Origin of the sequence: Paraflavisolibacter caeni (genome assembly GCF_025628885.1) — a bacterium.
GTDB lineage: Bacteria > Bacteroidota > Bacteroidia > Chitinophagales > Chitinophagaceae > Flavisolibacter > Flavisolibacter caeni.
Genome location: NZ_JAOTIF010000013.1, coordinates 57,672 through 115,342, shown reverse-complemented (window position 1 = coordinate 115,342; position 57,671 = coordinate 57,672). Strand labels below are relative to the sequence as shown.

Genomic DNA, 57,671 nt, shown 5'->3' with positions numbered 1-57,671 from the left:
GGGAAAGGCGTCAGTTACATGGAGAATGGCCTCAAATGGCATCATGGTGTTCCTGGTAAAGAGCAATATGCATTTGCCATTGAAGAATTGGATAGAGTGATGGCTGCACTATAAAAACATCATCAAACAACTAATTTGTATTATCGTGGGATTAATCATTGAAGCTATAGGAACAGATAAAGCAAACCTGGAAGTATTTGCTGGTACGTTGCAAGAGCTGGCCCTGAATGATAGGGATATCATCGCAGTCACCAGCGATTCAAGAGGCTCGGGTAAACTGGCTCCTTATGGACAGCAATTTCCGCAACAGATCGTTGAGGTGGGGATTGCAGAACAAAACCTGGTTGGAGTTGCCGCAGGATTGGCTTCTGCAGGCAAAAAGGTTTTCGCTGTCTCACCAGCTTGTTTTCTGACAGCCAGGGCCTTAGAGCAAATTAAAAATGATGTTGCTTATTCAGATAATCCGGTAAAGCTGATTGGCATCAGTGCAGGTGTTAGCTATGGTGCTTTGGGTTCTACCCACCATAGCCTGCATGATTTTGCTGCTCTGAGGGCCATTAATAATATAATCATTGTAGCCCCGGCCGATAATTTCGAAACAGAACAGGCCATCAGGCTGGCTGCAGAAATACATCACCCGGTTTACCTGCGTTTTGGTAAAAAACCAATGCCCTTGTTAAAGCCAGCAGAAGATGGTGATTTTCAATTTGGTAAAGGCAGGATCATCAAAAATGGAGATGCCTTAACGATCATTGCTACAGGCGAAACTGTTTATCCATCTCTGCAGGCTGCAATCATGCTGGAGAAGGAACACAATCTCAGCACTACTGTTGTGAGCATGCACACCATAAAGCCTCTTGATTATGAGCTGTTGTCTGCAGTGGCTTCTACAGGCGCCCCTGTGATTACAGTAGAAGAACATAGCGTTTACGGTGGCTTAGGTGAGGCTTGTGCTTCTTTTTTGATGCAGAATGGCTATTCTAACCCCTTTAAAATAATGGGTATTCCTGACGAATATACAATTACAGGTTCCCAGGCAGAAATATTCAATCATTATGGTATTTCAAAAACAGGCATTGTTGCCACAGCTTTAAAACTGTTAAAAAGACAATAAACAGGAGTCAATTCCATGGTTTTTATGGATGATTTACTAATTTAACTAACGGTTGCTTACCTGATCTCTAACGATAATTGACCATGATAAAACATTTCCCTCAACCTTTTTTACTGCTGTTACTATCTCTGTTAATTGTAACCAGTAGCTGCAAAAACAAAGCAGCATCAGACCAACCCAGAAAGATCGCAGTTGTTGTATCAACTTTGAACAATCCTTGGTTTGTTTTCTTGGCACAAAAAGCTTCTGCCAAGGCAAAAGAGCTAGGATATGAAGCAAAGATTTTCGATTCTCAAAATAATACGGCTTTGGAAACCGAACATTTTGAAAATGCAATTGCTTCCGGCTATAGTGCTATTCTCTTTAATCCCACAGATGCTGAAGGCTCGGTGGCTAATGTGATGAGGGCTAAGGCTGCAAAAGTGCCTGTATTTTGCATGGACCGCGAAGTAAATACTACTGATGGTGCCACCTCCCAGATCCTTTCTGATAGCTATTCTGGCTGTGTCGCCATAGGTAGGTATTTTGTCGAAAAGCTGAATAAGCAAGGTAAGTATGTTGAGTTACTGGGATTAGTTAGTGACAACAATACTTGGAACCGCTCCAAAGGATTTCACAGCCTGGTTGATAATTACCCCGGATTGAAGATGGTTGCACAGCAAAGTGCTGACTTTGACCGCAACAAAGCCATGGAAGTATTGGAGTCTATACTCCAGGCAAACCCCGATATCGATGCTGTTTTTTGTGGCAATGATGCTATGGCCATGGGTGCTTACCAGGCTCTGGTGGCGGCAGGTAAAGCGGGTCATGTAAAAGTGTTTGGATTTGATGGAGCAGAGGATGCCGTCGACGCTATTAAAAACGGTAAAGTAGAAGCTACAGCCATGCAGTTTCCACAAGTGATGGCAGAAACTGCAGCTCAATATGCCGATGAATATTTTAAAGGTAAACGTGAGTTTCCAAAGAAGATGCCTGTCGCAGTAGAATTAGTTACGCAGAATAATGTCGGCGATTACATTGCCTACGGTAAGAAGGATGAAGGAAAATAACAGAAATCAGTCTTTCCATTCACCATTCACCATTTCAACCAGATTGCATGCAAAAGAAAGTTATCAAATATGCGCTCTCAATTGTGGCTTTGATAGTAGTAGCTTACAATTCTATTTATTTCAAAAGCCTTGATGAAGTAAAGGCCGCATCTGCGGTCAAGCAATTTGACGCTGCCTCCTATGCGCATCATTTCTTTAATAAGAAATTAATGCCCGGCATTGATAAAGCAGTTGAAATAGATGCGCTTTTAAAACTGGTTCAATCAGACCCGTCAAAGGCTTTTCTGTCTTACTCACATGCTCTTGGCATTGGTAATATCCGTTACTTCTTGGTAAAAGGAGAAGGAACCATCAAAGCTATCGGTGAGAATACAACCACTATTTCTTATATCAGTGATACCACCCAGAAGCAACTGGAAATTGCCACTGAATTTGTTTATGGAAATGCTATAAGAGATGCTTCCGGTCTAATCAATATCAATGAGTTCAACAGCACTATGGACTTTAATAATGTGTCTGCTGAGATCAATAAGATCGTTAGAAGTGAAGTTTTGCCTTCTTTCAAAGCCAATGGGAAAGTCGGTGATAGAATAAAATTCTCAGGTGCTATCGAATTGAATCAGGCGCATTTGAATCTGGATCATATTGAAGTTGTCCCTATCACTTTAAAGCTGGAAAGTAAATAAGTTACTCATCACTCTTTAATCATAAACACCCAACGTGCTTGCAGTCGAAAACATAACAAAGAGGTTTCCAGGAGTTATCGCGTTGAATAACGTGAGTATGGAACTATATCCAGGAAAGGTGAATGCCATTTTGGGAGAAAATGGAGCAGGGAAGTCAACGCTCATGAAGATACTTTCCGGGGTTTATCCTGATTACGAAGGGCGCATCCTTTATAAGGACGAACCTGTTTATTTTACTTCAGTACGTGAAGCCCAGGCTTGTGGTATCGCCATCATACATCAGGAATTAAATCTGATTCCATATTTAAATATCAGGGAGAATATCTTCTTAGGGCGCGAAATCCTAAATAAGTGGGGGCTGTTAGATAAAGAAGCCATGCGCAACAGAACAAAGGCTTTGCTGAAAAGGTTAAAATTAGATTTGGACCCAGATACTCCTGTTTCCCAGTTGAAGATAGGTCAGCAACAGGTAGTAGAAATTGCAAAGGCCTTACTGATTGATGCAGATGTGATCATAATGGATGAACCTACATCAGCAATTAGCGATCATGAGGTTGATGTGCTATTTGGCATTATTGAAAATCTCAGGAAGGAAAATAAGATCATTGTTTACATTTCTCATAAACTGGATGAATTGTTCAGGATTGCCGATCGGTTTGTTGTATTAAGAGATGGATGTTCTATTGAAAGCGGTGATATGAAAGGAATGGATCAGGATTCCCTGATTCAGAAAATGGTTGGCCGGCACATTAGTATCATTCGCAAGCAAAAGGAAGATCAATCTGTAAAGGATGAATTACTCCGCATCGAAAACTTAAGCTTGCGTCATTCAGATAAAGCTGAAAATGTTCTGAAGGATATATCTTTTTCATTAGGCAGAGGTGAAATATTGGGACTGTTCGGGTTGATGGGGGCTGGGCGTACAGAATTGATGGAAGCCCTTTTTGGGTTGCATCCAAAGCGTACAGTCGGCAGTATTTATGTCGATGGAAAACACATGCATTTCTCTTCGCCAGCTGATGCTATAAAGGCAGGTTTAGCTCTGGTACCGGAAGACAGGAAAAAGGATGGCTTGGTATTGGGAATGGATGTGCGGACAAATATTTGTCTGACTACGCTAGATGATCTTGAAACCGGAGGTTTGTTGAACCATGATAAAGAGTGTGATCTGGCAGAAAAATACATCGGAGAACTGAGAATAAAAACGCCATCAGACAAGCAGGCTGTCAATAATCTGAGTGGTGGTAATCAGCAGAAAATAGTATTGGCAAAATGGTTGGCTAAGAAACCCAAGGTTTTGATGCTGGATGAGCCCACTCGTGGTATTGACATCAATGCTAAGAATGAGATATACAATATCATATTACAACTGGCAGATGCAGGTATTGGGATCATTGTTGTTTCTTCCGAACTACCTGAAATACTGGCTATATCCGACAGGATACTGGTATTATCAGAGGGTCGGTTGACCGCTGAAATACCAGTAAGCAGCGCATCCGAAAATGTTATTTTAAAAGCAGCCATACCTAAAACTATATAATCAATGGAAGCCATAATCAAATTGAACAGCCAAAACAGTATAAAGAAGTACACCCGTTCTTTAGCGAGGTTCCAATCATTGATTGCCCTGTTTATTCTGTGTTTTGTATTAAGCATCCTGTCTGATAAATTCCTGACGATAGATAATGCATGGAATGTGATGAGGCAGATATCTGTTAATATATGTATCGCAACCGGAATGACCCTCGTGGTACTCACTGCAGGTATTGATCTGTCTGTAGGTTCAGTATTGGCATTATCTGGAGCGATTACAGCAGGCTTGCTAAGAAATGGTCTTGAATTTCCTTCAGCCAATCTATATGTTGGCTTCACGATTCTTGGAGCTGTACTTGCTGGTTTGCTAATAGGTGCACTTTTAGGTGTTTTTAATGGCTGGACCATCACCAGATTTAAAGTGCCTCCTTTTGTGGCCACACTAGCTGTGCTCACTATTGCAAGAGGACTCACAATGCTGTGGACAAAGGGCTTTCCAATTAGTGGTTTAGGTGAAAGTTTTTCCTTTATTGGGACTGGTTGGTTTTTAGGTATTCCTGTCCCGGTATGGATCTCAGGTATCATCGTTTTAATGGCTGTACTCCTTACCAGGAAAACCAGGTTTGGACGGTATATTTATGCAATTGGTGGCAATGAAAATGCATCAAGACTTTCAGGGATTAATATTGATAAAATTAAGATCGCTGTTTATACCATAGCTGGCGGACTGGCTGCTATTGGTGGTATCATTGTTACATCGAGACTTGATTCAGCTCAACCCAATGCAGGAATCACATACGAGCTGGATGCTATTGCTGCAGTGGTGATAGGTGGTACTTCGCTTTCCGGTGGTAAAGGCAGTATCATGGGGACAGTGTTAGGTGCCATCATCATTGGAGTACTCAATAATGGTCTTGTACTATTAAACGTTTCTCCTTTCTGGCAACAAGTTGTCAAAGGTTTTGTGATCTTACTTGCTGTAATCATTGATAAAGCCAATTCTAAAAATCAATAAGCTTCTTTTCATTAAATATTTCATACGACTTTTATGAACTCCGCATACATTCTGGCAATTGACCAGGGCACCAGCAGTACTAAGACTATTATATTTGATGAAAAGGGCAAACCTGTTGCTAGAGGAACAGAGCCATTAAAAACTCACTACACTGATAATGGTTTTGTAGAGCAGGATCCCGAAGATATTTATCAGAATGTGTTAACCTCTGTTAGAAAGTGCTTAGAAGATTTTAAAGCCAGTGGAGGAGATCTGGCACATATCAAAGCTTGCGGCATTTCTAATCAAAGAGAAACTTTCGTGCTATGGGATGATGAAGGCCGTCCTTTATATAATGCACTCGTATGGCAATGTAAGCGCTCGATTGATATCTGTAAACGTTGGAAAGAAGAGGGCCTTGAAGAAATGATCAACTCAAATACTGGCCTGGTGATCGATCCTTATTTTTCAGGAAGTAAACTGGTATGGTTGCATGAAAATGAACCCAAAATTCATGCAGCTATTGAAAGTGGTAAGGCTTTCTTTGGTACAGTAGATACATGGCTGTTGTATCGATTGACAGGAGGAAAAAGCTATAGTACCGATTATACCAATGCATCCCGCACCTTATTCTTCAACCTGCACGATCTTACTTGGGATAAGGAACTCCTTAGCACATTCGGACTTTCCCGTTTAAATCTCCCCGAAGCAAAAGCATCCTCTGCTTTGTTCGGACAAACAAGTTTTGAAGACCTGTTACCTTCTCCTATAGATATTACAGGCATGATTGGTGATTCTCATGCCGCTGCATTTGGGGAAGGCTGTTTCATGCCTGGTACGGCAAAAGCTACTTTAGGTACTGGCTGTTCCATCCTGATGAATATTGGAGAGCTGCCAAAGGAATCAAAGAATGGAATGGTGACTACCATTTGCTGGAGTACGGAAGATAAAGTGAATTATGCCTTGGAGGGCGTGATTGTTACCTGCGGTGCTACTGTAGAATGGTTAAAAAATGAATTAGGATTGTTCATTGATAGCAGGCAGACCGAGCCCATGGCTACTTCTGTTGACGATAATGGAGGTGTTTACCTTGTGCCCGCTTTTAGTGGCTTGGGTGCACCACATTGGGATATGAATCGAAAAGCATCTATTTCAGGCCTTACATTCGGGTCAAATAAAAACCATATTGTGAGGGCAGCTCTTGAATCCATCCCTTACCAGATCAAAGATGTCATAACCGCTATGGAACTGGATACTAATTTGGATTTGCAACAATTAATGGTGGATGGGGGCATCACATCCAATAAGTTTGTTCTACAATTTTTAGCAGACCTCCTAGAAAAGCCAGTAGTCAATATCGGACAGGCGGATGTATCTGCTTTAGGTGCTGCTTTCATGGCTGGATTAAAAGCAGGCGTGTATAAAGATCTGGACCATTTGGTCTCTATGAATAAAGGCGAGTTAATGATTCTACCCGCTCCAAATTCCAGTAAGATAAAAAAATCTTATGCAGGATGGTTGGCTGCAGTTGAAAACGTTGCAAAGGATAAGGTGCTGCAAGCAACCTCATAATGAATGATATAGTTCGGAAATCAATTTCTGGCATTATCCAAAAGTTAGGATCAGGCTTATTTCCTAATTTTATGGAATGAACCTCACTGAACAATATATCACACAAAAATTTCCTTTTTTTGAGAAAGACCTGGTTGCTGCAATCGTTAAGGTTGGAGAAGTCAAAACATTTAAAGAGGGAACAGTAATGATGCGCACGGGTCAATACATTCGGTCCACTATGATCATCGTGGATGGTCTTGTCAAGATTTACCGGGAGGATGATGAGGGAAACGAATTTTTCATGTATTACCTTGATGCGGGGAAAGCTTGTGCATTGTCAATGGTATGTGCGTCAAAACAGGAGACCAGTGAGTTAATGGCCAAAGCTGTAGCAGATACTACTTTATTAAGTATTCCACTACCTTATATGGACCAATGGATGGTTCAGTATAAAAGCTGGTACCAATTTGTTTTAGGTTCTTATCGTGAACGCTTTGAAGAATTGTTGCAAACCATCGACCATATTGCTTTCCAGAATATGGATGAACGTCTTGTCTTTTACCTGAAAAGACACCAGGATATGCAGAAAAGTAATATTATTTCCATTCCTTTTACAGAAATAGCACAAGAGCTGAACTCGTCAAGGGAAGTAATTTCCAGACTAATGAAAAAACTTGCTGATAAAGGCATTGTTAAGCTTCATCGTTCTTATGTTGAGATCATTAGCCTGGATAAAGTACTGGTGTAATTATACGAATGCTTTAATTTTTGGAGCGTTTATTTGGTGCTCGGCCGCACAGGCATTCCATAACTTATAACCACCTGAAAGATTGTAAATATCTACAAACCCTTTTTGCTTTAATATCCTATAAGCGAGATAGCCTCTAAGTCCTACCTGGCAATAAATATAAATGGCTTTGCCTTTTGGTAGTTCTTCCAATCTGCTGCGTAATTCATCTAATGGAATATTGGTTGCTCCTTCAATACTTCCTGCTTCGAATTCCTTATGAGTGCGAACATCCAGGATAAAAGCATCAGTGGCTTTTTCTTTGAATTCATCCCAATAAACAACATTCATCTGTTCTTGCAGTATATTCTCTGCTACGAATCCTGCTATGTTCACCGGATCTTTGGCTGAAGAGAATGGTGGTGCATATGCATGTTCCAGTTCTGTCAATTCATAGATGGAGCCCCCCCTTTGTATTACAGACGCTAGTATGTCCATGCGTTTATCAACTCCATTGTACCCTGCAACTTGGGCGCTTAATAATCTGCCGCTCTTTGGCGCGAAAGCTAATTGAATGCTCATCTGGGTAGCGCCAGGGAAATAGCCTGCATGAGATCCGCTGTGTGTAGTGGAAGCTATATACTCGATATTATTGTTCTTTAATTGTTTAACAGGCACTCCGGCTGTTGCCACTGTCATATCAAACACTTTCACAATGGCAGTATTGATAGATCCATTATATTGCTGCACATTTCCCATAACAAGGTTATTGGCACAAATACGACCTTGCTTATTGGCGGGACCTGCCAGGTAAGTATTAGACGATAATCCGGTAATAGGATTTAAAAATTCAATGGCATCTCCTACAGCGTATATATCAGGATCAGATGTTTGCAGGTATTCATTTACCAATATACCTTTCGCAGGGCCCAGTTTCAGTCCCGCATTTGCAGCCAGTTTTGTATCAGGCTTGACGCCAATAGAGAGAATAACAATGTTTGTGTAGAGCTCTTCTCCATTGCTCAAAAGAACTTTGATACCGCTATCTTCTTTTTTGAAGCCATTTACTGAGGTGTTCAAACGAAGATCGACACCTTTGGAGCGAATGTGTTGTTGTACAAGTGCCGCCAGAGGAAAATCAATTGGTGCAAGCACCTGCTTACCCATTTCTATGATACTTACATTGAGTCCTGAGTGTTGCAGGTTTTCTGCCATTTCCAGACCAATGAATCCGGCACCTATGACCACTGCTTTACCTGAAGCATATTTTTGCACATAACTCTTGATGAAGTCGGTATCAGTGACATTGCGCAATGTGAAGATTCCCTCCAACCCAATTCCTGGTAATGGGGGCCGCACTGGTTCAGCACCAGGCGCGAGTACAAGCTTGTCATAGCCTTCGTCGAATATTTCACCTGTTTGCTGGTTACGGGCAGTAATTGTTTTTTTAGAGGGGTTAATATTAATGACTTCTGTCATTATCCGAACATCAACATTAAACCGCTTATTGAAATTGGCCGCGGTTTGTACAAAAAGTTTGTTCCGATCCTGTATAATATCTCCTATATAATATGGCAATCCGCAATTGGCATAGGAGATGTATGCTCCCTTCTCAAAAATGACAATTTCTGCGTTCTCATCCAATCTTCTCAATCTTGCAGCTGTACTGGCACCTCCGGCAACCGCACCGACAATGATATATTTCATGTTTGATGATATACTTTTCAACAAAGTAAGTATAGAAAAATCCGGCCTGCTGTGACTAAAGTCACAAGAAAATGACCGTTCTACAGGTACAAATGTGCGATTGTTGTTGTATAAGTGAGCAGAGTGCTATTTATTGTGAAAGTTATGTATCAAACACTAACTAACATTACTATTGAAATGGGACGATAAGTAGGGTAGGAATGCCTTCCGTATTAAAAATAAATACTTGTAAGTAGTTGAATATAAGTTAGATATGGAAATTGAAGCAAGGACGAGCAAATGTTTAAAAAAAACACACAGCGAAATATTACATAAAGCGATAAAGAAGATTTCGCTATTTCGAAGTTTACTTTTTCGCTGTGTGCAAAGTTGGTATGATCAACGGGTTGATAATAAATAGGCTTTCAGCTGATCAAAATCAGGTTCCATGGAGATGCTGATTTTTTGTTTCGAGAGCAAACCCTGAACTGATTGGGGCACTTCTATTTTATGCCCGGATATGCGTTCTACTGCATCTGGAAATTTAACCGGGTGGGCAGTTTCCAGGAAATAACCTTTTTGTGCCGGATGCTCATTTAAATATCTCTCTAAAGAGAGGTAGCCAACAGCACCATGTGGATCTAGTAAGTAGTTGAATTCCTTGTAAACCTCGCTTATGGTTTGTTCGGTTTCTTCGTCCGTTACACTATAGCTGCTTAATTTTTCTTTCAATGTATGAAACTCATTATTGAAGATTTGCAGTATACGAACAAAGTTGCTTGGATTACCCACGTCCATTGCATTCGATAAGGTTGCTACTGCTTCTTTTGGATGATAGTTGCCTGTTTGCAGGTAACTAGGAACAATGTCGTTAGCGTTACATGCAGCTACAAAATGTTTTACTGGTAATCCTGATGCATAAGCCATCAGGCCTGCGCAGATATTCCCGAAATTGCCACTAGGAACACAGATGACTGGCGGGTTGCCTTTATCTTGCCACTGCTGGTAAGCAAAAAAGTAATAGAATTGTTGCGGAAGCCAGCGGGCGACATTAATAGAGTTAGCCGAGGTTAAAAATAATTGACTTGTTAATTCCTGGTCTGCGAAGGCCTGTTTCACCATTCTCTGGCAATCATCAAATCGGCCATTGATCTCAAGGGCTGTCACGTTTTTACCTAAAGTGGTCAACTGTAATTCCTGTATGTTGCTCACTTTTCCGGATGGGTAAAGGATGACTACATCCACGCCATCCACGCCATAAAAACCATTGGCAACAGCACCGCCCGTATCTCCTGAGGTAGCTACAAGTACCGTAACCTTTTTATTTTGTCCTTGTACGAAATAACCCAGGCAACGGCTCATAAATCTGGCTCCTACGTCTTTGAATGCAAGGGTAGGACCATGAAATAATTCCAGTGCATCTATTTTGTCGTTGATTTTTACCAGTGGAAATTCAAAGTCTATGGTTTCTTCTACAATGCGTTTTAATACAGCTTCCGGAATGGTGTCTCCTACATAAGGCTGAATTACTTTTAATGCAATTTCCGCTTTAGAGTAGCTGTTGATATTTTGAATTACATCTTGGGAAATTGAAGGAATGACTTCTGGAAAATACAATCCTTTGTCTGGCGCCTGACCAGCAATGGTCGCTTCTCTGAAGGAAACCTTTGGAGACTGGTTGTTGAGACTATAATAAAGCATTTAAGTTTTTACAATTTAAAATGAATAGAAAACTGATATACGGAAACCTTTTTGCGATCACATGCTTGGATGCCTCGTCGCGATCCGGCCCTGTGCGTTGACACTCTCCGCCTTAGGCGGACTTGGGAGTAAGCGTAGGGGCGAGGCTAACACCCTGATGATTGATCTTGGTCACATAGGTATGACGATCCAACCCAATGCGATCATATATTTCATTCATCAGTTGTGCTACCGCCTGCGCAGTTGATTTTTCTTTACTGAGCATAAATATGGAAGGGCCAGATCCGGAGATACCACCTCCCAATGCACCTGCTTCCTTAGATTTTCTTTTCACTTCATCAAAGCCTGGAATTAAAATACTGCGAACAGGCTCAATAATTACATCTTCCAGGGAGCGACCTATCAGATCTAAATCATTCTTCATAAAACCAGCCACCAGGCCTGCGATATTACCCCATTGCTTGATGGCATCTTTGAGTAATACTTCTTTGCGTAAGATCTGGCGGGCATCTGCAGTTTTTACTTCAATCTGTGGATGTACAACAGTTACATATAAGTCAGGAGCAGGAATGGTTACAATGTCCAGGGGGAAAATCGAGCGGATAAGTGTAATGCCTCCGTAGATACAAGGTGCAATATTGTCGGCATGTTTCACACCAGAAGCCACTTTTTCGCCAAACATGGCAAAGCGTACCAAGTCTTCCTTTGAAAATTTATTTTCCAGGAGCATATTGGCTGCAACTACGGCCCCGGCTGCACTGGCCGCACTGGAACCAATGCCACTGCCTGGTTTAATATGTTTGTGGATGATAACCTCGAAGCCTACAGAGTTGTCCAGTTCTTTTACCATTTCCACTAGTGGTGCACCAGCGGTATTACGTTGTGGATCGGTTGGCAGGGGATAGCCATCAGCACTTTGAATTTTAATGACAGGTTCGTCAAGCAATTGTACTTCCATAATATCGTAAGGTTCATGCAGGCATAAACCCAATACATCAAAGCCACATACAAGATTGGCTACAGTACCCGGAGCCTGGACTTTTATTGAATTGACCACTATATGAATAAATTAAAGAGTGATAAATAATGAAAAATGAGTAATGAGTGAGCTAACTCATCACTCATTACTTATAATTAAATTCTTGCAGCCCTGATAATGTCTGCAAAGACGCCGGAAGCGGTTACTTCTGCGCCAGCGCCAGCTCCTTTTACAACCATTGGTTGTTCAGGATAGCGATTGGTGTAAAACAGCACGATATTGTCTTTACCATACAAATGGTAGAAGTCGTGCTGTGGATCAATATGTTGCAAGCCCACCGATGCCTTGCCATTTTCATACTGAGCCACAAACTTTAGTTTCTTACCTTCTTTTTCTGCTGCTTTGTATAAGGCTTGGAAATGAGCTTCCTGTTTTTCCATTTCTTTATAGAAGTCTTCCACACTTCCCTGCATGCATGATTCAGGCATGAAAGGCGTGTTGGAAATATCTTCCATTTCAATTTCTTCTCCTGCTTCACGGGCCAGAATCATGATCTTGCGCATTACATCCTTACCGCTTAAATCAAGTCTTGGGTCAGGTTCAGTATATCCTTCTTTCTGCGCCTGCCTCACGACTTCAGCAAAGCTGCGGGTAGCATTGTAATTATTAAATACAAAATTGAGCGTACCACTTAAAACAGCCTGGATTCTTTTTACTTCATCACCGCTGCGCAGCAGGTCATTAAGGGTCCCTATTATGGGAAGACTGGCGCCCACATTTGTTTCAAAATGGAACGCTGCATTATGCTCACGTGCCAGATCCTTTAATTTTTTATAGTATACATAAGGAGCGGAGCAGGCAATTTTATTGCAGGCTACCACAGAAATGCTTTTGTCAAACAGCTGGTCGTAAACTTTTGCTACAGCTTCATTTGCTGTTACATCTACAAATACAGAGTTACGAAGGTTCCTGTTTTGAGCTTCATGTATAAATCCACTGAGGGTCATCGGAGCTCCAGCAGCTAACTCTTCTGCCCAACTGGTCAGGTCAATGCCTTCTTCATCGAAGATCATTTTTCTACTGTTCGCTAATCCCACCACTCTTATTTGTACGCGAAGGTTCTCTTGTAAATATTGTACCTGCTGGGCAATTTGTGACAATAGTTTGCTGCCAACATTGCCTGTACCAACAACAAAGAGATTCACCTGTTTATAAGTGGTTTCGAAAAATTCTTCATGTAAAACGTTGATAGCCTTCTTTACATCTGCAGTGGCTACGACTGCCGAGATATTCCGTTCAGATGATCCCTGGGCAATGGCACGAACATTTACCCCATTGCGGCCAACGGCACCAAACATCTTGCCACTGGTTCCGGGGTGACTTCTCATATTATCACCAACAAGAGCTACAATTGAAAGATTTTTTTCTACACTTAATGGGTTTACCTTCCCAGTCTCTATTTCATAGCTAAAAGCTTGATTCACTGCTTTTTCTGCCAGGTCTGCGTCACTTTCATTGATCCCCACACATATGGAATGCTCGGAAGATGCCTGGGTAATCAGGATTACGTTTATTGAATGATTGCCCAATGCTTCAAACAGGCGTTTGGAAATACCTGGTATTCCCACCATGCTGCTACCTTCCAGGCTAATGAGCGCTATGTTATTGATACTTGAAATGCCTCGAATGATATTGCCATTACGTTGCGCATCAGCCCGGATAACGGTGCCTGGATCCTCTGCTTTAAAGGTATTTTTAACCCAAACAGGAATGTTTTTCAGCAAAAGAGGGTGTATCGTAGGCGGATAAATGACCTTGGCACCTAAGTGTGACAATTCCATTGCTTCATGATAAGATATCTCTGTAATAGCTTTTGCATTACTCACCAGTCGTGGGTCGGCGGTCATCATACCAGAGACATCAGTCCATATTTCTACTTCTTTCGCATTGACTGCAGCTCCGATAATGGCTGCTGTATAATCAGAACCTCCTCTGCCTAAAGTAGTAGTGTTTTTATGGGAGTCAGAGGCAATAAAGCCTGGAACAATAAAAAGTTGAGCGTTTTCGCTGGAAAAATATTGCTGAATGATGCTATCAGTCTGAGCAAAGTCCACTGTAGCTTTTGTAAAGTTGGAATCGGTAATGATCAATTCCCTGGCATCTTTCCAATTATTCTCGATACTCAAGGCCGACCAGTAGGCCGAAATGATCTGTGATGAAATCAATTCACCAAAGCTTACAATTTTATCCTTAGTGCGGGGTGATAGTTCACCTAAAAGGAAAACGCCATTGCAAATGTCTTCAATCTGGTTGCACTGTTGCATTACCTTACTTAGAATGCTGCTTTGGTGCGTGATGGGTAGTAGGGCTTTTACTGTTACCAGGTGCCGTTGAATCAGTTCCTGCAATGTTTTCTTGTAATCCGGATCGCCGGAAGCTGCCTGAATGCCGCAGCGGAGAAGCATGTCTGTAACGCCACCCAGAGCTGATACAACCACTACTGTTTTATCTTTAGCAACACTCTGCTTTACTATATCAGTTACAATTTTGATGTTTTCTGCACTGGCAACAGAGGTGCCACCAAATTTAAGTACTTGCATTTATTATGTAGTTTTATTCAGCTTACAGGCTGAATGAGGAAGAAAGAAATGTTTTTTCAGGAATCGAAGCCCTAGGGCCCAAATGACAATATGATTAGTGACAACCCTTGCGGGTTGTGAAAATAGTTGTTGTAGCAGTAAGAATAGCCGGGGAAGCTATCACTAACATAGATTTAATATTTTTAGAATATATTGTCAAGGTCTGTAAAAAGAGCCAGCAAGATAGAGATTATTCAATAATTAAGCAAGAAATATGAAAAACATTTTAAAATAAATGGAGTTTGCTGTACTTTCAACCCCGATTTTGCTAACTGCTTGCTATCTGAACTTTTTTTCTGAATCAAAACTCAAAGCATTTAATGGAGCACCATCTATCACGCGGGCTGCAACAATTTAAAGACAAGGTTGGAATCAAGTTTCAATTGTTCAACAGCTTGTTTACTTCCCTGCCTTTCCACCGTATTGAAAAAACGGGCATCTTACTTTCTTTGCTTTTAAATCATTGCGAAGAAAGTTATAGAAAGAAAAAAAGTCCTGCGCAGGTGATCGAAGACTTTTTCGAACGCTATACCAATCTTCCTAATGAAAGAGAACGTATTGACCTGCTTTTCAGGTTTGTTCAATATGTAGAACGTCAGGTCGTATTATTTGATGCTTTGGAAGATGCTGCTTTTAAAGATGTAAATGATATCAATGGTGCAGGTACCTTAAAACATTTGGAGTCCGAAGTTGTTCAAAGTAATAGCCAGGAAGGATTATCTAAAAAGTTGAATGATTTTGCCGTGCGCTTGGTGTTGACTGCACATCCTACCCAGTTTTATCCAGGGCCGGTTCTTGGAATTATCAATGATCTTTCGCGCGCATTGATAGAAAACAATGCAAGCCAGATCAATCAATACTTACAACAGTTAGGTAAAACTCCTTTCTTTAAAAAGCAAAAGCCCACCCCTTATGATGAGGCTGTTAGCTTAATTTGGTATTTGGAGAATATTTTTTATAATGCTGCGGGCAGGATCATGTCTTTTCTGAAGGACCAGTTCCCCCATGCCATGGAACATAGTAAAAATCCTGTGATTACGATGGGATTTTGGCCTGGTGGAGATAGGGATGGCAATCCAAATGTAACAACAGAGACTACCCTGAAAGTAGCTGAAAACTTAAATTCAACCATTATAAAATGCTATTACCTGGATGTGCGTCGCTTAAAGCGTAGATTAACATTTAAAGGGGTAGACACCATATTAATTGAACTGGAAGAAAGGCTTTATCATAATTTATTCTTCCCGGGTCAGAATTCAGATATTACTAAGGATGAAATACTGCAAAAGCTTTACGCAATTCGTGAAGTATTGATCTATCAGCATAACAGCATGTTCCTTCCGTTGCTGGACAAACTGATCAACAAAGTTCTAGTGTTTGGTATGCATTTCGCTTCACTGGACATCCGTCAGGATAGCTCAGTGCACCACAGTGTGTTGGAAGCAATTGCTGCACAGGAAGACATACTGCCTAAGAATTATAAAGACCTTAGCGCGGAAGAGCGGATTAGTATTCTTACAAGGACAGAGGCAAAGGCCAACCCCGAGTTATATAAGGATCTTCTGATAAAAGATACCCTGCTTTGCATGGCAGCGGTTAAAGACATTCAAAAGAAAAACGGTGAAATTGGTTGTAACCGCTACATCATCAGCCAATGTAATAGTGCATTGAATGTGATGGAGGTATATGGCTTATTTTTACTGAGCGGGTGGAAAAAAAGTGAATTGAGTGTCGATATCGTCCCCTTGTTTGAAACGATTGACGATCTTAGACATGCTCCTTTCATTATGAAAGAGCTTTACGAAAACAAAGATTACCGCAATCATCTGGGTGCCAGGGGCAACCTTCAATCCATAATGCTTGGTTTTTCTGATGGAACTAAAGATGGTGGTTACCTGATGGCTAACTGGAGTATTTACAGGGCTAAAGAAGAACTGACCCGTATCTCGCGTGATTATGGCATTGATATCATATTCTTCGATGGTCGTGGCGGTCCCCCGGCAAGAGGAGGTGGTAAAACGCACAAGTTCTATGCATCAATGGGCCAGAATATCTCTAATAAAGAAATTCAGTTAACGATACAGGGACAGACTGTAAGCTCTAACTTCGGTACCATTGACTCCGCTCAATATAATATTGAGCAGTTGTTACATGCAGGGATTACCAACGATCTATTCCCTCGTAAAGAAAGGAGTTTAGAGGACGAAGATTTAAGAAACCTGATGGATGAACTCTCGGAAGAAGGCTTAAAGGCGTATACTGCATTGAAGCAACATCCGAACTTTTTACCTTATCTATCACATGTAAGTCCTTTGCAGTTTTATGCACAAACCAATATTGGAAGCCGGCCGGCAAAAAGAGGTGGCTCTTCAAAATTGTCATTGAAAGACTTGAGGGCTATTCCTTTTGTAGGTTCCTGGAGTCAGCTTAAGCAAAATGTTCCTGGTTATTACGGCGTGGGTACAGCATTGCAGGCATTGGATAAAAAAGGGAGGTTTGCAGAGTTGAAGAATTTATACAAGTCTTCACTATACTTTAAAACCTTGATCGATAATTGTGAAATGGCGATGAAGAAATGCTTTTTCCCATTAACTGCATATCTCTCCGACCATCCGCAGTATGGTGAGGTGTGGAATATGATTTATGCAGAATATGAATTGACTCAACGGTATATATTCCTTTTATCCGATAAGAATGAATTAATGGCCGATTATCCTGTTGAACAAATGTCTATCCAAATGAGGGAAAGAATCGTATTGCCATTAACAACCATTCAGCAATTTGCTATTGCATGCATCAGGGATATAGATGACGGAAAATTAATGAGTTCTTCAAAAGAAGCATTGGAGCGACTGGTGGTGAGGTGTTCATTTGGAATTATTAATGCTGGTAGGAATTCAGCATAAAATCAATATTATCTTTTAACTAAAAAAGCCACCCGCAGGTGGCTTTTTTAGTTTCTTTTCAACCATACTCCTAATTTACGATTATAGTGAATTGCCTTAAATCTTCCTCACCTCAACCACATGAAAGTCTTTCAGTTTATCCAGGAAAAGTTGTTCTTCTGATTTGGGGATTCCTAATTGCAGGCGACAAAAGAGCTGCATTTCATTTTGCATTACTACACAATGAAAACGTTTGACAACTACCATAACTTCATTCATCATGGTATAGTCAAACTGCAGTTCATAAGTTTCCAATACAGGCTTTTGAACGATTGGCGTAAGCTGAAGGGCCAGGGACGTTGATGTTTTATATGCATTGATCAGTCCTGGCACACCAAGCAGCGTACCTCCAAAGTATCGTACCACAATAACAGCAACATTAGTCAATTGCTTACTATCTATCTGTCCCAGTATCGGTTTACCTGCAGAACCTGATGGCTCGCCATCATCATTGGCGCGGAAGTTATTGTTGTCTGTACCAATTCTATAAGCAAAGCAATGATGTACTGCTTTGGGGTGTTCTTCTTTAAGTGCCTTTAAGTGCTTTTTAAAGTCTTCAACAGTTTGAATAGGGTAAGCGTAAGCAATAAATTTACTACCTCTGTCTTTGAATTCTGCAACTGCTGGTTTTTCTATAGTATGATAATAATGAGACATGTGCAATTAATATGATCAATGAATCAGGGACTGGTTTTGGTTAGTGAAGATGTGAATGGTATCTGTTGCAAAATGTTCCTTTATTTGTAATTGCTGATCCTTCAAAACAGGCGCAGGTAATCCATTGCCTACAAATAATTCTTCGTTTGTAATTATTCTTGCTTCATCCCAGATACCTTCCTCTATAAATGATTGTATCAAAAAGGCGCCACCTTCCACCAGTACACTTTGAATTTTTAATTGGTACAGAGCATTCACAATCTGCTTTACCAGACTAACATCTTCTGTTACCTGGTAATAGAAGAGAAGAGAAGCTGTTTGGTTCTTAAAATCATGAACATTTGTAATGCTGTCTTCTGGAAATACATGTTTTTTAGTATTGAAAATGATGGTAGGATACTTCCCGTTAAATAACTTCAGCGAAGTTGGCAGTCGTAGATTCATATCCACTACCAAACGGATTGGGCTATTACCTGGCCAAAGTCTTGTATTCAATTCAGGATCATCTAATAAGGCGGTATTGGTACCTACAAGAATCGACATTTCTTCACTCCGCCATTTGTGCACGATTCGGTTGGTGTATTCATTGCTAATCAGCAGGCGATCGGAGGGGGAAGAGGCTGTTGCGGCAATTTTCCCATCTCCGGTTTGCGCCCATTTCAAAACAATATAAGGACGGTGTTGTGTATGAAATGTAAAGAATCGCTTGTTCAATTCCTTGCATTGCTTTTCCAGTATGCCAGATTTTACCTCTATACCAGCTGCTTTCAACTTTTCTATGCCTTTACCGGCTACAAGTTCAAATGGGTCGCGACAACCAATAACTACTTTAGGAATTTTATGTCTGATGATAAGATCGGCACAGGGTGGTGTTTTGCCAAAGTGGGCACAAGGTTCCAAAGAAACATATATCGTGGATTTGTCTATAAGATGCCTGTGTTCAGGTTTGACGGAATTGATGCAATTTACTTCTGCATGAGCTTCCCCATATTTCTGATGATAACCTTCGCCAATTATAAGATTTTCATACACCAATACTGAACCTACCATTGGATTGGGCGCTACATTGCCATGGCCCAATTTTGCTAGTTCAATACACCGGTGCATAAATTGTTCATCTGTTGTCAAGTGAATTGTGTTTTAGTAGTTTAACCTGTAAATTAGTTGCTCAAAAATAAAGAAAGGATTATGAAGACAGGAGAGGCCGAACACTGGCTGTGGGAACAGCTTAAAGATATTTATAATGAAAGTGAAGCTGCAAAGATCGCATCTATGATATTAGAGCATATTACTGGCTTGCCGAGGGCGGAAAGGCTGATGAAGAAGGATGAACCCCTTGTGGTCGGTCAATCCCACTTGCTAACTGAATATTATCATCGATTAATCAATCATGAGCCGGTTCAATATGTGCTCAACGAAGCCTGGTTTTATGGATTGAAATTGTTTATGGATAATCATGTATTGATTCCAAGACCGGAAACAGAAGAGTTAGTCGACTGGATTGTAAAAGATGTGCGGAAGGCTGGCAAAGATGTTTTTGAAAGAAGGCCAGCTGAAGCTGATAAAACCTCTTCGCTCAAAATTATAGATGTGGGCACTGGTAGCGGATGCATTGCCTTAGCTTTAAAAAAAGCCATGCCCAAAGCGGAAGTGTGGGGCTGTGATGCGAGCGAGAGCGCTTTAAACGTGGCCCGAAGAAACGGATCTGAATTAAATATTCGTGTTGACTTTACTGGGGTGAACTTTCTGGATGAAGCACAAAGGAGACAATTACCTACCGTAGATATCATCGTAAGCAATCCTCCATATATACCGTTGAAAGATAAGAAGACAATGGATGTCAATGTGGTTGCGCATGAGCCACATTCAGCCTTGTTTGTTCCTGACGATGATCCCCTGATTTTCTACAAAGCATTAGCCGATTTTGGTAAACACCGCCTGCATGCCGGCGGATTTATATATATGGAGATCAATGAAGAATTGGGATTATATACAACCCGGCTTTTTAAGACGGAAGGCTATATCAATGTTGAATTAAAGCAGGATATGCAAGGGAAAGACAGGATGATAAAGGTACAAAAGGCACATTCTCCTCTGCACACTCCTGTATCCAAAGGGATCACATCTGCAAACAAGATTTAATAAAAAAATATAATAGACTCTCTCATCGATAAACGAACAGAGGGAGTGACTTTAATACGACTTAGGCAGGAAGTAGGTATGCCTTTGCTATGGAGTACCTATACTCCAGGGATACTGCGGGAATACTCTAGGTATACTCTAGGTATACTTTAAGTATGCTTAAAGTATACTTAAGCAACGAAAGATGAATGTGGTTCCGGTGGACAAAAGCGGACAAATGCGGTCACTTCCGGTCAAAACGGTCACAAGGGAATTGTATTTAGTAGCCACTATAATGCATCGTGCCCTCTCCTAAAGGAGAGGGCACGATGCAGGGAGGTTTTGCTTTTTTATTGTGATTTCCTGTCAACAGCCAACACTGTTTTAGCTCCCATTTCCCGCGCAAGGCGCATGACGCCGACCACGTATTCCAGGGGGACAGTTTTGTCGGCATTGATGACTATAGTAGGTTCCTGGGTTGTCTCTTTCTGAATCAAGGGCAACAAAGCAGTTTTCATTGCCGAATCACCATCAACACGTGTCGTACCCACATAAAAAATTTTATTCGCATCGATTGAAACCACCACAGTTTGTTTGGCCTTCGTATCGCTTTTCGCTTTAGGCGTAGATAGCTTGATAACATTGGGGTTTGCCAGTGTTGCAGCAATCAGGAAGAATAGTAAAAGGATGAACAAGATATCGTTAAGTGGACCGGTATGAACTTCTGCATGCGACTTTAATTTCCTTCTTATATTCATAAACACGGGTTGCGGGGTTAATCAATAAACAAGAATTATCTTGTAGGTTCCTGTAAAATGTCAATAAATTCGGCGCTGGAAGCTTCCATTTTATTAGCATTTTTATCTACCTGTGCATTTAAGTAGCTATAAGCTATATATGCAAGCAAACCAATGATCAAGCCTACAGCGGAGGTAATCATTTTGGTGTAAATACCATTAGCCATCGATTGAATTGTGAACTCTCCGGTAGATGCTAAGCGGTAAAACAACTGGAACATGCCCACAATAGTACCAAGGAAACCGAACATTGGAGCAATACCTGCAATCAGTGAAAGAATGGACAGGTTTTTTTCCATGTTGTATAATTCTAGTTTGCCAACGTTTTCCATACTTTTCTCAATCGCATCTATTGGCTTACCAATACGTTGGATGCCTTTGTCAATAATACGGGCAACGGGGTTGTTGGTGTTTTTTGCAAAGCTCCTGGCTGCACTTACATTTCCAGTGACAATATGATCGCGGACAATGTTCATAAAATTGGAATCAATTGCCGAGGCTTTGCGGATGGCCAATTGTCTTTCAACGAAAACAAAAATGGTAATCAGAAATAACAATAAAAGCGGTAACATCAGCCAGCCACCCATCATGAGCAATTCCCCTAAGCTTATACTTCCATCTCCATTGGCATCATTTTGAGCAACGGTTTGAACAGCCTTGGCCGCAGTGTCAACAATCTGAAGCAGATTCATCATACGAAATTTGTCATTAAAAATAAGGCAACGGTTAATAACGTTCCCCTTTTATGAATATTGTTTTGCAAATAAGAGGTAAAAAAAGAGCCGCTGTTTAAGCGGCCTTTAACTTTTTAAGTAATTTAACAAGAGTATGGATATTCCTGTTAAACGGTTTACAATTTTTGTTAGTGTGTAAAACCCTGAATATATTTTATTTATTGAGGGTTTTTAGCAGGTTGATCTCTGGATCTGATCCGGCAGGCTTCATCATCATAGCCTGAATCTGCTTCATAGTCTTTTCCATGCCATCTGCGCTGCCATCCAGGAAAATCACATTGCCTCGTCCATATTCGGCAAAGTTCTTAATGGCCTCTGTCCACATACTAAACAAGATAACGTTTGTATCCAGGTTTGCTTGTTTCATTTGTTCTGCCGCCTCTGTCATACCAATGGCTACTTCATGGCGGAAGAGTGCTACACCCTGGCCTCGTAGGCGCGCTGCTTCTCTTTCCGCTTCTGCTGCAATTTTGATGGCATTACCTTCAGCTTCAGCGCTTTTGGTTTTGGTGATCAGTAAAGCCTGGCCCTCATTTTCTGCAGCTGCCTTTAAATTATTGGAAGCTACTACCTTGCTCATAGAGTCAAGAATCACTTTGTCGAAAGTAATGTCTGTAATCTGAAGATCCTGCAGGTGATAGCCCCAGTCTTCCAAACTCTGGTCAACTTCTGTTTTTACATATTCTACGATTTCCCTTCGCAAACCTAAGATCTCGTACTGTTTTTTGGTCGCAACCAGTGAACGGATGTTGCCTTCAATTGTACGTATCAGGGCCTGCATAAAATCCCTGTCGCTAATAAACTTGAAAGCTACATTTTTTATGGTTTCCTCGTTAGAATTTTGTACTGAATACAGCAACATACTTTTGAAATAGACATTCGCCTGGTCCTGTGTTACAGCCTGGAATTCCAATTCCGCTGAGCGATTTTGGATGGAAACTTTTTTATATACCTGCTCCAAAACGGGAACCTTAATGTTTAGCCCGGGGCCAACAGTTCGCTGGTACTTACCGAACATTGTGATGACACCTACGTAGCCTTGGTTGATGGTGAACAAACCGCTAAAAACAATAATTAGGATCAGGATCAGCCACCAATAAGAAATAATAAATTCCATGATTCTTTTTCAGTAAATGTAAGAACCTTATGTTAAGGATGATATGATTTATGTATGAATGGTCTAAACAGAAGTTTTTCTTCATGATCAGATATCTTGCTCCAGAATCAGGCTTGCTTTTTCTTCCCAGATTCCTGCAAGGTGTACAATGGTTTCTACTGCTTTATTCATGTCCTGCACTGAAATGAATTCTTTTTTTGAATGGATAGCCTGCATACCGGTAAACAGGTTCGGGCATGGCAATCCCATGAAGGACAGTCGGCTACCATCAGTGCCGCCACGGATGCTTTCCATTTTTACTGTTAAACCAGAACGCTCAATAGCTTCCTTTGCATTTTGCACTACTTCCGGATACTGATCCAATACTTCTTTCATGTTCCGGTATTGCTCTGTTACAATGAACTCGAAAGAGGATTTTGGATAACTTTTCAAAACCTGCTTTACAAGCTCTTGAAGGAGTAATTCTTTTTCCTGCAGGCCCTCTGTAACAAAATCACGTATGATAAAATCAATGGTGCATTTCTCAGAAAGTCCATCTACTCTGATTGGGTGAATGAATCCTTCTTTTTTTTCTGTAGTTTCTGGGGATAAGCGGTCTTTGGGTAAAAGCGATAATATTTCACCTGCTATTTTTAATGCATTTACCAGTTTGCCTTTAGCATCACCCGGATGTGTGATGACGCCATGAATGATCAATTTAACGGCATCAGCACTGAATGTTTCATCTTCCAGTGAACCTGCTTCTCCGCCGTCTAATGTATAACCAAAGGTCGCACCTAACTTGTCCAGGTTTAGTTTTGCTGTGCCACGGCCTACTTCTTCATCGGGAGTAAATAATATTTTTATAATCCCGTGCTTAATTTCCGGATGTGTTATTAAATAGTGGGCAGCTTCCATGATTTCTGCTACACCTGCTTTGTCATCTGAACCTAATAAAGTGGTACCACTGGCTGTGATAATATCATGGCCGACCAGCTTTTTCAGGTAAGGCAATTCTGTGGATCGTAATACAATACTTTTATCATCAGGTAATACGATATCCTGTCCCTGGTATTGTTGATGAAGTATTGGTTTGACACCCGTGCCGCTCGCATCTGGTGCAGTATCTACATGTGAACAAAAACAAATAACCGGAACATTTTTGTTTGTGTTGGCAGGTATTGTCGCGTATACATAACCGAATTCGTCTACATGGGCATCCTTAATGCCCATTTGCTGTAGTTCTTCAGCCAATATACGTGAAAGATCTTTTTGCTTTTCAGTGGAAGGAATAGATTGTGATTGCGGATCACTTTGCGTATCAACCTGCACATAACGCATGAAGCGTTCTGCGGTTTTAAAAGAATAATTCTGAAACATGCGATAAAGTAAGAAAAAGATTAACGATTTGCAAAGTAAGATTTACGATTTTATTGTGTAGCATGAAAATGTACCGATAAGGGCCACTGAACAATAAAACCGTAAATCGTTGTAAATTGGAAATCGTAATTTCTTACGGCATGATGATCCTGGAAGGAGAGTTAATTTCAACCAGTTCGATATCAAAAATCAGGTCTTGGCCAGCCAGAGGATGGTTGGCATCCAGCACTACTGACTCTTCTTTAACTTCTACGATCACTACAGGAAATGATTGGCCTTGTCCATCGCTCATCGCCAACTGTAAACCAACTTCAGGTTTAATATCAGGAGGGAATTGGCTTTTAGGGAATTCTACAATCCTGTCCTGGTCTTTTTCACCATATGCGTCTGTAACAGGAATCTCTACTGTTTTTTTATCACCTATTTGCATACCCATTACACCATCATCAAAGCCTTTAATTACCTGCCCACTGCCTACTGTAAATTCCAATGGTTCTCTTCCTGCTGATGTGTCAAAAGTTTCGCCGCTCCGTAATTTACCATGATAATGCACCTTTACCTTATCACCGCTCTTTACCTGATTCATAATTGTTGTTTTTGTAATTAATTAAAATGATGAAAAATTTTAAATTGGCAGCAAGTTTTGATGTTTTGAACCTGACCTTCTCTATGCAATTTCAGAACCACACAGTTGAAAACAAGTGGGCAAGTTACGATTTCTGAATTAGATAGGTATGCTGCCTCTCATTGAAAATACAAACTATTCAGTATCATATCTTTTAACTTTATTGATGAGGTAAATATGAGTAAATTCAAACAGCAATCTGCAAATATCCACATGTTATAGCTTTAACAATCATAGCAGCAGTTTCTGCTTTATTTTTAGCCACGGAATATTGCCAATCGATCAAAAGATTAAAATGAAGAACATGATTATTTTATTGAGAACCGTATACCTGGTAATTGCTGTTATTTTAACTGTGGGTTGTACAGCACAAAAAATGGTAAAAACCTCTTCCAACAGCAAACCAAATATCAATTCGAAATCTTCATTGCCCATTACGAATCAAAAATCACAAATACAGCCAGCGGCTTATCGAATCAACCAATACCTTCCGCTCTTAAAGGGAAAAAAGGTTGCGGTTTTCGCTAACCAAACTTCAGTTATTGGAAATACTCACCTTGTAGATACTTTGCGTAAGCTGGGTGTTGATATTAAAGTGATTTTCGGACCGGAACATGGTTTTCGTGGCACTGCAGATGCCGGTGAGAAGGTGGAAAGTGGTGTTGACAGAGCAACAGGTATTCCTGTAATTTCTCTTTATGGGAAAAAGAGAAAACCAACTAAGGAAGATTTGAAAGGAGCGGACTTATTGTTATTTGATATACAAGATGTAGGTGTTCGCTTCTATACATATATTTCATCGCTGCAGGATTACATGGAGGCTGCTATTGAGCATAATCTTCCCCTGGTTGTATTAGATCGTCCTAATCCAAATGGCTTTTATGTTGATGGTCCCGTACTGGAACCTGCATACAAATCCTTCATAGGAATGCAGTCTGTTCCCATTGTATATGGTATGACCATAGGAGAGTATGCAAAGATGATTCTGGAAGAAGGTTGGTTGAGTGAAAAGTCGATGGAAGAATACAACAAAAAAGTACTGGCCGCAATATATCCTCCGGGAGCTGTACATTTTAGCCTGAAGGTAATTCCCTGTGAAAATTACACCCACGAAAGTTTATACGAGTTACCTGTGAAGCCATCTCCAAATCTTCCTGAAATTCAATCGGTTTACTGGTATCCCTCTACTTGTTTTTTCGAGGGTACGGTGCTGAGTGAAGGCCGTGGAACTGATAGGCCTTTCCAGATATTCGGACATCCCTCTTTACCTAAAAACCTGTTTCGTTTTACGCCAACTTCAAGAGAAGGTGCTAAGGAACCCAAACTGAAAGGCGTAGTTTGTTATGGATGGAATTTAAGTGGTACTACAGGGACTGTGTTGCAACAAATTGATCATAAGTTGCAGTTAAAATGGCTGTTGCAGGCATATCAACTCTTTCCTGATAAAGAATCATTTTTTCTGAAAACGAATACGGGTAGTACTAATGATTATTTCTTTAATAAGCTTGCTGGCAATGCAACCCTTATGAAACAGATCAAAGAAGGGGTTTCTGAAAGTGAGATTCGCAAAAGTTGGGAACCCGCACTTTCAAAATTTAAGCAAATCAGAAAGAAATATTTACTGTATCAGGATTTTAATGAAAAATAGCTAAAGACATCATATTATTGAACTAAACCCTCTACCGCATCACTGAAGGTTACTTTTTCGTTCATACTCACTGCCCCAACCCGGCACCAGTATTTTTTCCCTTTTTCAAGGTTCTTGAGGATAAATTTGTTAGCAGATTCTATATGACTAATCCATAAACTATTAGGCGTTATAGGATCAACTGTATATTGAAAGTTGTAGAAAATAGCCCCCACAACACGGCTGCTGCTCAATTGCAGTTCTCCCGGGTTTCTCCCTGCTGCTACCTGTAGGTTTTCCGGCTTGCCTATTTCAACAGGCGCTTGTTGCTCAAATCTGATATCAAAGCCTGAGCTTATGAGTTTTTGTTGATCTCTGTCAGCAATATACGAAACGTAACCAGCGAGACTTTGTAAAAGTCGGATCAGTTTCTGCCGCTTTTGAATTCTATAGATTAAGTTATTTTCCTTCATGAATTCAGAAAGGGTAGTGGAGATATCTTCAAGCGCAGGAGTCGGCTTAGGGAAATTGGAGTTGCCTGCCATTTTAGAAATGATATTTGAGGCTTTCATTTTAAGGCTGTAATCAGATAAATCATCAAAACCATTAGTCAAAATTGGGGTGCTCATAAGCTTACATTGAGATGATACAATCACACCAAACAACCTCCCTCGTTTACCAAAAGTATTGGTACAACAAATTTTATCATATTCTCAATATAATAGCTCAGTAGAAATACGGTTTTTTCAAACCTTTAAATAATAAATAAAGGGAGGCTCTCCTCCCTTTATTTGACCACAGTACTCAATTAATGGCCACTTAATATTGACGGCGCACTATTAATGTTGATAGGTCCGGATTAATCTTACGAATTGTAAGATATTTACAGTGGGTCGGTAGTTCTTCCTCTGCCAGCAATAAGGCTGATGATAAAGAGTATAAGGAAAATAAAGAACAAGACCTTAGCAATACCGGCCGCACCTGCTGCTATGCCGCCAAATCCAAAAATAGCTGCGATAATAGCAACTACTAGAAAAATCACTGTCCAACGTAGCATAGTTTTAAGTTTTTAGTGAAATAATAAAAGCACTAAGGCAGAAAGCATGCCATTATTACAACTATTTTGCTATTGAACAGCTTGTATTGCCTGGTGACGTATTGAAAATCCACTTCCCCTGCATTACATAATACAGTAATTTTATGGCTCTACTTTATTATCATTATACTCCCGGATTTAAATGGATGAAACCATATATAATCAACTCCCTGCTTTAAAAGGCCGTTTTTCTTTTCTGCCTTTATTAAGGTTATGGAAAGAAGTTAGTGAAGGTAATGATACTGCAGCTGCAAAAATTTGTACCCGTTTATGCCAGCAATTTTATAGTATCCCTGAATTACTGACACCAACAGATGACTATAGTGTTCTAGAACCTCACAAAGCCCTTATAGAAGAGGCAATGACTACAATTTTTCCTGCTTCTTTCAGTAAAAGAAAGGAATTGCATGCAGTGGCGATGCCCTTTGCCAGTAAACCTATTTACGCATCTTCTTTTTTCAGGTTCACTTATTTGGACAGCCATGACAATTTCGTGCTTCCAATGGACCCGCAGGTTGCAAAAAATGTAGCTGCCGCAAAGATTGAACTTGCATACAAACTGATACTTAAAAAGTGGTATGGGATTGACCTGATAGGAGGAAGTGCTTTCATTTGTTCTTATCCGGAGAGGACTCAAAACATACATAACTATTTTGAACTGGAATGGGATCCGCAGTTTATTGATATTAGTTGTTCTTTTGAATTGCCTCCATTACCAGATGAGTTTATACAAAAGTGTCACCATGTGCACGATTTGGTATTATACCCACAATTAAAGCAATTGCTTCCCCTGGAGCATTTTGTGTTTTACGGTTTGGTGATCACACGCATCAGGGAAGTTTCCGAACGGGAAACTGTAAATATTATCCGCACTATTTTACAAAAAGATGATTGCTTTGAAAACACGAAATGGCAGTACGAACTTAAACAGCAGATTCGTTACTTTCTACGCATGGAAGATGCAGATATTGGATTTACTATATTTTACGATGCCGGAAATGAAGTAGAATTGCCAGCTATTAATTATGCCAGCATTCTTCTTCGTAATATCCACAGAGTAGACCGGGTTATTGAGTTTAGCAACATTTTAAAACGAGAGTTGTCTATACGTCCGGACTATTTCTGGTGGTTACAGAGTCAGTCAGAGCATCCTAGCCAACTGGATAAACACCTCAAGAAAGAGGGTTGGAAAAGTGCGCTGATTACAGCTTTATACCATAATCAAAATATTATTGGCTGTATTGAAGTTGTAACCAGAAAAGGGGAACCTATAAAGAAAGAAGTTTTGATCGGGCTTGAACATATAAAAGAGCTATTGCAATTGGCCGTTCAGCAAAATCAACAACAGGTGTATAATAAGATCAGATATTTGGTAAAGCAACATTTTACAGCTGTACAATCTGCTGTTGAGTGGAAGTTCAATAACGCTGCTGTACGCTATTTATTAAAAGAACACCAGGGGCATGTTCAGGAAATGGAATCTGTGGTTTTTGAAAATGTTTATCCTTTATACGGAGGCATCGATATCCGGAATTCATCTGGTGAACGTAATAAGGCCATACAGCAGGACTTATTACATCAATTGGAATGGGTACAAAAACTCTTAGAGCGTGTAGGGCAATTGACTTCTTTCCCTTTATTGAATGAAATTCGCTCTTCAGTGCACAAACACTTAGGTTCAGTGATGCATTTCCTATTTGCAGGTGATGAACCTGTAATACAGAACTTTTTGCAAAAAGAAGTTGTTGACTTAATGCAATTTATCGCTAAAACAGTCCCGGAGTTTAGTAGTGAAATTGAAGCTTATTTTCAGGCTACAGCGTCAAATGATCACTTAATAACGATTCACCGGCAAAAGTTTGAAGAAAGTGTGACTGAAATAAACAATTGCATAGCACATTATATAGAGCAGGAACAGAAAGCTATACAGGAAAAATATCCTCATTATTTTGAGCGATTCGTTACAGATGGATTAGATTTCAGTATTTATATAGGCCAGTCAATAGCCCCGGGATTAAAATTTAATGCGGCCCATCTTAAAAATATAAGATTATGGCAACTTTCATTTCTGGCTGCTGCGGCAAGACGTGTCTATCAACTGAGTTCCAGCTTGCCTGTTTCCTTACAAACTACTCAATTATTGCTTGTATATAACGTGCCGATTTCTATTCGTTTTCGAAATGATGAAAGAAAATTTGACCTGGATGGCGTTCATCATGCCCGATATGAGATATTAAAAAAACGCATTGACAAAGCTATGGTGAAAGGGACAGGTGAAAGATTGACCCAACCAGGTACAATTGCTATTGTATATTCTGGAGACAGCGAAGTAAAAGAGTATTATCAATATATAGAGCACTTAAGAAAGCAAGGTTTAATAACAGGACCAATTGAAAACTGTGATTTAGAAGATTTGCAAGGGGTTAGCGGCCTGAAAGCTTTGCGCGTAGCTATTCAACTGGAGGAAACACACAAAAGAGTCCGCTACAAAATGAAGAAGGAGCAAATAAGTGAATAGTTTATGATATGGCTGGAGCTTTTTCTGGAGGATACATTTAAGTATCTTTCCGTCTCCCAAAATTCTTAATTAGATAAAAATGCCAAAATATACTGAACAAGTGATTTGGACTTTTTCATTAATAGCTCTCTTTTTTATGGATGTAACGCCATCCCAGGAGTCATTATGTTTGTTTAAGCACTTTGGCTTTGAGTTTTGTCCTGGCTGTGGACTTGGGCATTCTATCTATTATGCACTTCATTTTGATCTGATTCGTTCTGTCCAATTTCACATACTTGGACCATTTGCAACAATGGCGATTTTGTTTCAAATCTTGAAACCTTTTTTCTCAATAATAAAAATCAAACTAACATGAATCAACAATTGCTTATGATGTTACCTGGCATGGATCCTGACGAATTGGCCGTTATCCAAAGTATTACAAGAGATATGACTGATTGGGAGCAACAACAGTTTGTTGCTATTTACAAAGGCAAAAGAAAGGACCAGATGACAATGCTGGTGTTGACGCTAATCGGGTTTCTAGGCATAGCGGGAATACAGCGTTTGATAGTTGGTGATACAGTTCTAGGCATCCTCTATCTGCTTACATTTGGCTTTTGTGGTATAGGAACTATAATTGATATTATTAATATTAAGTCATTAACATTCGAGTATAACAGGAAACAGGCAATGGAAGCCGCCAATATGGTTCATATGATGAGAGGAGTACAATAATTTTCGAAGCTGTATTACGTCAAATTTGTTGATTTTTGCTGCCTTAAAATGCAACAGATCAATGAATAGTATAGATAAATTGCGTATTGTTTTTATGGGTACTCCAGAGTTTGCTGTAGCTTCACTGGATGCTTTAGTAGGGGCTGGTTATCATGTTGTGGGAGTTGTAACGGCTCCGGACAAACCTGCCGGCAGGGGTATGAAGCTGCAGCAAAGTGCTGTAAAAAAGTATGCACTCGAAAAAGAGTTACACATTCTGCAGCCTGAAAGATTAAAGAATCCTCAATTTCTCGAAGAGTTACAAGCATTAAAAGCTGATCTCCAGGTGGTAGTGGCATTCCGTATGTTGCCCGAAGTTGTATGGAATATGCCGCCATTAGGTACTATTAATGTGCATGGATCTCTGTTGCCCCAGTACCGGGGTGCTGCTCCTATCAATTGGGCTGTTATCAATGGTGAAAAAGAAACAGGAGTAACTACTTTTAAATTAAAGCATGAAATCGACACCGGAAATATTCTATTGCAGGAAAGAATACCCATTGGCGAAAACGAAACTGCTGGCGAAGTTCATGATAAAATGAAAGATGTAGGAGCGAACCTGTTAGTAAAAACAGTAAACGCCCTGGCTAATAGAACGATCGAAGAAATACCCCAGTCTGCTGCCAGCATTGAAGAAGTAACTTTTATAAAACATGCACCAAAGATTTTTACTGAAACCTGTCGCATTGATTGGAATAAGAAGGTTAGTGAGGTTCATAACTTAATTCGTGGCTTGTCTCCCTATCCGTCAGCTTTCACCACATTAGATGGAAAGACAATGAAAATATTTAGCTCGGAAAAGGAAATTGCTGTTCCGACGAGTGAACCGGGTGCCTATGAGACTGATAGAAAAACTTACCTGAAGTTTGCTTGCCCTGATGGCTATATCTATGTAAAAGAATTACAATTGGAAGGGAAGAAGAGGATGGGAGTAGATGATTTTTTGAGAGGGTATAAGTTCAACTGAAAAAAAGCCCCGATCTGAAGATCGGGGCTTTTTTTAATAATTTACCTTAACAATAAACTTATTCGGGTCTGAGATATCCAGGGCAGAAGCAGCCGCATTGGATATGCGAACTTCAAGTCCTTGGTTTTGACGGATGCCACTCATCTCTCCCAAAACTTTAGCATAAACTGCTTTGTTGTTTGTTGGGTTGGTTATACGAATGATCGTTCCTGGTTCTACATTATCCATTAAAGCATAATATTTTCCATCTTGCCAACCACTGGAAGTTTTGAAGATGCTTGCTGTAGCCGATTTTTCATTGTTAGCGGCTTTTGACTGCTGCTCAAACTGTGTTTTGAAATATCCCGCACCTCCCATAGCAACCTGTGGTGTACTGGGCGCTGCAGGCTGCTTTTCTGGCGCACGCTGATTTGAAACTGGTTCTGCTTTCTTTTGCTCAGTTACGGGCTGTGATTGGGGTTGTGTTGGTTCTACTTTTACATCTGTTTTAGTAGCAACAGGTTGCGTAGTTGCTGGTGCCGGAGCAGGATTGCTGGCCGCTACATTGGTTGTTGGAACCCCGCTTGCCTGCAAATAGCCAACAATGAGTTTCTGGCCAGGGGAGATGTTGTCGCTGGTCAGATGGTTCCATTTACGCAAATTGGCCATCAGTACTTTATTGTTTTTTAAACTAACCCGGTATAAACCTTCTTTATCTCCCACTTCATAGTAAACCGGGGTTCCCTTTTCATCAGTTTGTGAAAAATTAGTAGCATTCAGCGGGATCATGATAGATTGACCAATACTCAATCCATTTGCCATATCGAAGCCATTGAAGGCCGCAATATCTTTGGGTGAAATAGCATACAGCCTTCCAATAGAGTAAAAGTTCTCTTTGGCATTAACGGTATGCATTACATACATACCTTTTTCATTGCTATGTACCAATAAACCATTCTGCGCAAATCCACAGTAAGAAAAAATCGTTAGAATTAACAGCAATAAAGTCTTTTTCATGCAAATTGAATTTTGTTTTTCAGTGGTTAGATAGTGTTCGGATAGGCAAACAATTTCAGGGTCGCAAATTAGGGAATAAGGGAACGTGACTTTCAAATTTTCACATTTGCTTCAATATGCGAAATTCTTTAGGGTAATAATTATTTACTCTATTATTCAAGGCATTGATCCAACCTAGGTTGTGATTTTCATAAGTCATTATTTGCCAGCCTTTAACATCAGGCGTAATGCCTGCATCACTTTTTTGAAGGTACCGGATGGCTTCCTCATAAGTAAGAGGTAATTTAGGAATTGCATCAGCTACACAATTACTTAAGGCCAATGCATGCTCAGGTACCAATTTTTCTTTCATGACTTCCCCAATAGCCACCCCTGCATATTGCACATTTAGTGCATTTTTAACGATGCTATAGTTTTCAGTCAGCGACGAGGGTATGCCATAAATCAAATTAGCCTTGAACAACTGTACATCTTTTGTGTTTAGCCAGGGTAAAACAACGGCTTCCTCCTTTGTGGTTGCTTTTTCCAGTTTTGTCCCTTTCAACTTTACATCCTTGGTGCCTGTTGTTTTTCGGAAACAGGAAAGATAAAGTCCTTCACCTTTTACTTTATCGGGGAAAAAACGGTACCCCCTGGCCCCTGTACCAGGTGCCTTGCTTTCAATTATATGCCATTCCTTTTTTATTTCCAGAGGAATGCTTTGCATCTGCCATTCATAAATAAGCCAGTCTGCAATGTCTTCGTCCTCATCTTTGGAATAAGAGCAAGTAGAGTAAACCAGGATGCCATTTCCTTTCAGAGCAGGCAGGACATCGGCAAGGATGCGCTTTTGTCTGCCACAGCACAGGTACACATTTTCTTTACTCCATTCATTAATGGCCTCCTCATCCCTTCTGAAAAGACCACTTCCACTGCAAGGGGCATCGACCACGATAACATCAAAAAAGCCTATAAGCCTTGAGAAATGCTGGGGATCATTATTGGTCACAACAACATTTGTACACCCCCATTTAATAATATTTTGCTTTAAAATGCCTGCCCGGCTTTTAATCACTTCATTGCATACCAGCAAGCTGTCCGATGTCAGGAGTGATTGAATATGTGTGGACTTTCCCCCCGGAGCCGCACAAAGGTCCAGTACTTTCAAAGGTTGAGAAAGGTTTGTTGTTTGTTGCAGGGCTTGTTCGAGGAACATACTTGATGCTTCCTGTACATAATAACAGCCAGCATGGAATAGCGGGTCAAATGTAAATGAAGGACGTTGGGTAAGGTAAAAACCAGCGGAGGACCAAGGAACTTCATGGTCAATAGTGAAAGGTAATGGGTGAATATTCGCCAATTCACCATCTACCATTGACCATTTAGCCGGGTTGATCCGAATAGATGTGATCTGCTCACCAGATTGATGCACGTTTTCAAAAGCTTCACGGTCAAAACCAGTGACACCTTCCAGTGAGTTCAATAATTCTGCAGGTAACTTCACGCTGATTTTTCCCAAAAGTATAATTTTTACAAATCTGCCGTGAAGCGATCTATAGCCTTGAATTTGCCTAAAACTATACTGATTATTTCAAATTACAGGTTCTTGATTTCTCCAATGAGGTCTTGTAATACTTTTTTAGCATCCCCAAACAGCATTGAAGTTTTAGGTTGAAAGAAAAGCTGATTTTCAATACCTGCATAGCCTGGTTTCATGCTCCGTTTGTTGACAATAACTGTTTTAGCTAATTCGACATCAAGTATAGGCATACCATAAATAGGAGAGTCCGGATCTGATTTGGCAGCCGGGTTCACCACATCATTAGCTCCCAGTACTAACACGACATCAGTTGTGGGGAATTCATCATTGGCATGTTCCATTTCGAGGAGCTTTTCGTAGCTCACATCAGCTTCAGCCAGCAATACATTCATATGTCCGGGCATTCGGCCGGCAACGGGGTGAATGGCATACTTAACATTTACACCTCTTTCGTTCAATATTTTTTCAAGTTCGTGGCAGGCATGTTGTGCCTGGGCTACCGCCAGTCCGTAGCCGGGAACGATCATCACCTTATTGGCATATGCCATCACAACAGCTGCATCGTTGAGCGTAATCTCTTTGAATTGACCTTGATCTTTGTTGACCGCGGTCTGTGAGGCATTGCCTCCAAAAGAACCAATCAATACGTTTTTGAGCGAACGATTCATGGCCCTGCACATTAAAATAGTGAGTAAGGTACCAGCTGCACCAACCAGGATGCCACCTGTGAGCATTACTTTATTGTCGTATAGAAAGCCGCCGCATGCTGCAGCTACACCCGTAAACGAGTTTAATAATGAAATAACTACTGGCATATCAGCACCGCCTATTGGTAAAACGAACAAAATCCCATATAAAAGCGATAAAAGGAAAATGGCATAAAACACAATATAAACTGAAACAGGAAGCGTAATATTTATTTTGCTCAGTAAGGGATTACGAAGGTGGAGTATGCGCAATTCTTCAGGTCCCAGTCTAAAGGATGAATGGATCTGAATGATCAGCAAAATAGAAATGATCAGGATACCGCCTAAAAGTACGAGGTTAGAGACATGGTGTCCTTTAAAGGTTTTATCCTGGATGCGCCCGTTTAGTTTTCCCCAGGCAACCATACTGCCTGCAAATGAAATGGAACCAATGATCAATCCCAGTAAAACAGTTATGATCATTGCTGTAGGGACTGGCAGGACTAACATGTCTTCATCAATACCTGCTGTAGAATCATAAGCCTCAAAAATCCGGAATGTAAAATCAGTTGCTGCAAAGTGATTGAATTCCACCAATGAAATCAATGCCGCACAAGCCCCACCCATACCATTAAAAAGGCTTACCATTTCTGGCATAGCGGTCATTTTTACTTTTTTAGCAGCAGCAACACCAATGATTCCACCTATAACAAGTCCGGTGAAGATCCACCCATAATTATGTAGTTTGCTCCCATCTTCATCCTGGTATAAGAAAATAGTCCCAAATATAGCTAGAGACATTCCTGCAGCTGCTGCTAGATTTCCTTTACGGGCAGTTTCCGGGTGGGACAACATTTTTAAGCCTAATATGAACGAAACCGATGCAACGAGATAGAGAACGGTGAGAATGCTAATTTCCATCAGAAAGTAGGTTGGAAGGAATGTTATTAAATAATATTATTTGGATTGTGGGCTTTTTTCTTTTTAAACATCTCTAACATTCTGTCTGTCACAACAAAACCCCCAACAACATTAAGGGTGCCCAGCACCACTGCCAGAAAGCCAAGGATAAGTGCAGTGAAGTTGTTATTTTCTGCCTTGCCCATTACAATAATGGCTCCAATGATGACTACTCCATGGATGGCATTGGCACCGCTCATTAATGGCGTGTGCAATACGCTGGGAACACGTCCAATGACTTCTATGCCTACAAAAACCATCAAGATTACTATATAAATAATCTGCTGGTTAGAAGTTATCCAGTTAAAAAAGTTTTGCATAAGTTCAAAGATTATAAGAGATCAAGTGATAAAGGCATTTCATTTATCAAATTTGTACATTCATTTTTAGGCGTTCATGGACGATTTCACCATTATGAGTAATACAGCTTCCCTGTACCAGGTCGTCGTCCCAGTTCAGATTCAGGTTACCTTCTTTATTGGTGATCAGTTGAAGAAAATTTTGAATATTTTTGCCATATACCTTGCTGGCATCTGATGGCATTGTGGCGGGCAGGTTACCTGCTCCAACAATACTTACACCTTTATATATGACAGTTTCATTATCTATTGTAAAGGGAGTATTTCCTCCGGTCTTTGCTGCAATATCTATAACAATAGAGCCTTTCCTCATTTTATTCAGCATTTCTTCCTCAATTAATATAGGAGCCTTTTTCCCAGGTATTTGTGCTGTAGTGATGACAATGTCAGCTTTGGCAATACTTTCAGCAATGCGTTGTTGTTGCCGCAATTTATATTCTTCCGTTTGTTCCACGGCATAACCGCCTGCCTTGCTGGCATCGGCAGCTCCGTCCACTTCCACAAACTTAGCACCTAAACTTATTACTTCTTCTTTTACAGCAGGCCGGGTATCAAATACTTCTACTACTGCTCCTAATCTTCTGGCGGTGGCAATTGCCTGTAAGCCCGCAACACCTGCCCCAAGAATGAGCACTTTAGCTGGCGCAATGGTACCGGCAGCTGTCATAAACATAGGAAAGTAGCGGGGATATAGGTTTGCTGCTAAAAGCACAGCCTTATAACCTGCAATGTTAGCCTGGGAACTTAAAACATCCATGCTCTGAGCACGCGTTGTCCGGGGAAGCATGTCCAGACTAAAAACAGTTAAGCCTGCTTGTGCCCATTCCTGCACCGACTGTGGATGGTACAGTGGTTGGAAAGTGCCGATAAGGATTTTGTTATTAGGGATTAGTAAATCAGAATTCGGCTGCTGAATTGATAAGATAACATCTGCTTCCTGAATGATTTCTCTGGCGGAAGAAATCAAAGCTCCTGCGTTTTGGTAGTCTTCATCAGGTGCAAAAGCCCTGGCGCCAGCATTGTTTTCAATCAGTACACGGATGCCCTTTTTGGTAAGTTGAATGACAGCTTCCGGGAGAAGCGATACTCTTGTTTCGTTTGAAGGTTCTTTCAATACACCAATGATCATGGAAGAGTGTTTTGTATGTGGAAGGTACGGATTTAGAATATAAAGTTGATCTTTAAAACCGGATTGTAAAATGTTGTTTTTCTTTAAATTCCTTTCGGAAGAAAACAAATCCCAGGAAGAAAATATCCACTGTGCAACGTACAGAAGGATGCTGTTGAATCTCTCTCCAGGCACTTTCCATTTCTTCGCTCCAGTGAATATCGTCGAAAACCAAAATGGTATTGTTGTGAGATTTCTGGAGGAACTGTTGGAAGTAATTAATAGTGGGTCTATATCTATGATTGCCATCTATGTAGCCCAAATCAATGGAAGAATGTTGCTGTAAAACTTCTGGCAATACAACATCAAAGTTGCCTTGAAGGGATTGAATGTTGTTAAGACCTAATTTTCTGAAATTCTCATTAGCAACCTGCCGGATAGCTCCACTGCCTTCAATCGTTACGATCCTGGCTTCAGGATTGGCGATACTTAAATAAGAAGTAGTAATTCCCAGTGAAGTTCCTAATTCGATAATAGTTTCAGGTTGGTAATGCTTTATCAATCTGTATAAAAGCTGAGCATATTTCTTTGGCTTCAAGGCCGTGGCCGACACATCTTTTACTCTTTTCTCTTTTGTAGAATGGATACGGGAACCAGCACCCATGTCTTCTATATGGAGCAGGCGATTGTCATATTGCTGTTCTTTGCGTAATTGCTCAATAGTTGCTGGTGGTGTGTACTGGCTTTTGTTGTTCAGAACATGCAAAATAAAATCAAAGACAAATGGAGAATGCATGCCATGGCCTTTGCTATTGAACCCCGATAAGTAGTATCGTAAATATTTTTTAGCTAATTCAAATGAATTGTACACCAGGAAATTATAATATAATGTATAAAAGTTTGAAGTTATGAGACTCTGTTCCAGACCTGGTAAGTATGCTGATATGCATTTTTTTCATCCGCAGGGCAGTGGCGCTGACTGGCTAATTTCCATTCGCTATCGGGCAATTCAGGAAAAAAAGCGTCTCCATCAAATTTGTGGTGGATACGGGTGAGGTAAATCCTATTCGCCTGAATAAAAGAAGTTCGAAAGATTTCAGCTCCGCCAATCACAAAGATCTCTTTTACATCAAATTCTTTTGCTTTTTCAATAGCCTCTTCGATGGAGTGCACTACATCAACACCATCCTTTTGCCAGTCTGTGTTACGGGTAATAACGATGCTTTTGCGTCCCGGCAATGCTTTGCCAATTGATTCAAAAGTTTTGCGCCCCATCAGAATAGGCATGCCCCATGTAAGATTTTTAAAATACTTTAAGTCGTTGGGCAGGTGCCAGGGAAGCTTGTTATCTTTTCCTATCACATTATTTTCATCTGCAGCTACAAGCAAACTCAAAATTATACTTCTATTGTTCTTGTCAGCGTAACCAGGATCGTTATGCTCATTATTGTTGTTGTTCATAAAGTTTGCTTTATACCGCTACTGGCGCTTTAATAGCTGGGTGATGCTGGTAATTTCCTAGGGTGAAATCTTCGTACTTGAAGTCGAAAATGTTTTTTACATCCGGGTTTAGCTTCAGACTTGGTAAAGGGAAAGGCTGGCGTGAAAGCTGCAGCTTTACTTGTTCCATGTGGTTTGTATAGATATGTACATCACCAAACGTATGAACAAAATCCCCGGCCTGTAAATCACAAACCTGAGCAACCATCATCGTTAATAAAGCATAAGATGCAATATTAAATGGAACGCCAAGGAATACGTCCGCACTCCGTTGATACAATTGACAACTTAATTTCCCCTCCGCAACGTAAAACTGAAATAAGGTGTGGCAGGGCATCAGGGCCATATCGGGAAGATCGGCAACATTCCATGCACTTACAATCAGGCGGCGACTGTCAGGATTAGTCTTAATTTGCTGGATCAGGTCGCTGATCTGGTCAATCGTATTGCCATTTGCGCCGGTCCAGCTACGCCATTGTTTGCCGTATACTGGGCCTAATTCTCCATTCTCATCAGCCCATTCATCCCAGATGCTTACTCCATTTTCCTTAAGGTATTTAATGTTCGTTTCACCCTTTAAAAACCAAAGGAGTTCGTGGATAATACTCCTTACATGCAGTTTTTTAGTGGTTACCAATGGAAAACCTTCCTGAAGATTAAAGCGCATTTGATAGCCAAACGTGCTGATTGTGCCGGTGCCGGTTCGGTCACTCTTGTGTACACCGTTATCTAATATGTGTTGAAGTAATTGTAAGTATTGTACCATTTCTTAATCTAATTGGACGTTTATAAGATTAAGCCGGAAAATTAGTACAAAACTCACATTCCTCTTCTTTCTATTTCTTTCTTTATCAAATTCAATTCCCTGCTTGTCTGCCCTTTTACAGATGTGTTTTCCTCGGCCCGGCGCATTAAATAGGGCACAACATCTTCAATTGGGCCAAATGGTAAATACTTACTAACGGCACACCCTGCCAGTGCAAGATTGAATGTTATATGATCACTCATGCCATATAATTGGCTGAAATGCACATATGGATGGTCAAATGGCAGACCTTTTTGTTCCATCAGTTTCACTGCAAGCATATTGCTGTATTCATTATGCGATGCAATAACTACTCCTACATGATCAATATTTTGTATACAGAATTTAACTGCCTTGTTATAATCTTCATCTGTTGCAGTTTTATCAGTTTGAATCGGTGAAGTATATCCTTTTTCAGTCGCCCTTTCCCGCTCTTTTTCCATATATGCACCTCGTACCAGCTTGACGCCAAGTGTGAAGTTATGCTCCCTGGCGGCCTCCTCAGATTTTTTTAAAAACTCCAGCCGGTCATGGCGATAAAGTTGAATTGTATTGAATATGACCAGCCTTCCTTTATTGTACTCCTTCATCATTAACATGGTGATAGCATCAACCGGATCCTGCACCCAACTTTCTTCCGCATCTATCATCATTCCAATGTTCTTTTCACTTGATATATCACAAATACTACGGACCCGCTGATGAACTTTTTGCCATTCATTCAGTTCTTCATTGGATAATTGCTGGATCGCTCTGTCGTAGCGTTTGATCAGTGGCAAGGCTTCTGTAGTTTGCATCAGGGCATGCAGTTTTTCAAGCAGAGAATGCCTCGCTAAACCTGTAACCTTCACACTCATATATGGAATGTTGGGCTGGGTTGAAGCATAATTGATTACCCGGATAAATTCATCCTTGGCCTTGTCAAATTCTTCTTCACTTTCTTTGCCTTCAACACCATAGTCAAGAATGACCTGTACATTATATTTTGCCAGCTTTTGAGCCACACCTGTAACTTCTTGTAGGCTTTCTCCTCCTACAAACTGCTTGAAAATAGTTTTACGGATAACTCCTTTCACAGGTAGTCCCGATTTTATGGCCCAAGGTGTCAAAGCGGTGCCCAAGGTCACCAGCCATGAATTTGCCATTAAAGAAAAAAGCCTGTAGGCTTCTTTTAATTCTGTATTTGATTTATAAGCGAATGCTGTTTTTGTGTTGTCAAAAGATAGGATAGCTTGGGTCTCCATAATACAATCGTTTGAAATTTTTCAAAGCTAAGGGTTTACAATAGAAAAAAAGATGAGGAGTGTGTAGGTGAAAAAACTGTATGTAACCATATCAATCAAAAATTAACAAAACCTGTTTCCAATCTCTTGCCTTAGTTTTGGCCCAAATTTGAAACATGAAGGTGAAAACTCCTGCTGATAGTTATACTTCAATGACTGAAATAGTTTTACCCAACGATACGAATGTTTATGGCAACCTTATGGGGGGCCGATTGATGTACTGGATGGATATCGCTGCTGCCATTGCAGCACAAAAGCATTGCAACGCTCCCGTGGTTACGGCCTCGGTAGACAACATTTCTTTCGAAAAATCTATTAAACTAGGAAACACTGTTCATATTGAAGCAAAGGTTACCCGTGCTTTTAATACTTCTATGGAAATACATTTAAGAGTATGGGGAGAGGATTTTACAACGCAGTTTAAGTATAAAAGTAATGAGGCATATTATACTTTTGTTGCATTGGATCCACATGGAAGGCCCCGGCAGGTGCCACAATTAGCTCCTGATACAGATGATGAGAAACGACTATATGAAGGAGCTTTACATAGAAGACAACTACGTTTGATATTGGGTGGTAAAATGAAGCCTGGTGATGCTTCAGAGTTAAAAGCATTATTTGACCAGGAAGTGTAAGCGATGATATCTCAAAGGGGTGAGTTATAATTAATGGAGGAATAAATGTGATCATTCGTAAACCAGGATTCAATGATGCTGGTGCTCTTTGCCAATTTTATCAGGAGGTGGCAAGATGTGAAGGTGGCATCGCCCGGATAGAAGAGGAGATTACTTTAGAATATATTCGGGAAATAATGGAAGCTTCGAATGCTAGCGGATTAATGGCATGGATGAACCCTCATTACAATTTCCTCTAAACTTCTTGCAACTTCCAATGATGAGCTCCTTGCATCATGAATTTCTTGCTTTGTTCAATGGCGTCCATAACCTGTGTTAAAATGGCTTCTGGTGAATCGTCATAGTTAATGTTCAAGGGTTCTTTAAAAGTAACGGAAAGCTGAACTCCTTTCTTTTTAAATTTAAGACCTTTTTTATCGAAAGCTCGCCAAAAACCTTGTATCACTACCGGAATGACAATTGGCTTACAATGTTTGATGATATGAGCAGTACCCTTACGTCCTGGAGCAAAAGCTTTTGTAGTTCCTTGTGGAAATGTGATAACCCAGCTGCCATATAATGCCCTTTCAATTTTTCGGGTATCCGAAGGATCAAGCCCACGGCGTACCTCGACTCCATCTTTACGCCAGGTTCGTTTCACTGTTAATGCGCCGGCCAGGGCAAAAATCCGGCTGATAAAACTTCCTTTCATGGTTTCTTCTGCTGCCACGTAATAAACATTGGTAAAAGGGTTTAACAGGTAATAAGGAATACCCAGGCGATTTTCTTTTCCCCACTTTACAGCGCAAAAAATGTGTAAAAATGTGATGACATCAGCAAAATAAGTCTGGTGGTTGCTGACAAATAATACATTTTTTTTAGGCAAACTGCTAAAGTGTTCTGTACCACTAATTTTCAGTTTGTTAACGATAGCAATGCTAGGATAAAATGCAATTCCCACTATGGCATAAACAATCTTGCGTACCAGTTGAAACTCTTGCAATCTTTTCCAGAAACTCATGTGTAGGGTCGTTGAATATTTTAAAGATACAAATAATGCACCGAGTGGATGGTTGGGGAGCAGAAATGTGGAAAAGAAAAACCGCCCAGCTGGGCGGTTTTTTGATTGTACTATTTTTTAATATGAAACCTATGATAAATGCTATAGTTTAGAATTTGTAAATAGCTGCGATCAAACCAGACAATGTGCTTTTTTGCGATTCACCTGACCGATTAATAAAGACTTCTGTATCTGCATTGTCTAATCTAAGTTCAGGTATAATAGTGAGCCCATTGATTTTAAAGTTTGCAGATAGCGTGGTTTCAAATATGTTACCAGAAGGTAAAGCTCCCAATACGCCTTTCTTATTGTCAAAATATTCACCTCTGAGTGTTAATCCGAAATTGGAAGTAGGATCTGCGTTCAGGTAAAGGGCTGAACCCCACCAGCTATCGCTTTCGCCAAACTTAGCACTGTAATCTGACCTGGTTTTAACGCCCTGTACAGTGCCGTTATAGCCAATGCTGAATTTATCACTAATAGCTCCGGTAATAACTGCGTCTATCTGGTTGATTTTCGTTGAAGAGTCAAAAGTACCACCCTGGTAGTTCAGGTAAAGTTTTACTTTTTCTCCTCCATAGCTGTATTGGCCAATTAGGAATTTACGCGCAAAGCTTGCGGATTTTAAGTCGGTAGGGTTAGAGATGCCTAACATAAAACCGCTTTTGCCAGCAGTTAGGTCTGCTTTGACCCCTGTATGAAGGAATGGACCATAAGAAAACATGTAGCTCATGCTGTAGTTGCGATTTAGATAAGGGTCTACCAATTCATAGCCTACATGGGTTGCAAAACTACCTGCTGTGAACTTGAGGTTTTCTTTTGGTGCATAAGTGATGTAAGCTTGCTTGATGACAAATCTTGAAGTTAAATCCGCAGTTCCTCCGGCAGCATCCACATTAGCCACCCTGTCTGCATAAGAGAACTCATCAGCTCTTGTTCCAAATCCGAGATCTGCAACTACTCCAACCTTTCCCATGGAATGTTCCAGCTTTACGGAAGCCATTCCTAATTCGAAAGAGTTATGCGAGTTGGTGAAACTTGTTAAATTATTTGTAGTACCGTATTCTTTTTTAGGATTGCTAAAGTTAAAGCGATAATAAGCATCTACATATCCAGACACTGCAAAATTACTTTTGGTTTCAGTAGCAGTTGAATCTTGCGCGTGGGTAAAACAAAATGGTGCCAGGACTAGCAAACTGGTAGTAATTTTTTTTATCATAATTTTGATTTTGGTGTTTAGAAATATAGGTACAGCTCTGGGTTGTCGAGAGCCCGCGTGAGCTGTACCTTTTTAATAATCGTAAGAGAAGAGAGCGCGAGAATTGATTTTTATTCAGTTACAGTTTCTTCTTTGATCTGTCCGTTATTGCTAATAAGCAAAGTTCCTTGCATATATTTTTCATCGTGTTGAGAAGCATCCAATCCAAGTTCTTCATCTTCGGAGCTTACACGAAGTGGTTGTATCAGGTTGATCAATTTGAAGATGCCATAGGAAACTGTAAAGCTATAAGCAACAACAATAGCAAGAGCTTTTAATTGAGTAAAGAAGAAGTCGGGATTGCCATAGAAAAGACCATCAGCACCAGCTCCATTTACAGTCTTGGTTGCAAACATACCTGTCAGAATCATACCTACGATACCGCCTAAACCATGACAAGGGAATACATCCAATGTGTCATCCAGTTTGGATTTTTGTTTATAATATACAGCGATATTAGAAATGATTGCAGAAATAACACCTACAAAAATACTTTGTGGTACTGCAACAAAACCGGCAGCAGGGGTAATGGCTACCAAACCTACAACTGCACCAATACAAAATCCAAGTACAGAAGGTTTCTTGCCTTTTAATACATCAAAGAACATCCAGGATAAACCGGCAGATGCTGCTGCAGTATTTGTAGTCGCGAAAGCTGATACGGAAAGAGCATTGGCTCCTAAAGCAGAACCTGCATTAAAACCAAACCAGCCAAACCATAATAAACCTGTACCAATCAATACATATGGAATGTTGGCAGGTGGAATTTCTTTTTGTTCAATGTGAGCCTGGCGGCGTTTTAAAACCATCGCACCAGCTAATGCTGCACATCCGGCAGAAATATGTACTACTGTACCACCAGCAAAGTCTAACGCTCCCATTTTAAAAAGGAAGCCTTCTGGATGCCAGCTCCAGTGGGCCAGGGGAGCATATACTAACAAGCTGAATAATACAATGAATAATACGTAAGAAAGAAAACGAATCCTTTCAGCTACAGCGCCTACTACAAGACCTGGGGTAATGATGGCAAACATCATTTGGAAAAGCGCAAATAGACCTAAAGGAATAGTGGGAGCTAAACTCCAGGGTTCACCCGACATCACATTCTTAAAGAATAAAAATGTTGTTGGATCTCCGATAACGCCACCTTTCGATTCACCAAAAGCCAGGCTAAATCCGATGACAATCCAAAGAACGCCTACAATACCAGCTGCTACAACGCTCTTCATCATTGTGGAAATTACATTTTTACGATGTACCATGCCGCCGTAAAACAATGCTAAACCTGGAGTCATTAAAAATACAAGGGCCGTAGCTACGATGATCCATGCTATATCTGCAGAACTGTACAACTTGCCCCCATCATTAAAGGTCGGGAGTGAAGGGATAGTTGTTGCCAGAAGAGAAATGGCTGCAAGAATGATGAAAGGAATGGAACGCTTCAGTTTTAACATACAGGAGGTTTTTTTGTTATTAGAAAATAATATAATTATTAACTTCTATGCTAAATTAAGTTATTAGGATTTAAAATGAGTAGAAAAATACACATATTTAAAAATATAATTCAAAAAAGCGTCGTATGAGTATATATGTTTATGTAATAAAAAATGCTTTTCATGTTAATTATTAAGCTATTTTATGCGAAAGAAGGAGGGATGCAGTGCATTTGGTATGCTTTTTTTAAGAGCAAATTTTTAATGTACAATTAATTTGATAATTAAACTACGTTGGTGGTATATTATTAAATAGGGTTTAAAATATAAACGATAATAGTAATAACAACCTTTCTTTTTGGTTTTACAATTTCATTTATAAATACTGGAGATATTGATATATGATGGTATTCTTGGATATTAATACAATGATATAATTTAAAGACTGAAGGTTCTATTGTTTCTAAGTTTGTAAAGTTTATTAAATAAAAAAGGGCTGCAATGCGCAGCCCTTTTCAAGATCTATAATAATAGTTCTATAATGCCAGAAGGCTTCTATCTTTTGATTCTAATACAGAATGTTCCATCAGGTACTCATCTACCTTACGGGCACATTCTCTACCTTCACTAATAGCCCAAACTACCAGGGATTGTCCCCGACGGACGTCGCCTGCTGCAAACACTTTGGCAATATTGGTTTGATAGTGTTTCTCTGTTGCTTTTACATTGCCACGTTCATCCATCTCTACTCCCAACTCATTGAGTAAACCATGGTGTTGTGGATGTACGAAGCCCATAGCCAGCAGTGCCAGTTCACAAGGCATTTCCCGTTCAGAGCCTGGAACTTCCACGAACTGAGCTGGTTTACCTTCAGCTGTTATTTTCCACTCAAGGTCAACAACTTTCAACGCTTTCAAATTCCCATTTCCATCGCCAATAAATTCCTTGGTAGCAATTGCCCAATGGCGGTTTGCTCCTTCTTCATGCGAAGTTGAGGTCTTCAATAACATTGGGTAAGAAGGCCAAGGCATATATGGAGTTCTGGTCTCTGGTGGTTTTGGCATTAATTCAAACTGAGTGATCGACTTGGCGCCGTGTCGGTTTGAGGTACCAACACAGTCACTTCCTGTATCACCACCACCAATTACGATTACATTCTTTCCTTCTGCGCTTAATTCTTCTGCTAAAATATTGCTTTCAATTTTTGCATTTGCCAAAGGATCTTTTCCTGCAACTCGTTTGTTCTGTTGCTTCAGGAATTGCATGGCATAGTGTACGCCTTTCAGTTCTCTTCCTGGTACATTTAAATCACGAGGAACAGTAGAACCGCCTGCCAATACGATGGCTGAATATTCTCTTAGAAGATCATTAATGCTTACGTTTACACCAACATTCGCATTGCACTTGAATACAACACCTTCTTCTTTCATCAGGTCTATTCTGCGGTCAATAACCCATTTCTCCAGTTTGAAGTCTGGAATGCCATAACGGAGTAGACCTCCTGGGGCATCGTCTCTTTCATATACTGTAACCGAGTGGCCGGCATAGTTCAATTGGGCTGCGGCTGCAAGACCAGCAGGGCCTGAACCAACTACTGCTACTTTTTTACCAGTACGTACATGAGGAATACGAGGCCTTACAATACCTTTCTGGAATGCAATTTCAATAATGTGCTTTTCAATTTCCTCAATGGTAATAGGCGGCTGGTTAATTCCTAAAACGCAGGCGCTTTCGCAAGGTGCAGGGCAAATGCGTCCTGTAAATTCAGGAAAATTATTTGTTGATGATAGAATATCATAGGCTTCCTGCCAGTTTTTGCGATATACTGCATCATTAAATTCTGGAATGACATTTCCAAGGGGACATCCGCTGTGACAAAATGGAACACCGCAGTCCATACAACGAGCAGCCTGTTGGTTCAGTTTCTGCTCTGAGTACAATTCTGCAAACTCGTTGTAGTCTTTGATTCTTTCTTCAGGAGAACGTTTAGCTGGTAGCTCCCTGGTAAACTCTAAAAAACCTGTGGGCTTCCCCATATCTTAGTTTGTAGTTTTTTGTTTTTAGTTTTTCAGCAACATTTCCTTATTAACTTAAGGAAATGTTGCTGATGTTTTTATTCTCTTTTAGTCACTACCCTGATGCTCAGGCCTTGCTGCGCTGATGCTCCCTTTTAGGGGCTGGGGGTGTGGCTTGGCTTTTTAACCTTGAACCTTAACCTTTTCAGCTTTAGTTTTCAAGACTTTCTTGTAATCGATCGGGAATACTTTTACAAAGTTCTTCAACTGGTTTTCAAAATCATCCAGGATGAACTTAGCAACAGTGCTACCTGTATAATCGAAATGGTTTTGAATCATTTGTTTCAATTCTTCTGAATCTCCGTTTTCTACAGGATCCAGGTCTACCATTTCTTTATTGCAAAGTGATGGGAACGTTCCTTTAACATCATATACATATGCAATACCTCCGCTCATACCGGCAGCAAAGTTTCTTCCGGTATCACCCAAAATAACTACGCTACCACCCGTCATGTATTCACAACCATGATCGCCAACACCTTCAACAACTGCGTTAACTCCCGAATTACGAACAGCAAATCGTTCACCTGCTTTACCACGGATGTAGGCATTTCCTGAAGTTGCTCCATAGAAGGCCACATTGCCGATCAGGATGTTTTCCTCTGGAACAAATGAGGACTCTTTTGGAGGATATACAATTAAGCGGGCCCCGGATAAGCCTTTACCGAAATAATCATTGGCATCACCTTCGAGTTCCAGGGTTACACCTTTGGTATTGAAAGCTCCAAAGCTTTGTCCGGCTGTACCATTAAACTTAAAGTGAATGGTATCATCAGCTAAGCCTTCAGACTTATACTTCTTAGAAATTTCATTAGAAAGGATAGTACCAATGGTTCTGTCTGTATTGATAGTAGTAAACTCACCAAATACCTTTTCTCCTTTTTCAAGAGCAGGTTTAGCAGCTTCCAATAACTTCCAGTCAAGAACATTGTCAATACCATGGTCTTGCTCTTCTTGTTTGTACAAGCCGGTATACAGGGATGCTGGTTCTTTATACAGGATCGGAGAAAGATCCAGTTTGCTGTATTTCCAATGTTTGATATCAGGTCTTGCTTCCAGGCAATCTACCTGGCCAATCATTTCATTAACTGTTTTGAAGCCCAGTTCTGCCATGATTTCCCTTAATTCCTGAGTAATGAACTTGAAGAAGTTTACTACATGGTCTGCATCACCTGTAAAGCGTTTACGCAATTCAGGATCTTGGGTTGCAATACCTACAGGGCAAGTGTTCAGATGGCATTTACGCATCATGATACAACCTTCTACTACCAGTGCGGCTGTTGCCACACCCCATTCTTCTGCACCCAAAAGGGCTGCAATGGCAACGTCACGGCCGGTTTTTAATTGTCCGTCGGTTTGTACAACCACGCGACTGCGCAGCTTATTTTTTACCAGTGTTTGATGGGTTTCTGCCAAGCCTAATTCCCATGGCAAACCGGCATGTTTAATTGAACTGACAGGAGAGGCACCCGTACCACCATCGAAACCTGCAATCAGTACAACGTCGGCTTTGGCCTTCGTTACACCGGCAGCAATGGTTCCAACACCTGCTTTAGATACCAGTTTCACGTTGATCCTGGCTGCCCTGTTGGCATTCTTCAGGTCATAGATTAGCTGGGCAAGATCTTCGATAGAGTAAATATCGTGGTGCGGAGGAGGGGAGATCAAACCTACACCCGGAGTTGAGTGACGTACTTTACCGATCCAATCATCTACTTTATGGCCTGGTAACTGACCACCTTCTCCAGGCTTAGCACCCTGTGCCATTTTAATTTGTAATTCATCCGCCATTGTTAAGTAATAGCTGGTTACACCAAAACGGCCCGAAGCTACCTGTTTAATGGCAGAACGCATGGAATCGCCATTGGGCATGGATTTATAACGGATTTCATCTTCACCACCTTCACCGGTATTGCTTTTTCCACCAAGGCGGTTCATCGCGATAGCCAGTGTAGAGTGTGCTTCATGCGAAATAGAGCCAAAGCTCATCGCACCGGTAGCAAAGCGTTTGTATATATTTTCTGCTGATTCTACTTCATCAATCGAAATAGAAGGACGGTTGCGTTTGAACTGCAACAGGCTGCGCAGCGTACAGGCCTTTTCACTTTGATCATTCACCGCTTTAGAATACTTCTTGAACGTATTGTAATCGTTCAAGCGTGTAGAGTATTGAAGCAGGTGAATGGTCGTTGGATTGAACAGGTGGGCCTCACCCTTTCTTTTCCATTGGTACACGCCACCTACGGGCAGGCGATCAACAGGAACATCTTTTTTGCTGAATGCCAGGTTGTGTTTTGCAAGTGTTTCCTTGGCAATTTCATCAAGACCCATTCCCTCAATGCGGGATGTTGCACCTGTGAAATACTTATCTACAACGGTTTTGTTTAAACCGATAATTTCAAATATTTGTGCTCCCTGGTAAGATTGCAGTGTAGAGATCCCCATTTTAGAAAACACTTTCAACAGGCCATCGTTAACAGCTTTAATGTAGTGTTTCTTGAGGGTATCAACTTCTGTATCAGTTTGTAGCAAACCAGACAATTTCATATCACGGATAGTAGAAAGTGCCAGGTAAGGGTTGATGGCAGTAGCGCCAAAACCAATCAAACATGCAAAATGGTGCACTTCCCATACATCGCCGGCTTCAATGACCAGTCCTACTTGTCCGCGTTTTCCTTTGCGGATCAAGTGGTGGTGAACTGCAGCAGTTGCTATCAGGGATGGAATAGGAGCGTGGTCTGAGTCTATTGCTCGGTCTGATAAAATCAAAACTTCAAAACCATCATCTACAGCATCTACTGCATAACGGCACAAGCGATCCAGCGCTCTTTGCAGAGAACCAGCTTTGCCATCAGCACGGAAATAGCACTGCAGTGTTTTGGCCTGGAAGATACCTGTATCGATACTACGGATCTTTTCCAGTTCATGATTATTTAATACGGGCTGCTTTAATGCAACAGTATGACAATCCAGAGGATCTTCCATCAGCAGGTTTCCTGCACTACCCACAAAAGTGGCTAGCGACATTACCAGGCGTTCGCGGATAGGATCAATAGGAGGGTTGGTAACCTGTGCAAACAATTGTTTAAAATAGCTACTCAGGTGCTGAGGTTGATCACTCAATACAGCCAAAGGTGTATCCGTACCCATTGAACCAACGGGTTCTTTGCCATCTAAGGCCATTGGAGCAATAATGTTCTCCAGGTCTTCGCTTGAATAACCAAAAGCTTTTTGATACTTAAAGATCTGTTCGGTTTCCAGGTGTGTAAACAGTACGCGTGGTTCTGGTAATTCCTCCAGGCGAATTTTATATTTGTTTAACCACTCTGCATAAGGTTTTTGAGAGCAAATGGTTTGTTTCAATTCTTCATCAGAAATGATCCTTCCTTGTTCGAGGTCTACTACGAACATTTTACCAGGCTGCAAGCGACCCTTTTCCTTAACGATCTTTGGATCAACTGGCAATGCACCTGATTCAGATGCCATGATCACACGGTCATCCGTAGTTACGCAATAGCGGGAAGGACGCAGCCCATTTCTGTCCAGGGTAGCACCAATGATTCTTCCATCTGTGAATGAAATAGATGCTGGGCCATCCCAGGGCTCCATGAAAGAAGCATGGAATTCATAGAAGGCTTTTTTCACTGGATCCATCAGGTCGTTGCCATCCCAGGCCTCTGGGATCAACATCATCATGACATGAGGCAGTGAACGGCCACAAAGTGTCAACAGTTCGATCATGTTGTCCAGGCAGGCAGAGTCTGACTGGCCTTCGCCGATGATAGGCAGCAACATGTCCATTTCTTCCTTGGTGAAATAAGGAGAGGTAAAACTTCTTTCATTGGTCTTCAACCAGTTGACGTTACCTTGTACAGTATTGATCTCACCATTGTGTGCAATGTAACGGAATGGCTGTGCCAGTTTCCACGATGGGAAAGTATTGGTAGCAAAACGGGAGTGTACCAGGCCAAAAGCTGAAACTACCCTTTTGTTGTTCAGGTCAGGGAAATATCCTCTTACTTGGGTAGAGGTCAACTGGCCTTTGTATACAACAGTTTTGTACGAAAGAGAAGCAATATAGAAACCTATTGCATCTTTCTTAATAGTATTGTTTACTGTGTGAGTGGCATAGTTGCGTAGTAAAAAAAGCTTTCGCTCAAATTCATCCGGGTTATTAATGTGGTCAGGGCAGGCAATAAAAACCTGCTCGATTTCCGGCTCAACAGACAAAGCTGTAGGACCTATACCGTTAGGGTTTACCGGAACTTTGCGGTAAACCAGGATTTCCAATCCCAGCTTTTCAGCAGAACGGTTGAAAATGTCCCGGCATTCTTCCTTTAAACGGATGTCTTTAGGAAAGAATAAAACACCAACGCCATACTTACCAAATGCAGGCAGGTGAACGCCTAACTTGACACATTCGTCAAAGAAAAATTCATGCGGAGTTTGTAGCATAATACCCGCGCCATCGCCGGTATTATTCTCACAACCACAGGCACCGCGGTGCTCCATGTTCTCCAGAATAGTTAAAGCATCTGAAACAATCTGATGGGATTTATTGCTTTTAATATTAGCAACAAACCCAATACCACAGGAATCACGTTCAAATGCCGGAGAATACAAACCAGTGCTCATAATAAAATTAAAAGGATGAATATTAAAAAACTTTCTTACGGTTCGGATATGGTCTCGGGTAAAACATGGCAAGCGGGGGTCGAAATTACAACAAAATGCCCAACTGACGGGCTAAAAAACATTACATTCTTACTACTGAAATGTCTTGGAAATGTAATTTTTTCGCTTTTTTAAATAATTTTTTATCTATTTTTTTAAATATAATTTAAGATTTGGGCCTTATATATGAAAATTATTAAACAAGATCGAAATCTGTTAATATAAAGATTTTGCCTTTTTTATCGTCTATTAGACTGTTTCTTTATAGATATGCCATATAAAACGTTTCTTTTCTATACAAGATACCCAAATAGATTGTCATCTTTATTAAGAATAGTATAGTTAATATGGTGCCTGTCAAGATTTTTAACTAATACTTCATAATCCTTTGGAGATTGCAACTCTATACCCACCAGGGCAGGGCCCGTTTCCTTATTATGTTTTTGCATGTATTCAAAACGTGTAATATCATCATTGGGGCCAAGCACATGATTTACAAATTCTTTCAGTGCTCCAGGCCTTTGGGCAAAACGTATGAGAAAATAATGCTTTAATCCTTCATACTGTAGAGACCGTTCCTTGATCTCCTGCATTCGGTCAATATCATTGTTACTTCCACTGACAATGCACACTACAGTTTTGCCTTTGATTTTTTCAGCATAGTCATCTAAAGCTGCTATAGATAAAGCGCCAGCTGGTTCTGCCACCAATGCATCTTCATTATAAAGCTTTAGGATGGTGGAGCATACCTTGCCTTCTGGCACCAGGCTCATCTCATCTAAAACATCCTTGCACAGGGGAAAAGTTAGATCGCCTACGCGTTTTACAGCCGCACCATCAACGAATCGGTCAATGTTTTCAAGTGTTACAGGGTGTCCTGCCGCTAAAGCAGCTTTCATCGAGGGCGCACCTTCTGGTTCTAAGCCTATAATTTGTGTCTTTGGAGAAAAGGTTTTGATATAGGTCCCAACCCCTGCACATAAACCGCCACCACCGATGGGAATAAATAAATAATTAACATCCTGGAGTTCATCCAGGATTTCTATCCCGATTGTTCCCTGTCCTTCAATGATTCTGTAATCATCAAATGGAGGGATAAAAGTCATGCCGTGTTCAACAGTGAATTGCTTGGCTGCGATTGCACAATCATCAAACGTGTCTCCCACCAGTTTGATTTCTATAAATTGTTCACCAAACATCCTTGTCTGCTGTACTTTTTGCTGAGGAGTAATGATCGGCATGAATACCATACCCTTAATGCCGAGCTTCTTGCACGAAAAAGCAAAACCCTGTGCATGATTACCAGCAGATGCGCACACCACACCACATTGTAATTGTTCAGGAGTGAGGCTGCTCATCATGTTGTAAGCACCTCGTAGTTTGTACGAACGTACAACCTGAAGATCCTCACGTTTTAAGTAAATATTGGCCTCATACTTACGGGAAAGATTGGAATTAAACATCAGTGGTGTTTTGATCACCACGCTACTTAATCTTTCAGCCGCTTTCTGAAAATCAAACACTGGTTTTTTATGAGTAACTACCTCTGGCATTGTTGGTGAAAAAAGGGCTGTACTCAAAACCAATAATTAACGAACGTTAATTATTGGTTATATGGCACAGCCCTTCTTATGTTCTTAATGATTAAGCTTTTGCTTCTGCTTCTGCTTTCTGATTTTCAGGACGCAGACTTCTTACTGTTTTACCCGCTTGCCACATTTCACTGTCACGAAGTTCTTTCAGTTCTCCTTCCAGTTTCACGCGGTAATCAGCCTGGCTGTTTGAATCGATAGAGCGCTGAGCTTCTTTACCTGTAGCAACGCTGTCATACAATTCGTTGAAAACAGGTAATGTCGCATCACGGAACTTCTTCCACCAGTCCAATGCACCACGTTGTGCAGTTGTAGAGCAGTTGGCGTACATCCAGTCCATACCGTTTTCTGCAACCAATGGCATCAGGGATTGTGTCAATTCTTCAACTGTTTCGTTGAATGCCTCAGAAGGAGTGTGTCCTTTTTCACGCAATACTTGATACTGTGCTGCAAAAATACCTTGGATGGCACCCATCAAGGTTCCACGCTCACCAGTCAAATCAGAAAATACTTCTTTTTTGAAATCTGTTTCAAAAAGATAACCGCTACCCACTGCAATACCTAATGCAATGACTCTTTCTTTAGCTTTTCCTGTAGCATCTTGGTAAATAGCATAAGAGCTGTTTAAACCGCGGCCTTCCAGGAACATTCTGCGCAAAGATGTTCCGGAACCTTTAGGAGCAACTAGGAATACGTCAACATCTTTTGGAGGAACGATGCCTGTTTTTTCATTGAAGGTGATACCAAAGCCATGAGAGAAATATAATGCCTTGCCAGGGGTTAAGTGTTTTTGAACGGTTGGCCACAATTCAATTTGGGCAGCATCGCTCAGCAGATAGCAAATGATAGTGCCTCGTTGTAGCGCTTCTTCAATTTCAAAAAGAGTTTCACCTGGAACAAAACCGTCAGCAATTGCTTTATCCCATGTTTTTGAATTCTTGCGCTGACCAACGATAACATTAATACCATTATCCTTTTGGTTTAATGCTTGGCCGGGACCTTGCACACCGTAACCTATAACTGCTACTACTTCATTTGCTAATACTTCTTGTGCTTTGGAAAGCGGGAATTCTTCGCGTGTAACCACGTTTTCTTCCACACCGCCAAAATTTAACTTTGCCATGAACTTCTGATTTATTGATTTTTAATGATTAAACTATTTCTAAGAATTTTGATTGATTATCTCCCTTCCATCATCTAATATCTAATATCCCGTATCCGGAAATACCTCCTGCTGTAGACTCAAGAATTCATTTTCAATGACCTCTTCGCCTGGTTCCTGTTCTTCAAACTCTTTTAATTTCTCATGGAAACCACTGGAGTCTTTGATAATGGCGATCCGCGCACTACGCACAAATTCAATGAGACCGTAAGGAGCCAACACTTCGATAAGCTTTTCTGTTTCTTCACGATGTCCGGTTGCTTCAAATACAACGTAATCGTTCCTGATCACTACTGCTCTTGCACCATACTGGTGTAAAAGCCTTTCAACTTTTACCTTTTCTGCAATAACATTCGTAGGAACTTTATACAATGCCATTTCCTGCCAGATGATCTCTTCATTGTTGTTGTAATACGCTTTTAATACCTGCACCTGCTTTTCAATTTGCCTGACAAGCTTGTGCACAACTTCCTCGCTTTCATTGATGACAATAGTAAAGCGGTGAATGCTGTCTATTTCAGAAGGAGACGTATTAAGGCTTTCGATATTGATCTTCCTTCTGGAGAATATAATGGCGATCCGGTTGAGTAAACCAATGTGGTTTTCAGTATAAACGGTTATGGTAAATTCTTGTTTCATAAAATTAATTTAGATTATGATAGCCTGATCTCACTCACACTGCATCCCTGTGGTACCATAGGGAATACGTTGTTTTCCTTGCCTACCATGACCTCAAGAAGGTATGCACCTTTGTGGTCAAGCATAGCCTGGAGTGCACTCCTGAGCTCTTCCCTTTTAGAAATACTGTTGCCTTCGATTCTGTATCCCTTGGCTACTGTTACATAATCAGGACTTGCAATATCTACAAAGGAATATCGCTTGTCATGAAACAATTGCTGCCATTGGCGCACCATACCCAGGAATTGGTTGTTTAAGATTAGTATCTTAACATCAACCTCGCTCTGCATGATGGTTCCGAATTCCTGAATGGTCATTTGAATGCCGCCATCACCGATTATACCGATCACTGTCCTGTTTGGAGCACCGAATTTAGCACCGATTGCTGCAGGCAACCCGAAGCCCATGGTTCCTAAGCCGCCCGAAGTTATGTTGCTTTTAGATTGATTGAACTGTGCATAACGGCAGGCTACCATTTGGTGCTGGCCTACGTCAGTTACTATGATGGCATTTCCACCAGTCAGTTCATTGAGCACATTCATAACTTCTGCCATCGACATCACATCAGTACTCGGGTTCATTTCCGGGTAAATGCACAATTCTTCTTCTTTCTTTTGGTATGCTCTGAACTCAGCCAGCCATGCTTCATGTTGTTTCTGTTCGATCAGCTCTGTAAGCAAAGGGAGCGTTTCTTTACAATCACCCCAAACTGGCACAGCTACTTTTACGTTCTTGTCGATTTCCGAAGGATCAATATCCAAATGAATAATTTTTGCCTGCTTGGCATATTTGTCCAATCTCCCGGTAACCCGGTCGTCGAAGCGCATACCTACTGCAATAAGTACATCGCAATCATTGGTAAGTACGTTGGGACCATAATTACCGTGCATGCCCAGCATGCCAACATTCAAAGGATGGTCGGTTGATAATGCACTGAGACCAAGAATGGTCCAGGCAGCAGGTAAGCCTCCTTTTTCAATGAACTTTTTAAATTCTTTTTCAGCTTTACCAAGGATCACACCCTGTCCGAACAAAACGAATGGCTTTTTCGCAGCATTGATCAGTTGGGCAGCTTCTTCAATATATTCTTTACGTACAATTGGCTTTGGACGGTAGCTACGTATATGATTGCAACGTGTATATCCTTTGTATTCAAACTTCTGGATCTGGGCATTTTTAGTAATGTCAATCAATACTGGTCCAGGTCTTCCGCTCCTAGCGATATAAAATGCTTTTGCCAGCACATCGGGTATTTCTGTTGCGTCTGTAACCTGGTAATTCCACTTGGTTACAGGAGTGGTAATATTGATTACATCGGTTTCCTGGAACGCATCAGTTCCGAGCAGATGTGCAAAAACTTGTCCTGTGATGGCAACAATTGGTGTGCTGTCAATCATGGCATCTGCCAGGCCTGTAACAAGGTTGGTCGCACCTGGTCCACTAGTGGCAAACGTAACACCTACCCGGCCAGAGGCGCGGGCGTAACCTTGTGCTGCATGAATGCCACCTTGCTCATGACGAACCAGGATGTGTTGCAGCTTATCATTATAATCATATAGTGCATCGTAGATAGGCATTATGGCACCGCCGGGATAACCAAAGATGGTGTCAACACCTTCGGCAATCATTGCCTCTAAAACAGCAACAGAGCCAGTCACTTCACCTTGCACACCGCCTTTCGTTGAAGTTGAGGGTTGATTTGCAGGTTCCTGACTTTTAGTAATAGTATCTATATTAAGTTGAGTGCTCATTGTTTCTTGTTTTTTTAGTTCAAAGGGTCCTTCCTTTAGAGAACACTTGCAGGCTTCTTTTTAGGAACCTGGGGTGCATCCGTTACACAGCCGTTTGCTGCATTTTGAACGCACTGTGCATACTTATAAAGAACGCCTTTGGTTGCTTTTAATTGAGGTTGTTTCCATTGACTCTTA

General features: G+C 40.8%; 48 protein-coding genes (2 of these 48 cut by a window edge). 16 read left to right on the top strand and 32 right to left on the bottom strand.

Annotation, left to right across the window (positions count from 1 at the left end):
* The 8 genes from OCK74_RS15875 to OCK74_RS15840 form a co-directional block, all read left to right on the top strand.
* Positions 1-114 carry the 3' end of a transketolase gene (locus OCK74_RS15875; RefSeq protein WP_279298041.1) on the top strand. Its footprint begins 711 nt before the window's first position, so only the last 114 of its 825 coding nucleotides appear in the window; its start codon lies beyond the left edge, outside the window; its stop codon occupies positions 112-114.
* 31 nt (positions 115-145) lie between these two features.
* Positions 146-1,114, top strand: a complete 969-nt coding sequence (locus OCK74_RS15870; RefSeq protein ID WP_279298040.1) for a transketolase family protein — start codon at positions 146-148, stop codon at positions 1,112-1,114.
* Between the two features lie 83 nt (positions 1,115-1,197).
* Complete coding sequence (locus OCK74_RS15865; protein ID WP_279298039.1) at positions 1,198-2,163, top strand: D-ribose ABC transporter substrate-binding protein; 966 nt, start codon at positions 1,198-1,200, stop codon at positions 2,161-2,163.
* Between the two features lie 47 nt (positions 2,164-2,210).
* Positions 2,211-2,849, top strand: coding sequence for a DUF2291 domain-containing protein (locus OCK74_RS15860; protein ID WP_279298038.1), 639 nt, complete (start codon positions 2,211-2,213; stop codon positions 2,847-2,849).
* Positions 2,850-2,883: 34 nt separating this feature from the next.
* Complete coding sequence (locus OCK74_RS15855) at positions 2,884-4,389, top strand: sugar ABC transporter ATP-binding protein (protein WP_279298037.1); 1,506 nt, start codon at positions 2,884-2,886, stop codon at positions 4,387-4,389.
* A 3-nt stretch (positions 4,390-4,392) separates the two neighbouring features.
* Positions 4,393-5,397, top strand: a complete 1,005-nt coding sequence (locus OCK74_RS15850; RefSeq protein WP_279298036.1) for an ABC transporter permease — start codon at positions 4,393-4,395, stop codon at positions 5,395-5,397.
* Between the two features lie 33 nt (positions 5,398-5,430).
* The gene (locus tag OCK74_RS15845) at positions 5,431-6,948 is read left to right on the top strand and encodes an FGGY family carbohydrate kinase (RefSeq protein ID WP_279298035.1); all 1,518 of its coding nucleotides are present in this window, start codon (positions 5,431-5,433) and stop codon (positions 6,946-6,948) included.
* A 76-nt stretch (positions 6,949-7,024) separates the two neighbouring features.
* Positions 7,025-7,678 carry a Crp/Fnr family transcriptional regulator gene (locus OCK74_RS15840; protein WP_279298034.1) on the top strand — a complete coding sequence of 218 codons (654 nt, stop codon included), beginning with the start codon at positions 7,025-7,027 and terminating at the stop codon, positions 7,676-7,678.
* Here OCK74_RS15840 and OCK74_RS15835 read toward each other — a convergent pair whose 3' ends face one another.
* From OCK74_RS15835 to thrA, 4 genes are all read right to left on the bottom strand, one after another.
* Positions 7,679-9,364, bottom strand: coding sequence for an FAD-dependent oxidoreductase (locus OCK74_RS15835; protein ID WP_279298033.1), 1,686 nt, complete (start codon positions 9,362-9,364; stop codon positions 7,679-7,681). It abuts the gene before it with no gap.
* 378 nt (positions 9,365-9,742) lie between these two features.
* The gene (gene thrC, locus OCK74_RS15830) at positions 9,743-11,044 is read right to left on the bottom strand and encodes a threonine synthase (protein ID WP_279298032.1); all 1,302 of its coding nucleotides are present in this window, start codon (positions 11,042-11,044) and stop codon (positions 9,743-9,745) included.
* A gap of 112 nt (positions 11,045-11,156) precedes the next feature.
* Positions 11,157-12,101, bottom strand: coding sequence for a homoserine kinase (locus tag OCK74_RS15825; RefSeq protein WP_279298031.1), 945 nt, complete (start codon positions 12,099-12,101; stop codon positions 11,157-11,159).
* A 77-nt stretch (positions 12,102-12,178) separates the two neighbouring features.
* Positions 12,179-14,623, bottom strand: coding sequence for a bifunctional aspartate kinase/homoserine dehydrogenase I (thrA, locus tag OCK74_RS15820; RefSeq protein ID WP_279298030.1), 2,445 nt, complete (start codon positions 14,621-14,623; stop codon positions 12,179-12,181).
* 359 nt (positions 14,624-14,982) lie between these two features.
* On the opposite strand from thrA, the gene OCK74_RS15815 reads away from it, so the two are divergent.
* On the top strand, positions 14,983-17,568 hold the full coding sequence (locus tag OCK74_RS15815) for a phosphoenolpyruvate carboxylase (RefSeq protein ID WP_279298029.1): 2,586 nt from the start codon (positions 14,983-14,985) through the stop codon (positions 17,566-17,568).
* 96 nt (positions 17,569-17,664) lie between these two features.
* Here OCK74_RS15815 and OCK74_RS15810 read toward each other — a convergent pair whose 3' ends face one another.
* Together OCK74_RS15810 and ribD are read right to left on the bottom strand one after the other, a co-directional pair.
* Positions 17,665-18,264, bottom strand: coding sequence for an IMPACT family protein (locus tag OCK74_RS15810; RefSeq protein WP_279298028.1), 600 nt, complete (start codon positions 18,262-18,264; stop codon positions 17,665-17,667).
* Positions 18,265-18,279: 15 nt separating this feature from the next.
* Positions 18,280-19,392: a bifunctional diaminohydroxyphosphoribosylaminopyrimidine deaminase/5-amino-6-(5-phosphoribosylamino)uracil reductase RibD gene (gene ribD, locus OCK74_RS15805; protein WP_279298027.1), complete on the bottom strand. Its 1,113-nt coding sequence runs from the start codon at positions 19,390-19,392 to the stop codon at positions 18,280-18,282.
* A gap of 60 nt (positions 19,393-19,452) precedes the next feature.
* Here ribD and prmC point away from each other — a divergent pair, with 60 nt between their 5' ends.
* Positions 19,453-20,406 (top strand): peptide chain release factor N(5)-glutamine methyltransferase, encoded by a 954-nt coding sequence (prmC, locus tag OCK74_RS15800; RefSeq protein WP_279298026.1) that lies wholly within the window; start codon positions 19,453-19,455, stop codon positions 20,404-20,406.
* A gap of 329 nt (positions 20,407-20,735) precedes the next feature.
* On the opposite strand, the gene OCK74_RS15795 is transcribed toward prmC, so the two are convergent.
* The 5 genes from OCK74_RS15795 to OCK74_RS15775 form a co-directional block, all read right to left on the bottom strand.
* Complete coding sequence (locus OCK74_RS15795; protein ID WP_279298025.1) at positions 20,736-21,143, bottom strand: ExbD/TolR family protein; 408 nt, start codon at positions 21,141-21,143, stop codon at positions 20,736-20,738.
* A 35-nt stretch (positions 21,144-21,178) separates the two neighbouring features.
* Positions 21,179-21,877, bottom strand: a complete 699-nt coding sequence (locus OCK74_RS15790) for a MotA/TolQ/ExbB proton channel family protein (protein WP_279298024.1) — start codon at positions 21,875-21,877, stop codon at positions 21,179-21,181.
* A 193-nt stretch (positions 21,878-22,070) separates the two neighbouring features.
* On the bottom strand, positions 22,071-23,033 hold the full coding sequence (locus OCK74_RS15785; RefSeq protein WP_279298023.1) for an SPFH domain-containing protein: 963 nt from the start codon (positions 23,031-23,033) through the stop codon (positions 22,071-22,073).
* 87 nt (positions 23,034-23,120) lie between these two features.
* Entirely contained in the window at positions 23,121-24,392 is a 1,272-nt protein-coding gene (pepT, locus tag OCK74_RS15780; protein WP_279298022.1) for a peptidase T, read from the bottom strand.
* Between the two features lie 133 nt (positions 24,393-24,525).
* A complete protein-coding gene (locus tag OCK74_RS15775) occupies positions 24,526-24,978 on the bottom strand; it encodes an FKBP-type peptidyl-prolyl cis-trans isomerase (RefSeq protein ID WP_279298021.1) in 453 nt (150 codons plus the stop codon).
* Positions 24,979-25,321: 343 nt separating this feature from the next.
* On the opposite strand from OCK74_RS15775, the gene OCK74_RS15770 reads away from it, so the two are divergent.
* Complete coding sequence (locus OCK74_RS15770) at positions 25,322-26,665, top strand: exo-beta-N-acetylmuramidase NamZ family protein (RefSeq protein ID WP_279298020.1); 1,344 nt, start codon at positions 25,322-25,324, stop codon at positions 26,663-26,665.
* Positions 26,666-26,679: 14 nt separating this feature from the next.
* Here OCK74_RS15770 and OCK74_RS15765 read toward each other — a convergent pair whose 3' ends face one another.
* Positions 26,680-27,309 carry a hypothetical protein gene (locus OCK74_RS15765; protein WP_279298019.1) on the bottom strand — a complete coding sequence of 210 codons (630 nt, stop codon included), beginning with the start codon at positions 27,307-27,309 and terminating at the stop codon, positions 26,680-26,682.
* A 218-nt stretch (positions 27,310-27,527) separates the two neighbouring features.
* A complete protein-coding gene (locus tag OCK74_RS15760) occupies positions 27,528-27,701 on the bottom strand; it encodes a DUF1328 family protein (RefSeq protein ID WP_279298018.1) in 174 nt (57 codons plus the stop codon).
* Positions 27,702-27,882: 181 nt separating this feature from the next.
* Between OCK74_RS15760 and OCK74_RS15755 the strand changes: the two genes are divergently transcribed.
* The 4 genes from OCK74_RS15755 to fmt all read left to right on the top strand — a co-directional run bounded on the left by OCK74_RS15755 (position 27,883) and on the right by fmt (position 31,981).
* Positions 27,883-30,258 carry a hypothetical protein gene (locus OCK74_RS15755; protein ID WP_279298017.1) on the top strand — a complete coding sequence of 792 codons (2,376 nt, stop codon included), beginning with the start codon at positions 27,883-27,885 and terminating at the stop codon, positions 30,256-30,258.
* Positions 30,259-30,337: 79 nt separating this feature from the next.
* Positions 30,338-30,613, top strand: coding sequence for a DUF2752 domain-containing protein (locus OCK74_RS15750; RefSeq protein ID WP_279298016.1), 276 nt, complete (start codon positions 30,338-30,340; stop codon positions 30,611-30,613).
* Complete coding sequence (locus OCK74_RS15745; protein ID WP_279298015.1) at positions 30,610-30,975, top strand: TM2 domain-containing protein; 366 nt, start codon at positions 30,610-30,612, stop codon at positions 30,973-30,975. The genes OCK74_RS15750 and OCK74_RS15745 overlap by 4 nt, the downstream gene beginning before the upstream one ends.
* Positions 30,976-31,036: 61 nt before the next feature.
* Positions 31,037-31,981, top strand: a complete 945-nt coding sequence (gene fmt / locus OCK74_RS15740) for a methionyl-tRNA formyltransferase (RefSeq protein WP_279298014.1) — start codon at positions 31,037-31,039, stop codon at positions 31,979-31,981.
* 33 nt (positions 31,982-32,014) lie between these two features.
* Here the strand turns inward: fmt and OCK74_RS15735 are convergent, their stop codons facing one another.
* From OCK74_RS15735 to OCK74_RS15695, 9 genes are all read right to left on the bottom strand, one after another.
* A complete protein-coding gene (locus tag OCK74_RS15735) occupies positions 32,015-32,977 on the bottom strand; it encodes a LysM peptidoglycan-binding domain-containing protein (RefSeq protein WP_279298013.1) in 963 nt (320 codons plus the stop codon).
* A 100-nt stretch (positions 32,978-33,077) separates the two neighbouring features.
* Entirely contained in the window at positions 33,078-34,475 is a 1,398-nt protein-coding gene (locus OCK74_RS15730) for a methyltransferase RsmF C-terminal domain-like protein (protein ID WP_279298012.1), read from the bottom strand.
* A 77-nt stretch (positions 34,476-34,552) separates the two neighbouring features.
* Positions 34,553-36,103: an NAD(P)(+) transhydrogenase (Re/Si-specific) subunit beta gene (locus tag OCK74_RS15725; protein ID WP_279298011.1), complete on the bottom strand. Its 1,551-nt coding sequence runs from the start codon at positions 36,101-36,103 to the stop codon at positions 34,553-34,555.
* Positions 36,104-36,129: 26 nt separating this feature from the next.
* A complete protein-coding gene (locus OCK74_RS15720; protein WP_279298010.1) occupies positions 36,130-36,462 on the bottom strand; it encodes an NAD(P) transhydrogenase subunit alpha part 2 in 333 nt (110 codons plus the stop codon).
* A 46-nt stretch (positions 36,463-36,508) separates the two neighbouring features.
* Complete coding sequence (locus OCK74_RS15715; protein ID WP_279298009.1) at positions 36,509-37,630, bottom strand: Re/Si-specific NAD(P)(+) transhydrogenase subunit alpha; 1,122 nt, start codon at positions 37,628-37,630, stop codon at positions 36,509-36,511.
* Positions 37,631-37,682: 52 nt separating this feature from the next.
* Positions 37,683-38,405: an O-methyltransferase gene (locus OCK74_RS15710; protein ID WP_279298008.1), complete on the bottom strand. Its 723-nt coding sequence runs from the start codon at positions 38,403-38,405 to the stop codon at positions 37,683-37,685.
* 110 nt (positions 38,406-38,515) lie between these two features.
* The gene (locus tag OCK74_RS15705) at positions 38,516-39,070 is read right to left on the bottom strand and encodes a dihydrofolate reductase (RefSeq protein WP_279298007.1); all 555 of its coding nucleotides are present in this window, start codon (positions 39,068-39,070) and stop codon (positions 38,516-38,518) included.
* 10 nt (positions 39,071-39,080) lie between these two features.
* Positions 39,081-39,875 (bottom strand): thymidylate synthase, encoded by a 795-nt coding sequence (locus tag OCK74_RS15700; protein WP_279298006.1) that lies wholly within the window; start codon positions 39,873-39,875, stop codon positions 39,081-39,083.
* Positions 39,876-39,928: 53 nt separating this feature from the next.
* The gene (locus OCK74_RS15695; RefSeq protein ID WP_279298005.1) at positions 39,929-41,158 is read right to left on the bottom strand and encodes a proline dehydrogenase family protein; all 1,230 of its coding nucleotides are present in this window, start codon (positions 41,156-41,158) and stop codon (positions 39,929-39,931) included.
* A gap of 155 nt (positions 41,159-41,313) precedes the next feature.
* Between OCK74_RS15695 and OCK74_RS15690 the strand changes: the two genes are divergently transcribed.
* A complete protein-coding gene (locus OCK74_RS15690) occupies positions 41,314-41,832 on the top strand; it encodes an acyl-CoA thioesterase (protein ID WP_279298004.1) in 519 nt (172 codons plus the stop codon).
* Between the two features lie 235 nt (positions 41,833-42,067).
* Here OCK74_RS15690 and OCK74_RS15685 read toward each other — a convergent pair whose 3' ends face one another.
* The 10 genes from OCK74_RS15685 to ilvD form a co-directional block, all read right to left on the bottom strand.
* Positions 42,068-42,832: a lysophospholipid acyltransferase family protein gene (locus tag OCK74_RS15685; RefSeq protein ID WP_279298003.1), complete on the bottom strand. Its 765-nt coding sequence runs from the start codon at positions 42,830-42,832 to the stop codon at positions 42,068-42,070.
* Between the two features lie 148 nt (positions 42,833-42,980).
* A complete protein-coding gene (locus OCK74_RS15680) occupies positions 42,981-44,090 on the bottom strand; it encodes an outer membrane beta-barrel protein (protein ID WP_279298002.1) in 1,110 nt (369 codons plus the stop codon).
* Positions 44,091-44,200: 110 nt separating this feature from the next.
* Complete coding sequence (locus tag OCK74_RS15675) at positions 44,201-45,583, bottom strand: ammonium transporter (RefSeq protein WP_279298001.1); 1,383 nt, start codon at positions 45,581-45,583, stop codon at positions 44,201-44,203.
* Positions 45,584-46,098: 515 nt separating this feature from the next.
* Positions 46,099-47,598 carry a glutamate synthase subunit beta gene (locus tag OCK74_RS15670; protein WP_279298000.1) on the bottom strand — a complete coding sequence of 500 codons (1,500 nt, stop codon included), beginning with the start codon at positions 47,596-47,598 and terminating at the stop codon, positions 46,099-46,101.
* Between the two features lie 162 nt (positions 47,599-47,760).
* Positions 47,761-52,272 carry a glutamate synthase large subunit gene (gltB, locus tag OCK74_RS15665; protein WP_279297999.1) on the bottom strand — a complete coding sequence of 1,504 codons (4,512 nt, stop codon included), beginning with the start codon at positions 52,270-52,272 and terminating at the stop codon, positions 47,761-47,763.
* Between the two features lie 332 nt (positions 52,273-52,604).
* Positions 52,605-53,891, bottom strand: coding sequence for a threonine ammonia-lyase (gene ilvA / locus OCK74_RS15660; protein ID WP_279297998.1), 1,287 nt, complete (start codon positions 53,889-53,891; stop codon positions 52,605-52,607).
* Between the two features lie 64 nt (positions 53,892-53,955).
* Entirely contained in the window at positions 53,956-55,026 is a 1,071-nt protein-coding gene (ilvC, locus tag OCK74_RS15655) for a ketol-acid reductoisomerase (RefSeq protein ID WP_279297997.1), read from the bottom strand.
* A gap of 81 nt (positions 55,027-55,107) precedes the next feature.
* Positions 55,108-55,704, bottom strand: a complete 597-nt coding sequence (gene ilvN, locus OCK74_RS15650; protein WP_279297996.1) for an acetolactate synthase small subunit — start codon at positions 55,702-55,704, stop codon at positions 55,108-55,110.
* Positions 55,705-55,718: 14 nt separating this feature from the next.
* Positions 55,719-57,494 carry a biosynthetic-type acetolactate synthase large subunit gene (gene ilvB, locus OCK74_RS15645; RefSeq protein ID WP_279297995.1) on the bottom strand — a complete coding sequence of 592 codons (1,776 nt, stop codon included), beginning with the start codon at positions 57,492-57,494 and terminating at the stop codon, positions 55,719-55,721.
* A 35-nt stretch (positions 57,495-57,529) separates the two neighbouring features.
* Positions 57,530-57,671: the final stretch of a dihydroxy-acid dehydratase gene (ilvD, locus tag OCK74_RS15640; protein WP_279297994.1), read on the bottom strand. It continues 1,571 nt past the right edge of the window; the window shows 142 of its 1,713 coding nt (coding positions 1,572-1,713); the start codon falls outside the window, past its right edge; its stop codon occupies positions 57,530-57,532.

Excerpts from the sequence above, each read along its gene's own strand:
- OCK74_RS15865 (WP_279298039.1), top strand. The coding sequence starts at position 1,198 with ATGATAAAACATTTCCCTCAACCTTTTTTACTGCTGTTACTATCTCTG.
- OCK74_RS15860 (WP_279298038.1), top strand. The coding sequence starts at position 2,211 with ATGCAAAAGAAAGTTATCAAATATGCGCTCTCAATTGTGGCTTTGATA.
- OCK74_RS15850 (WP_279298036.1), top strand. The coding sequence starts at position 4,393 with ATGGAAGCCATAATCAAATTGAACAGCCAAAACAGTATAAAGAAGTAC.
- OCK74_RS15845 (WP_279298035.1), top strand. The coding sequence starts at position 5,431 with ATGAACTCCGCATACATTCTGGCAATTGACCAGGGCACCAGCAGTACT.
- OCK74_RS15840 (WP_279298034.1), top strand. The coding sequence starts at position 7,025 with ATGAACCTCACTGAACAATATATCACACAAAAATTTCCTTTTTTTGAG.
- OCK74_RS15835 (WP_279298033.1), bottom strand. The coding sequence starts at position 9,364 with ATGAAATATATCATTGTCGGTGCGGTTGCCGGAGGTGCCAGTACAGCT.
- thrC (WP_279298032.1), bottom strand. The coding sequence starts at position 11,044 with ATGCTTTATTATAGTCTCAACAACCAGTCTCCAAAGGTTTCCTTCAGA.
- thrA (WP_279298030.1), bottom strand. The coding sequence starts at position 14,623 with ATGCAAGTACTTAAATTTGGTGGCACCTCTGTTGCCAGTGCAGAAAAC.
- OCK74_RS15815 (WP_279298029.1), top strand. The coding sequence starts at position 14,983 with ATGGAGCACCATCTATCACGCGGGCTGCAACAATTTAAAGACAAGGTT.
- OCK74_RS15810 (WP_279298028.1), bottom strand. The coding sequence starts at position 18,264 with ATGTCTCATTATTATCATACTATAGAAAAACCAGCAGTTGCAGAATTC.
- prmC (WP_279298026.1), top strand. The coding sequence starts at position 19,453 with ATGAAGACAGGAGAGGCCGAACACTGGCTGTGGGAACAGCTTAAAGAT.
- OCK74_RS15795 (WP_279298025.1), bottom strand. The coding sequence starts at position 21,143 with ATGAATATAAGAAGGAAATTAAAGTCGCATGCAGAAGTTCATACCGGT.
- OCK74_RS15790 (WP_279298024.1), bottom strand. The coding sequence starts at position 21,877 with ATGATGAATCTGCTTCAGATTGTTGACACTGCGGCCAAGGCTGTTCAA.
- OCK74_RS15785 (WP_279298023.1), bottom strand. The coding sequence starts at position 23,033 with ATGGAATTTATTATTTCTTATTGGTGGCTGATCCTGATCCTAATTATT.
- pepT (WP_279298022.1), bottom strand. The coding sequence starts at position 24,392 with ATGTTTCAGAATTATTCTTTTAAAACCGCAGAACGCTTCATGCGTTAT.
- OCK74_RS15775 (WP_279298021.1), bottom strand. The coding sequence starts at position 24,978 with ATGAATCAGGTAAAGAGCGGTGATAAGGTAAAGGTGCATTATCATGGT.
- OCK74_RS15770 (WP_279298020.1), top strand. The coding sequence starts at position 25,322 with ATGATTATTTTATTGAGAACCGTATACCTGGTAATTGCTGTTATTTTA.
- OCK74_RS15760 (WP_279298018.1), bottom strand. The coding sequence starts at position 27,701 with ATGCTACGTTGGACAGTGATTTTTCTAGTAGTTGCTATTATCGCAGCT.
- OCK74_RS15755 (WP_279298017.1), top strand. The coding sequence starts at position 27,883 with ATGGATGAAACCATATATAATCAACTCCCTGCTTTAAAAGGCCGTTTT.
- OCK74_RS15750 (WP_279298016.1), top strand. The coding sequence starts at position 30,338 with ATGCCAAAATATACTGAACAAGTGATTTGGACTTTTTCATTAATAGCT.
- OCK74_RS15745 (WP_279298015.1), top strand. The coding sequence starts at position 30,610 with ATGAATCAACAATTGCTTATGATGTTACCTGGCATGGATCCTGACGAA.
- fmt (WP_279298014.1), top strand. The coding sequence starts at position 31,037 with ATGAATAGTATAGATAAATTGCGTATTGTTTTTATGGGTACTCCAGAG.
- OCK74_RS15735 (WP_279298013.1), bottom strand. The coding sequence starts at position 32,977 with ATGAAAAAGACTTTATTGCTGTTAATTCTAACGATTTTTTCTTACTGT.
- OCK74_RS15725 (WP_279298011.1), bottom strand. The coding sequence starts at position 36,103 with ATGGAAATTAGCATTCTCACCGTTCTCTATCTCGTTGCATCGGTTTCG.
- OCK74_RS15720 (WP_279298010.1), bottom strand. The coding sequence starts at position 36,462 with ATGCAAAACTTTTTTAACTGGATAACTTCTAACCAGCAGATTATTTAT.
- OCK74_RS15715 (WP_279298009.1), bottom strand. The coding sequence starts at position 37,630 with ATGATCATTGGTGTATTGAAAGAACCTTCAAACGAAACAAGAGTATCG.
- OCK74_RS15710 (WP_279298008.1), bottom strand. The coding sequence starts at position 38,405 with ATGCATTCTCCATTTGTCTTTGATTTTATTTTGCATGTTCTGAACAAC.
- OCK74_RS15705 (WP_279298007.1), bottom strand. The coding sequence starts at position 39,070 with ATGAACAACAACAATAATGAGCATAACGATCCTGGTTACGCTGACAAG.
- OCK74_RS15700 (WP_279298006.1), bottom strand. The coding sequence starts at position 39,875 with ATGGTACAATACTTACAATTACTTCAACACATATTAGATAACGGTGTA.
- OCK74_RS15695 (WP_279298005.1), bottom strand. The coding sequence starts at position 41,158 with ATGGAGACCCAAGCTATCCTATCTTTTGACAACACAAAAACAGCATTC.
- OCK74_RS15690 (WP_279298004.1), top strand. The coding sequence starts at position 41,314 with ATGAAGGTGAAAACTCCTGCTGATAGTTATACTTCAATGACTGAAATA.
- OCK74_RS15685 (WP_279298003.1), bottom strand. The coding sequence starts at position 42,832 with ATGAGTTTCTGGAAAAGATTGCAAGAGTTTCAACTGGTACGCAAGATT.
- OCK74_RS15680 (WP_279298002.1), bottom strand. The coding sequence starts at position 44,090 with ATGATAAAAAAAATTACTACCAGTTTGCTAGTCCTGGCACCATTTTGT.
- OCK74_RS15675 (WP_279298001.1), bottom strand. The coding sequence starts at position 45,583 with ATGTTAAAACTGAAGCGTTCCATTCCTTTCATCATTCTTGCAGCCATT.
- OCK74_RS15670 (WP_279298000.1), bottom strand. The coding sequence starts at position 47,598 with ATGGGGAAGCCCACAGGTTTTTTAGAGTTTACCAGGGAGCTACCAGCT.
- gltB (WP_279297999.1), bottom strand. The coding sequence starts at position 52,272 with ATGAGCACTGGTTTGTATTCTCCGGCATTTGAACGTGATTCCTGTGGT.
- ilvC (WP_279297997.1), bottom strand. The coding sequence starts at position 55,026 with ATGGCAAAGTTAAATTTTGGCGGTGTGGAAGAAAACGTGGTTACACGC.
- ilvN (WP_279297996.1), bottom strand. The coding sequence starts at position 55,704 with ATGAAACAAGAATTTACCATAACCGTTTATACTGAAAACCACATTGGT.
- ilvB (WP_279297995.1), bottom strand. The coding sequence starts at position 57,494 with ATGAGCACTCAACTTAATATAGATACTATTACTAAAAGTCAGGAACCT.